This is a genomic window from Nitrincola sp. A-D6 (genome assembly GCF_000764495.1).
Taxonomy (GTDB): domain Bacteria; phylum Pseudomonadota; class Gammaproteobacteria; order Pseudomonadales; family Balneatricaceae; genus Nitrincola.
The window spans coordinates 1-57671 of record NZ_JRLB01000097.1; the positions used below are offsets into that span (position 1 = coordinate 1).

44 protein-coding genes, 1 tRNA gene and 14 pseudogenes (1 of these 59 running past the window's edge) are annotated in these 57671 nt (G+C 50.0%); 39 read left to right on the forward strand and 20 right to left on the reverse strand.

Translation table 11 applies throughout. The annotated features are described in order from the left end of the window. Positions 1 to 23: 23 nt before the first annotated feature. Together LH51_RS24880 and LH51_RS23020 are read right to left on the reverse strand one after the other, a co-directional pair. Positions 24 to 551, reverse strand: a complete 528-nt coding sequence (locus LH51_RS24880; protein WP_442934853.1) for a hypothetical protein — start codon at positions 549 to 551, stop codon at positions 24 to 26. 36 nt (positions 552 to 587) lie between these two features. Further along, positions 588 to 2275, reverse strand: a pseudogene (locus tag LH51_RS23020) (Orn/Lys/Arg decarboxylase N-terminal domain-containing protein); the annotation flags it as partial. Positions 2276 to 2480: 205 nt separating this feature from the next. On the opposite strand from LH51_RS23020, the gene LH51_RS24450 reads away from it, so the two are divergent. Continuing rightward, entirely contained in the window at positions 2481 to 2852 is a 372-nt protein-coding gene (locus tag LH51_RS24450) for a hypothetical protein (RefSeq protein WP_327125308.1), read from the forward strand. Beyond that, the gene (locus tag LH51_RS24455; RefSeq protein ID WP_327125310.1) at positions 2831 to 3304 is read left to right on the forward strand and encodes an ATP-grasp domain-containing protein; all 474 of its coding nucleotides are present in this window, start codon (positions 2831 to 2833) and stop codon (positions 3302 to 3304) included. Before LH51_RS24450 ends, LH51_RS24455 begins: the two co-directional genes overlap by 22 nt. A gap of 8 nt (positions 3305 to 3312) precedes the next feature. Here the strand turns inward: LH51_RS24455 and htpX are convergent. The 5 genes and pseudogenes from htpX to syd all read right to left on the reverse strand — a co-directional run bounded on the left by htpX (position 3313) and on the right by syd (position 7263). Beyond that, positions 3313 to 4190: pseudogene (gene htpX / locus LH51_RS15345) on the reverse strand (protease HtpX). Between the two features lie 144 nt (positions 4191 to 4334). Next, positions 4335 to 4703: a hypothetical protein gene (locus tag LH51_RS15350; protein ID WP_036523787.1), complete on the reverse strand. Its 369-nt coding sequence runs from the start codon at positions 4701 to 4703 to the stop codon at positions 4335 to 4337. 65 nt (positions 4704 to 4768) lie between these two features. Next, positions 4769 to 5979: pseudogene (locus LH51_RS15355) on the reverse strand (pyridoxal phosphate-dependent aminotransferase). 126 nt (positions 5980 to 6105) lie between these two features. Then, on the reverse strand, positions 6106 to 6684 hold the full coding sequence (locus tag LH51_RS15360; RefSeq protein WP_036523789.1) for a YajG family lipoprotein: 579 nt from the start codon (positions 6682 to 6684) through the stop codon (positions 6106 to 6108). Positions 6685 to 6696: 12 nt separating this feature from the next. After that, the gene (syd, locus tag LH51_RS15365; protein WP_052063841.1) at positions 6697 to 7263 is read right to left on the reverse strand and encodes a SecY-interacting protein; all 567 of its coding nucleotides are present in this window, start codon (positions 7261 to 7263) and stop codon (positions 6697 to 6699) included. A gap of 259 nt (positions 7264 to 7522) precedes the next feature. On the opposite strand from syd, the gene LH51_RS15370 reads away from it, so the two are divergent. The 9 genes from LH51_RS15370 to LH51_RS15410 all read left to right on the forward strand — a co-directional run bounded on the left by LH51_RS15370 (position 7523) and on the right by LH51_RS15410 (position 15365). Further along, a tRNA-Asp gene (locus tag LH51_RS15370) sits at positions 7523 to 7598 on the forward strand. Positions 7599 to 7637: 39 nt separating this feature from the next. Continuing rightward, positions 7638 to 8585 carry a 1-aminocyclopropane-1-carboxylate deaminase/D-cysteine desulfhydrase gene (locus LH51_RS15375; RefSeq protein WP_036523791.1) on the forward strand — a complete coding sequence of 316 codons (948 nt, stop codon included), beginning with the start codon at positions 7638 to 7640 and terminating at the stop codon, positions 8583 to 8585. Between the two features lie 32 nt (positions 8586 to 8617). Further along, on the forward strand, positions 8618 to 9490 hold the full coding sequence (locus tag LH51_RS15380; protein WP_036523793.1) for an NAD(+) kinase: 873 nt from the start codon (positions 8618 to 8620) through the stop codon (positions 9488 to 9490). Positions 9491 to 9641: 151 nt separating this feature from the next. Then, on the forward strand, positions 9642 to 10619 hold the full coding sequence (locus LH51_RS15385; RefSeq protein ID WP_036523795.1) for a metallophosphoesterase: 978 nt from the start codon (positions 9642 to 9644) through the stop codon (positions 10617 to 10619). A 12-nt stretch (positions 10620 to 10631) separates the two neighbouring features. Next, positions 10632 to 11249 carry a rhomboid family intramembrane serine protease gene (locus LH51_RS15390; RefSeq protein ID WP_052063843.1) on the forward strand — a complete coding sequence of 206 codons (618 nt, stop codon included), beginning with the start codon at positions 10632 to 10634 and terminating at the stop codon, positions 11247 to 11249. A 44-nt stretch (positions 11250 to 11293) separates the two neighbouring features. Further along, positions 11294 to 11560, forward strand: a complete 267-nt coding sequence (locus tag LH51_RS15395) for a YeaC family protein (RefSeq protein WP_036523798.1) — start codon at positions 11294 to 11296, stop codon at positions 11558 to 11560. Between the two features lie 14 nt (positions 11561 to 11574). Then, positions 11575 to 14199: an aminopeptidase N gene (gene pepN / locus LH51_RS15400; RefSeq protein ID WP_036523800.1), complete on the forward strand. Its 2625-nt coding sequence runs from the start codon at positions 11575 to 11577 to the stop codon at positions 14197 to 14199. A 100-nt stretch (positions 14200 to 14299) separates the two neighbouring features. Further along, positions 14300 to 14686, forward strand: coding sequence for a hypothetical protein (locus LH51_RS15405; RefSeq protein ID WP_036523802.1), 387 nt, complete (start codon positions 14300 to 14302; stop codon positions 14684 to 14686). A gap of 124 nt (positions 14687 to 14810) precedes the next feature. Further along, entirely contained in the window at positions 14811 to 15365 is a 555-nt protein-coding gene (locus LH51_RS15410) for a hemerythrin domain-containing protein (protein ID WP_036523804.1), read from the forward strand. Here LH51_RS15410 and LH51_RS15415 read toward each other — a convergent pair. Then, positions 15349 to 16470 (reverse strand): sensor domain-containing diguanylate cyclase, encoded by a 1122-nt coding sequence (locus LH51_RS15415; protein WP_036523807.1) that lies wholly within the window; start codon positions 16468 to 16470, stop codon positions 15349 to 15351. The two genes, LH51_RS15410 and LH51_RS15415, sit on opposite strands and share 17 nt — an antisense overlap. A 114-nt stretch (positions 16471 to 16584) precedes the next feature. On the opposite strand from LH51_RS15415, the gene LH51_RS15420 reads away from it, so the two are divergent. Beyond that, positions 16585 to 17451 (forward strand): TIGR01777 family oxidoreductase, encoded by an 867-nt coding sequence (locus LH51_RS15420; protein ID WP_036523809.1) that lies wholly within the window; start codon positions 16585 to 16587, stop codon positions 17449 to 17451. A gap of 5 nt (positions 17452 to 17456) precedes the next feature. Here LH51_RS15420 and LH51_RS24885 read toward each other — a convergent pair whose 3' ends face one another. Further along, positions 17457 to 17564, reverse strand: coding sequence for a hypothetical protein (locus tag LH51_RS24885; RefSeq protein ID WP_442934850.1), 108 nt, complete (start codon positions 17562 to 17564; stop codon positions 17457 to 17459). Beyond that, entirely contained in the window at positions 17540 to 19171 is a 1632-nt protein-coding gene (locus tag LH51_RS15425) for a BatD family protein (protein ID WP_036523811.1), read from the reverse strand. Before LH51_RS15425 ends, LH51_RS24885 begins: the two co-directional genes overlap by 25 nt. 245 nt (positions 19172 to 19416) lie before the next feature. Here LH51_RS15425 and LH51_RS24890 point away from each other — a divergent pair. The 4 genes and pseudogenes from LH51_RS24890 to LH51_RS15440 form a co-directional block, all read left to right on the forward strand. Further along, a pseudogene (locus LH51_RS24890) lies at positions 19417 to 19740 on the forward strand (hypothetical protein); the annotation flags it as partial. A 203-nt stretch (positions 19741 to 19943) separates the two neighbouring features. Next, a pseudogene (locus LH51_RS24895) lies at positions 19944 to 24110 on the forward strand (NAD-glutamate dehydrogenase domain-containing protein). Positions 24111 to 24162: 52 nt separating this feature from the next. After that, positions 24163 to 24384 carry a DUF2835 family protein gene (locus tag LH51_RS15435; protein ID WP_036523883.1) on the forward strand — a complete coding sequence of 74 codons (222 nt, stop codon included), beginning with the start codon at positions 24163 to 24165 and terminating at the stop codon, positions 24382 to 24384. A gap of 69 nt (positions 24385 to 24453) precedes the next feature. Then, complete coding sequence (locus LH51_RS15440) at positions 24454 to 25482, forward strand: quinone-dependent dihydroorotate dehydrogenase (RefSeq protein WP_036523814.1); 1029 nt, start codon at positions 24454 to 24456, stop codon at positions 25480 to 25482. 64 nt (positions 25483 to 25546) lie between these two features. Here the strand turns inward: LH51_RS15440 and rmf are convergent, their stop codons facing one another. After that, a complete protein-coding gene (gene rmf / locus LH51_RS15445; RefSeq protein ID WP_036523816.1) occupies positions 25547 to 25753 on the reverse strand; it encodes a ribosome modulation factor in 207 nt (68 codons plus the stop codon). Positions 25754 to 26150: 397 nt separating this feature from the next. On the opposite strand from rmf, the gene rlmKL reads away from it, so the two are divergent. Continuing rightward, positions 26151 to 28205 (forward strand): bifunctional 23S rRNA (guanine(2069)-N(7))-methyltransferase RlmK/23S rRNA (guanine(2445)-N(2))-methyltransferase RlmL, encoded by a 2055-nt coding sequence (rlmKL, locus tag LH51_RS15450; protein WP_327125317.1) that lies wholly within the window; start codon positions 26151 to 26153, stop codon positions 28203 to 28205. Between the two features lie 148 nt (positions 28206 to 28353). Here rlmKL and gltA read toward each other — a convergent pair. Next, a pseudogene (gltA, locus tag LH51_RS15455) lies at positions 28354 to 29626 on the reverse strand (citrate synthase). 449 nt (positions 29627 to 30075) lie between these two features. On the opposite strand from gltA, the pseudogene sdhC reads away from it, so the two are divergent. From sdhC to LH51_RS15505, 10 genes and pseudogenes are all read left to right on the forward strand, one after another. Further along, positions 30076 to 30438: pseudogene (gene sdhC, locus LH51_RS15460) on the forward strand (succinate dehydrogenase, cytochrome b556 subunit); the annotation flags it as partial. Next, positions 30432 to 30778 (forward strand): annotated as a pseudogene (sdhD, locus tag LH51_RS15465) (succinate dehydrogenase, hydrophobic membrane anchor protein). The pseudogenes sdhC and sdhD, both read left to right, overlap by 7 nt. 3 nt (positions 30779 to 30781) lie before the next feature. Beyond that, positions 30782 to 32553: pseudogene (gene sdhA, locus LH51_RS24465) on the forward strand (succinate dehydrogenase flavoprotein subunit). Between the two features lie 12 nt (positions 32554 to 32565). Then, the gene (locus tag LH51_RS15475) at positions 32566 to 33270 is read left to right on the forward strand and encodes a succinate dehydrogenase iron-sulfur subunit (protein WP_036523821.1); all 705 of its coding nucleotides are present in this window, start codon (positions 32566 to 32568) and stop codon (positions 33268 to 33270) included. A 271-nt stretch (positions 33271 to 33541) separates the two neighbouring features. After that, positions 33542 to 36373, forward strand: a complete 2832-nt coding sequence (locus tag LH51_RS15480) for a 2-oxoglutarate dehydrogenase E1 component (protein ID WP_036523823.1) — start codon at positions 33542 to 33544, stop codon at positions 36371 to 36373. 47 nt (positions 36374 to 36420) lie between these two features. Then, positions 36421 to 37627 (forward strand): annotated as a pseudogene (gene odhB / locus LH51_RS15485) (2-oxoglutarate dehydrogenase complex dihydrolipoyllysine-residue succinyltransferase). A 39-nt stretch (positions 37628 to 37666) separates the two neighbouring features. Further along, a pseudogene (gene lpdA / locus LH51_RS15490) lies at positions 37667 to 39101 on the forward strand (dihydrolipoyl dehydrogenase). 129 nt (positions 39102 to 39230) lie between these two features. Then, positions 39231 to 40395 (forward strand): annotated as a pseudogene (sucC, locus tag LH51_RS15495) (ADP-forming succinate--CoA ligase subunit beta). A gap of 2 nt (positions 40396 to 40397) precedes the next feature. Beyond that, complete coding sequence (gene sucD, locus LH51_RS15500; RefSeq protein ID WP_036523826.1) at positions 40398 to 41279, forward strand: succinate--CoA ligase subunit alpha; 882 nt, start codon at positions 40398 to 40400, stop codon at positions 41277 to 41279. Between the two features lie 154 nt (positions 41280 to 41433). Beyond that, positions 41434 to 42654, forward strand: coding sequence for a sensor domain-containing diguanylate cyclase (locus tag LH51_RS15505; RefSeq protein ID WP_036523828.1), 1221 nt, complete (start codon positions 41434 to 41436; stop codon positions 42652 to 42654). A gap of 12 nt (positions 42655 to 42666) precedes the next feature. Here LH51_RS15505 and LH51_RS15510 read toward each other — a convergent pair whose 3' ends face one another. After that, positions 42667 to 42990: a DUF3301 domain-containing protein gene (locus LH51_RS15510; RefSeq protein ID WP_036523830.1), complete on the reverse strand. Its 324-nt coding sequence runs from the start codon at positions 42988 to 42990 to the stop codon at positions 42667 to 42669. Between the two features lie 144 nt (positions 42991 to 43134). Between LH51_RS15510 and LH51_RS23690 the strand changes: the two genes are divergently transcribed. From LH51_RS23690 to LH51_RS15535, 6 genes and pseudogenes are all read left to right on the forward strand, one after another. Beyond that, positions 43135 to 43917, forward strand: a complete 783-nt coding sequence (locus LH51_RS23690; protein WP_268746583.1) for a protein adenylyltransferase SelO family protein — start codon at positions 43135 to 43137, stop codon at positions 43915 to 43917. Then, the gene (locus tag LH51_RS23695) at positions 43844 to 44608 is read left to right on the forward strand and encodes a protein adenylyltransferase SelO family protein (RefSeq protein WP_268746584.1); all 765 of its coding nucleotides are present in this window, start codon (positions 43844 to 43846) and stop codon (positions 44606 to 44608) included. The genes LH51_RS23690 and LH51_RS23695 overlap by 74 nt, the downstream gene beginning before the upstream one ends. 90 nt (positions 44609 to 44698) lie before the next feature. Beyond that, on the forward strand, positions 44699 to 45391 hold the full coding sequence (locus LH51_RS15520) for a DUF599 domain-containing protein (RefSeq protein ID WP_036523886.1): 693 nt from the start codon (positions 44699 to 44701) through the stop codon (positions 45389 to 45391). Positions 45392 to 45540: 149 nt separating this feature from the next. Then, positions 45541 to 47456, forward strand: a pseudogene (gene htpG, locus LH51_RS15525) (molecular chaperone HtpG). Between the two features lie 298 nt (positions 47457 to 47754). Then, positions 47755 to 48060: a c-type cytochrome gene (locus tag LH51_RS15530; RefSeq protein ID WP_036523832.1), complete on the forward strand. Its 306-nt coding sequence runs from the start codon at positions 47755 to 47757 to the stop codon at positions 48058 to 48060. Positions 48061 to 48096: 36 nt separating this feature from the next. Continuing rightward, positions 48097 to 48996, forward strand: a complete 900-nt coding sequence (locus LH51_RS15535; RefSeq protein ID WP_036523834.1) for a GGDEF domain-containing protein — start codon at positions 48097 to 48099, stop codon at positions 48994 to 48996. Positions 48997 to 49137: 141 nt separating this feature from the next. On the opposite strand, the gene LH51_RS15540 is transcribed toward LH51_RS15535, so the two are convergent. From LH51_RS15540 to LH51_RS15545, 3 genes are all read right to left on the reverse strand, one after another. Continuing rightward, the gene (locus tag LH51_RS15540) at positions 49138 to 49899 is read right to left on the reverse strand and encodes a pyridoxal phosphate-dependent aminotransferase (protein ID WP_327125323.1); all 762 of its coding nucleotides are present in this window, start codon (positions 49897 to 49899) and stop codon (positions 49138 to 49140) included. Between the two features lie 5 nt (positions 49900 to 49904). Further along, positions 49905 to 50180 (reverse strand): hypothetical protein, encoded by a 276-nt coding sequence (locus tag LH51_RS24470; RefSeq protein ID WP_327125324.1) that lies wholly within the window; start codon positions 50178 to 50180, stop codon positions 49905 to 49907. 94 nt (positions 50181 to 50274) lie between these two features. Next, the gene (locus tag LH51_RS15545) at positions 50275 to 50745 is read right to left on the reverse strand and encodes a MarR family winged helix-turn-helix transcriptional regulator (RefSeq protein WP_036523889.1); all 471 of its coding nucleotides are present in this window, start codon (positions 50743 to 50745) and stop codon (positions 50275 to 50277) included. Positions 50746 to 51114: 369 nt separating this feature from the next. On the opposite strand from LH51_RS15545, the gene ectA reads away from it, so the two are divergent. Genes ectA through LH51_RS24480 form a run of 5 tightly spaced genes read left to right on the forward strand, consistent with a single transcriptional unit; the run spans position 51115 to position 54694 of the window. Then, positions 51115 to 51513: a diaminobutyrate acetyltransferase gene (gene ectA, locus LH51_RS15550; protein WP_327125326.1), complete on the forward strand. Its 399-nt coding sequence runs from the start codon at positions 51115 to 51117 to the stop codon at positions 51511 to 51513. Positions 51514 to 51558: 45 nt separating this feature from the next. Continuing rightward, on the forward strand, positions 51559 to 52833 hold the full coding sequence (ectB, locus tag LH51_RS15555; RefSeq protein ID WP_036523837.1) for a diaminobutyrate--2-oxoglutarate transaminase: 1275 nt from the start codon (positions 51559 to 51561) through the stop codon (positions 52831 to 52833). A gap of 24 nt (positions 52834 to 52857) precedes the next feature. Further along, entirely contained in the window at positions 52858 to 53244 is a 387-nt protein-coding gene (locus LH51_RS15560) for an ectoine synthase (RefSeq protein ID WP_036523840.1), read from the forward strand. A 23-nt stretch (positions 53245 to 53267) separates the two neighbouring features. After that, on the forward strand, positions 53268 to 53927 hold the full coding sequence (locus LH51_RS24475) for an amino acid kinase family protein (protein WP_327125328.1): 660 nt from the start codon (positions 53268 to 53270) through the stop codon (positions 53925 to 53927). Then, complete coding sequence (locus tag LH51_RS24480; RefSeq protein WP_327125330.1) at positions 53894 to 54694, forward strand: ACT domain-containing protein; 801 nt, start codon at positions 53894 to 53896, stop codon at positions 54692 to 54694. Before LH51_RS24475 ends, LH51_RS24480 begins: the two co-directional genes overlap by 34 nt. 171 nt (positions 54695 to 54865) lie before the next feature. Here the strand turns inward: LH51_RS24480 and LH51_RS15570 are convergent, their stop codons facing one another. The 4 genes and pseudogenes from LH51_RS15570 to LH51_RS23045 form a co-directional block, all read right to left on the reverse strand. Then, positions 54866 to 55081, reverse strand: a complete 216-nt coding sequence (locus LH51_RS15570; protein WP_052063846.1) for a PA3496 family putative envelope integrity protein — start codon at positions 55079 to 55081, stop codon at positions 54866 to 54868. Between the two features lie 178 nt (positions 55082 to 55259). Beyond that, complete coding sequence (locus tag LH51_RS23035) at positions 55260 to 55865, reverse strand: hypothetical protein (protein ID WP_235263777.1); 606 nt, start codon at positions 55863 to 55865, stop codon at positions 55260 to 55262. Next, positions 55793 to 56275, reverse strand: a complete 483-nt coding sequence (locus LH51_RS24900; protein WP_442934854.1) for an alpha/beta fold hydrolase — start codon at positions 56273 to 56275, stop codon at positions 55793 to 55795. Before LH51_RS24900 ends, LH51_RS23035 begins: the two co-directional genes overlap by 73 nt. A 6-nt stretch (positions 56276 to 56281) precedes the next feature. After that, positions 56282 to 56994: pseudogene (locus LH51_RS23045) on the reverse strand (poly-beta-hydroxybutyrate polymerase N-terminal domain-containing protein); the annotation flags it as partial. Between the two features lie 175 nt (positions 56995 to 57169). Here LH51_RS23045 and LH51_RS24905 point away from each other — a divergent pair. Then, positions 57170 to 57671: the 5' portion of a CoA-binding protein gene (locus LH51_RS24905; RefSeq protein ID WP_442934851.1), read on the forward strand. Its footprint extends 104 nt past the window's final position; the window shows 502 of its 606 coding nt (coding positions 1–502); the start codon lies at positions 57170 to 57172; its stop codon lies off the right edge, out of view.

Below are 57671 nucleotides of genomic sequence, written 5' to 3' on the forward strand. Positions count from 1 at the left end.
CTAAAATAAGCCCGTGGTGTCGATCAGTTTTTAACGACATCGATAAAGTAAGCATCTCCGCCTTCGGCCTTCTCACGTACCAGCCCATGTACGTCGGTTTCAAACCCGGGGAACAGGGCGTTGAAATCGCGGGCAAATTTCAGGTAGCGAATAATCGTAGCGTTGAAGCGTTCACCCGGCACCAGCAATGGAATGCCTGGTGGGTAGGGCGTAACCAGCATCGCCGTGACACGGCCTTCGAGATTATCAATTGATACCCGTTCCACGTCGCGGTGGGCCATACGTGCCCAGGCATCCGCTGGGGTCATCGCCGGTTCGATCTCGGATAGATACATCTCCGTAGTCACCTTGGCAACATCATATTCCTTGTAGACGTTGTGTATCTGATTACACAGATCACGCAAGCCTCTGCGCTCATAAGCTGGATACTTTTTGGCAAACTCCGGCATCACTCGCCAGAGTGGGCGGTTACGATCATAGTCATCCTTGAACTGTTGCAGCTCAGTGACCATGGAGTTCCAGCGCCCCTTGGTAATACCAATGGTGAACATAATAAAGAAGGAATACAGGCCAGTTTTCTCAATGATGATGCCATGCTCGGCAAGATAGCGGCTGACAATGGCTGCCGGAATACCCTGTTCATCAAATTCACCGGCCAGATTAAGTCCCGGAGTGATGATGGTAGCCTTGATCGGATCAAGCATGTTAAATCCGGAATCAATTTCGCCAAAGCCATGCCAGGTATCGCCAGCATGGATAACCCAGTCCTCGCGATCACCAATACCTTCTTCAACAAGATAGTCCGGTCCCCAAACCTTGAACCACCAGTCACTACCAAACTCTTCATCGACCTTACGCATGGCGCGACGAAAATCCAGCGCTTCCAGAATGGATTCTTCAACCAGTGCATGACCTCCCGGGGGCTCCATCATCGCGGCTGCCACGTCACAGGAAGCGATAATGGCATACTGCGGCTGGTGGATGAATGCATCAGGTAGGATTCATTAAAGCGGTGGGTGTCCAGCTTGCGGGCACTGGCGTCCTGCACCAGAATCTGCGAAGCCTGCGACAGGCCTGCCAATAACTTGTGGGTCGATTGGGTTGCAAACACCAGTGAGTTTTCCGAACGTGGGCGATCCGGGCCGATCGCATGCATGTTTTTGTAAAACTCGTGGAAAGAGGCGTGCGGCAGCCAGGCTTCATCAAAATGCAGTGTATCGATGGTATCACCGAGCATTGATTTGATGGTTTCGACGTTGTAGAGCACGCCGTCATAGGTGCTCTGAGTGATGGTCAGAATACGCGGGTTTTTGTTCACTGCTTCTCGCGCAAACGGGTTTTGCTCTATCTTGCGCTGAATGGTTTCCAGTTCAAATTCAGATTTTGGAATCGGGCCGATGATGCCGTAATGATTTCGGGTTGGCATCAAAAATACCGGCACGGCACCGGTCATGATGATGGAGTGCAGAATCGATTTGTGACAGTTGCGATCGACAAGCACGATGTCGCCGGGTGCTACTGTTGAGTGCCACACCACCTTGTTAGAGGTAGAGGTGCCGTTGGTGACGAAAAACAGGTGATCGGCATTGAAAATACGCGCCGCATTGGCTTCACTGGCCGATACTGGGCCGGTGTGATCCAGCAGTTGACCCAGTTCTTCGACCGCATTGCAGACATCTGCACGTAACAGATTTTCACCAAAAAACTGATGGAACATCTGCCCAACCGGGCTTTTCAGAAACGCGACGCCACCAGAGTGACCGGGACAGTGCCAGGAGTAGGAGCTGTCACTGGCATACTCCATCAGTGCCTGGAAGAAGGGTGGTGCCAGATTTTCAAGGTACTTGCGCGCTTCGCGAATAATATGGCGTGCAACAAACTCCGGGGTATCTTCAAACATATGAATGAAGCCGTGCAGCTCACGCAGTATATCATTCGGAATATGCCGGGAAGTGCGAGTCTCTCCGTACAGAAACACCGGGATGTCGTCGTTGCGCTTACGCACCTCAATAATAAAGTCGCGGATCGCGTTCAAGGCGCAACCGGATTGATCTTCGCCCGCTTCGGCAAAGTCTTCATCATCAATGGATAAAATAAAACAGGAAGCGCGGCTGGCCTGTTGTGCAAATGAGGTTAAATCACCATAGCTGGTGAATCCCACTACTTCCATTCCCTCAGTACTGATGGCCTGAGCCAGGTCGCGAATACCTGAGCCGGAAATGTTTTCGGAGCGAAAATCTTCATCGATGATAATGACGGGAAAACGGAACTTCATGAGTGGCAGCCTGTGGTTCAGAGTTAGTGAGTAGCGTCGCACGTTAGGGTGACAATTCTGTGTTGCGGGAGGCGCTAGGCTGGCTGATTCCTGCAAGACGTCTATTGTAAGAGATCAGTTGCCTGACAGCTAGTGCAAATAATAGTCGACGCCAAGTTAGTCCAGCAGTAAAATCTGCGGCAATTCAACTACCGACTAACACTGAATGAACCTCGTATCCTTTGATGCGTTTCGCACCCTGCGCCTTCCTGGCGTGACGGTTATTAAACCTGAAAATATGTTTCGCCAGAAAGCTGAAATACTGGCTGCCGACTGGGTATTATTTCCCGAGTACTGGCAAGTCAATGCACTGGTATTCGGGTTAAAGAAAAGAATCTTTCCCAGTTTGTCGTCCTACCTGCTTGGTCATAATAAAATTGAGATGACCCGCGCCTTCCGGCTATTGGTGCCTGCCAATACCCCCGAAACAGAAATACAGGCTAATACCGAGTCACGTGCATCGGAAGTCTGGGACAAAATGGATCTGCCTTTGTTGCCAAAATCCCCAAAAGCAGTATGGGGGAGGGTGTATTTCTGATTGAAAACCGGGCTGACTGGATGGCGTATCTGGCACGCACTGATGTTATTTATGCTCAGGAATACCTGCCCATCGATCGGGATATGCGCATCATCATCGTTGGCGGAAAGCTGGTTGCCGGCTATTGGCGCTTACAGGGTCAGGATGGCTTTCATAATAATGTCTCCCGCGGTGGCCAGGTGGATCTCAGTCCGTTGCATCTTGCGGCGGTCAAGCTGGCGCTGGATTTGGCTGAAGCGCTGAATCTGGATCATGCCGGGTTTGATATTGCCATGGTAGGAGATCACCCCTATGTGCTGGAGTTTAATCGTTTGTTTGGTAATACCGGTTTGCCCGATCTGCATGCCCGCGTGGCGGATGCGATACTGGCCTACATTCTCGAACAATCCGATCGGGACGATGATCCGCAGGGTCCACAAAGACCGCAACCACCGTTGCCGATTGCGGTCTGATTGGCGCTTTAGCGGTACTGCTGCAGAGCGGCAATACGATCATCCAGTGGCGGATGCGTTGACAGTAACTGCATCAACCCTGTTTCAAGTGGCTGTTGATACCAAAGGCCATTAACTGGTCTGGCATCTGGTCAGGAATACCCTGTTCGGCTTTGAGGCGCTGTAATGCACCGATCATCGCCGCCGGGCTGGCCAGAGTTGCGCCCGCTTCATCAGCGCGGAACTCGCGTTTGCGTGAGAACCAGGAGACGATGACCGATGCCAGAATGCCGAAAATAATTTCAAATACGAACACGGTGATAAAGTAGCCAATACCTCGTCCGCCTTCTCCCCGGTTGACGAAACTATTTACGGCATGCGCAGCTATGCGGGCAAAGAACATCACAAAGGTATTTACTACCCCCTGAATCAACGACAGGGTAACCATATCACCATTGGCAACATGGCCTATTTCATGGGCCAGCACCGCGCGGGTTTCTTCAGGCCGAAAACGCTGGAGCAGGCCGGCACTTACGGCAACCAGTGCATCATTTTTGTTCCAGCCGGTAGCAAAAGCATTGGACTGCTGCGCCGGAAAAATGCCCACCTCAGGCATTTTGATGCCCGCTTTTTCAGACAGCTCAGCAACAGTTTCCATCAACCAGCGTTCTTCAGCTGTGCGAGGCTGCTCGATGATTTGCGTGTTGGTCGCCCGTTTTGCCATGAACTTGGATAGAAACAGGGAGATAAATGAGCCAGCAAAACCAAACACGGCACAGAAAATCAGCAGCGAAGTCATATTCAGCCCGGAACCTTCCAGGTAGTGTCCGACGCCCAGCAGGTTAAGGGTAATGCTGGCAACCACCAGCACGGCCAGGTTAGTGGCCAGAAAGAGTAGAATTCTCATTGCAGTCAGTTTCCATCAAGTTAAATAATCTGTCGTTTAGATAGGGGCGGGAGAGGAAAGTTTCAATAGCAGGGCAGTGTCGATACCCAAAACAGGTATCGGGGAATCAAGCCCACATAAGGGGCTTGATAAATGCAGTGACAGTTACAGGTTGATGACCTGCGTTTCTATGGCCTGGCGCAGCTCTTGATAGGCATCCAGATTCTCTGGGCGGAAAAAGAGCTTGTAATACTGACGCTCGGCCATACGCCCTTTGCGCTTGTTGTGGTCTTCTGTGTAGAGCGCATAAAGGTAGCTCATCTGCAAATGTACAACAGCGGTATGCATCGGAAATTCTACCGGATGACCTTCCAGATCATAACTGATCTTGGTTTCTTTCAGCGTGTAAAATGACGCTTCAGCAACCTGATCAAGATTGAGCAGAAAATTCGAGGTTACCGGGACAATATGGCGTTTTTCGACACCGTTGTGCTGCATTGAAATACCAGAGTTCTTTTTGATCTTGATAAACATGTTAGCTGCCATTCCTGATTTGATCTTAGACGTATTTAGTATAGACCGGCTTTGTTGCAAATACTTTATTGTTCATAGGTTTTCAGGAAAATTGCAATGCGTTCTATGGCTTCAGTCAGCAGGTCAACCGAGGGTAAAAACACCAAACGAAAGTGTTGTGTATCCTGCAGGTTGAAGCCGCTACCCTGAACCACCAGAACCTTCTGTTGCTGCAACAGGTCCAGTGCAAATTTCTCATCGTTGTGGATCGGATAAACCCCCGGGTCGAGTTTAGGGAAAAGGTACAAGGCTCCCTTGGGTTTGACGCAGGATACACCCGGTATCGCGTTAAGCAACTGGTGGGCCAGTTCCATCTGCTCATGTAGACGACCGCCGGGAATAATCAATTCATTGATACTTTGATAGCCACCCAGAGCCGTTTGGATTGCATACTGTGCCGGAACATTGGCGCAGAGACGCATGCTGGCGAGCATGTCGAGCCCTTCAATATAATCGCGAGCGCGGTGTTTCGGGCCACTGACAATCATCCAGCCGGAACGGAACCCGGCAGCCCGGTAGGTTTTTGACAGACCATTGAAGGTCAGGCAGAGCACATCATCTGCCAAAGCGGCAATTGACGTATGTTCAGCGCCATTGAACAGAATCTTGTCATAAATTTCATCAGCAAACACGATCAGTGAATGCTCACGTGCCAGCTCCAGAATCTGTAATAACAGGCTTCCGGGTAGAGGCGCCGGTGGGTTATTGGGATTAATTACCACGATGCCACGGGTGTGCTCGGTGATTTTCTCGCGGATATCGTCTATATCCGGAAACCACTCATTGTCTTCATCACAACGGTAGTGAACCGGCGTGCCACCTGACAAGCTGACAGCCGCGGTCCAGAGTGGATAGTCTGGAGCCGGGATCAGCATCTCATCGTTATCATTGAGCAGGCCTTGCATGGCCATAACAATTAGCTCTGATACCCCGTTGCCGATATAAATATCCTCCAGAGTGATATTACGGATCGACTTGCGCTGGCACTCATGCATGACCGCTTTGCGCGCTGAAAACACCCCTTTTGAGTCACAATAGCCCTGGGCTTCGGACAGGTTATGGATCACATCCTGTACGATCTCTTCCGGTGCATTAAAACCCCAGGGGCCGGGTTGCCGATATTCAGCTTGAGGATGCGATGCCCTTCATCTTCCAGGCGTTTGGCTTCCTGCATTACCGGGCCGCGGATGTCGTAGCAGACATTGATCAGTTTGTTGGACTTGCGAATTACTGACATATAGATGATCCTGCGCTCCATCAATGGCGCTATGGCTTATACGCTGTGGCTTAAAGCTTGTCGGCCAGGTTATTCAAAGCCGCCTATAATACGCTCTGGCAATCTAAATTCAATGCTGCGTTTATTTCACCTTGCACCCGCTATCAGGTAGCGGGTGAATTCCGGGTCATTGAAGGCCTGGAACAGGGCTTCACTAGCCAGATCATTGATGAATTCCCGAGTTTTTTGCTCAGTTGGGGTGCGCAGTACCTCTTCGCGGGATTCCGATTCGAACTTGCCCTGGTAGCGACGCTGGCCATCGACCGCTTGCATGCTAATGCGCATAACACCGATCAGCTCGCGTCTGACGCCGTCACTGCGATGATGATAGCTAAGGTGTTCCAATGTCAGGGTTAAGTTGGCATTGGCCTGACTGCTGGTGGCGACACCCATGCGTTCCAGTGTTTTCAAGGCAGCCTGGGTTATTTCAGTTTGGATATTGTCTGTGACGGAAACCGGTACTTCATTACCCAGACGATCAGCAATGCTGCCGATTTGCAGCTGTCTGGATGGATAGACCACATCCACGCGCAAGGGTATGGACTGTGGCAGGCGAGGGACTGAAACCACCTCCGGTTGCAGGTTGACCCGCTGCGGCAAGGGCCCGGAACAGCCAGCAAGCAGGCTCAGTAGTATCAGAGTCAGAATCAGGTAGGTTAGACGCACAGCGGGTACCTCTCAATCGAAGGGTAAGGGTTCTAAGGTGGTTAAAAAATCGGCCAATGAATCGGCCAGGCGCTGGTGAGGCGGCTTTCCCGGTGCTTCGAGCCAGATGCTGCCGTCAGCATTATTCACGCTCAGCATTAGATTAGCATCTGGCAGGGTAACTGCAAAGAACAGTGTCAACGGCAGCTTGCGGCGCTGCTTTTCTAATGCATGTCCAATCAGGTTGGCACGCAGGCGCTCCAGATCGTCGTTATTCCAGACTTGCAGTAACGAAAGCTCTCCTTGTTCAGCTTGGGCTGGCAGTGGATCGGACCAATAGCGACTATAGAAGTCAGCAATATCCGGATGCAGTTCAGTATCGAGTGCTTCACCTAAACGCTGAAACATATCAGTGGTTTGGCGCTGCAGCACCGGCTTCCACAGTGTCAGTACACCTTCCTGGGCTTCATTTTGCCAGCAATCGCTGGGCCATTCGGGGTCATAGGCTTGTTGTGGCCAGCCGTGGATCTGGCAGTTTTGGTGCAATTTTTCGATAAACTGGTCCAGCGCATTCATCACCGGGGTTGAAGCAGATCTCATGGGCTAACTCTGATTGTGATTTAAGTGATTAGAGTTACTCTAGCGGTTGGCGTTTGTTATGATCAAGAAGAAATGTGTAAAATAGCCGTATGCCACGTGTGACAAGGCATAGATCGATTTGTTTGTGGCCTGGATAGAAAAATACTAATTTTTTTTCGCTGAACTGTTTGACAAAGATCAGAATTCCATTAGAATTCGCACCTCGTTACGGGATGCCAACCTGGCAGAGCGTAGCGAATGCAAAAGCAGTGATGTAATTGGAGTGGTAGTTCAGTTGGTTAGAATACCTGCCTGTCACGCAGGGGTCGCGGGTTCGAGTCCCGTCCGTTCCGCCATTATGTGGTCTGTTCTTCAGTAGAAGAATGTAACGTTTCATGTCTATAGTCATTCCGCAAGTTCCATTGCAAACACTAGACTTGCCTTTGTGCAATACTTTTGGTGTTCAGTTTTCTATTCTTCATCTGGATCATACTCATCCGCAGATCAGTGGCAATAAATGGTTCAAGTTACAGCCAGCTCTGGCTGAGGCTCGCTGCCATCCCGGACGTCCGATACTGAGTTTTGGTGGTGCATTCTCCAATCATATCCACGCACTTGCCTATGCCGGGCAGCAGTTTGGCATTGCAACTATTGGTGTAATTCGTGGCGAAGCGACTTCAGCGTCTAATCCTACCTTGCAAGATGCACAGCGCTGGGGAATGCGCTTGGTGTTTGTCTCGCGTCAGGAGTACGCGCGGCGCTATGATCCGGCGTATATCAGTCAGTTGCAGCAGAGGTTGGGTGACTTTCAATGGGTCCCTGAAGGCGGGAGTTCAGCCGCCGCTGTCAGCGCTTGTGGCGATATATGGGCTGCACTGCCTGTGCGCACTCAGCCATTTGACTATCTGGCTTGTGCGGCTGGCACAGGCGCCACAGCCGCAGGCTTGATTGCGGCACGACCTGCATCGGTGAAGGTGCTCGTTATGCCGGCTTTAAAAATCAGTGCCGTTGAAGCTGAGGCGATGTTGCAGGCTCACTGGGCTGCGGCGGGTTTAGCAAAACCAGAAGGTTATCAGGTGTTACCTGGTGATCTGCCCTATGCCAGACTTTCACCCCAGCTTGCTGCGCTTTGGTGGCAGCTTTCAGCATGTTATGGTGTTGATCTGGATCCGGTTTATACCCTGCGTGTTTTCCATCAGTTAATGCGTATGATCCTGCAGCGCCAATTCGCGCCTGGTTCTCATGTGGCGCTGTTGCACACCGGTGGTATGCAGGGGCTCAGGGGGTGTGACACCAGGTTACGACGTTTGGCACCTGCTTTTTATGGACCACTACCTCTATAATAATGAACAGCATACAACTGAGAGAGAGATCTATGGATAACTTTCGCAACATCGGCTTGATCGGGCGCCTGGGTAGTAAGGCGGTTATCGATACCTTGAAACAGCTCATGCGGTTTCTGGAAGAGCGCGGCCTGAATGTAATACTGGATGAAAAAATTGCTGAAGTGATGCCAGGCCATGGTCGCCAGACCTGTAAACGCAAGATGATGGGTGAAATCTGTGATCTGGCCATCGTTGTGGGTGGTGATGGCAGTTTACTGGGAGCTGCGCGTTCACTGGCACGCAGTGATATTCCTGTGCTGGGAGTTAACCGTGGTAACCTGGGGTTTCTGACAGATATTTCACCCCAGGATCTTGAAGAACGAGTAGCTGAAGTACTTGAGGGGGGCTACAGTGTTGACAGCCGCTTTTTGCTGGATGTATCCGTACGCCGAAAGGGCGAGTCGGTTGGGGAGTTGGTGGCCTTGAATGATTGTGTGCTCCATCCCGGTAAAGCAACCCGTATGATTCAGTTTGAGCTCTATATTGAAGGGCAGTTTGTGTATACCCAGCGCTCCGATGGTCTGATTGTATCGACTCCAACCGGATCGACAGCCTATGCGCTATCAGCAGGTGGGCCGATTATGCACCCTAAGCTGGATGCGCTGGTATTGGTGCCGATGTTTCCGCATACCCTGTCCAGCCGTCCGATCGTGGTCAGTGGGAACAGCGAATTGAAGCTGGTGATCAGTGAAGAAAACTCAACTTATCCGACTATTTCCTGTGATGGGCAGGCAGACTTCAGTCTGGTACCGGGTGACGTGATTTCGATCCGGAAGAAATCGCACAAGCTTCGGCTTCTGCACCCCAGAGATTACAATTTTTATCAAACCTGCCGGGAAAAACTGGGCTGGAGCTCATTGTAGGAGCTCATTGTAGGAGCTCGCTCCGCGAGCGAAGCATCGTCCGGAGACCGGGCTCCTACAATGGATAGAGACGGCACCTTGTGTAGGAGCTCGCTTCGCGAGCGAAGCATCGCCCGGAGACCGGGCTCCTACAATGATAAAGGAGACACCTTTGAACGACAGAACATTTTCTGGATACGATATTATTGGTGATGTGCATGGATGTGCCCTGAGCCTGCGTATCCTGCTCAGTCGGATGGGGTATACCCAGCAACAAGGGGTGTATCAGCATCCTAGCCGTCAGGCCATTTTTGTGGGTGATATTATTGACCGTGGGCCGCATATTCGTGAAGCCTTGCACCTGGTGCACGATATGGTTTCTGCAGGCCATGCCCAAATCGTTATGGGTAATCACGAATACAACTATCTTTGTTATGCAACACCGGCTCCCAGCGGTTTTGCGCAGCCTTACCTGCGTAAACATACGCCGCGCAATAAACGTATCCTGCAGGAAACCCTGGAGCAGCTTGCCAACCACCCGGATGATCAGCGAGATTTCTTGAGCTGGTTTGAGCAGATGCCGGTGTTTCTGGATTGTGAGCATTTCCGCGTGGTGCATGCCTGTTGGCATCAGACCCTGGTTGATCGTTTTATCGCCATGAATGGCAGTAATCGTATGCGCCGTGGCTTTTTGTTTCGCTCGGCCGTCGATGGTTCGCAAGAGCATGAGATTATGGATATTCTGCTCAGAGGCACGCACCTGGAATTGCCCAATAACGAAGTGATGGTGAGTCGGGATGGTTTTGAACGCAGTTTTTTTCGAACTAAATTCTGGGTTCGTGATCCCTATTATTTGAATGATGTAGTATTTCAGCCGGACCCTTTACCGGTACATCTTGCCAGGTTGCCGCTGACCCGTGAGCAACGCAGCGAGTTAACCTGTTATCGTGAGGATAATAAGCCGTTGTTTATTGGTCATTATTGGTGCCAGGGCGAGCCCGAGGCACTTTCTCCCAGTGTGGCGTGTCTGGATTATAGTGCCGTGAAGTATGGCAAGTTAGTTGCCTACCGCCTGGATGATGAAGCCCGTATTCAGAATAGTAAGTTTGTCTGGGTGGATGTCGCCAGGGAAGTGGCCTTTATCGATTAGGGAAAACTGTTTATGGCATGGCAAAAAAGCTGGCTGTCACTGAGTCTGATTGTCATCAGTGTCGTGGTTTCGCTGGCAATTGGTTTTGGTGAAAACCGTGACATGATGCGTCTGCTGACCTTTGCTGATTTCACTGTGCAAGGTGGGCAGCTGTTGCATCATACGCTGGGTGGTATGCTATCAACCGGTCAATGGTGGCGCTTGATAACACCTGCATTTATGCACTTCAGTGAACTGCATCTGATTTTTAACCTGATGTGGGTTTGGGTTGTAGGGCAGCGTATTGAGCTGCTGCAGGGGCGTTGGGTGCTGTTAGCCCTGGTGCTGGTTTCTGCTCTGGTATCCAACCTGGCCCAGTTTTTGATCAGTGGACCGATGTTCGGTGGCATGTCAGGGGTTGTTTATGCCGTCTTAGGCTACACCTGGTTGTGGGATAAACGTGGTTTGCGGCCTGTTTTCGGATTGCCCCCTGCGCTGATGGGATTTATGTTGTTCTGGTTGGTGTTAGGCTACACCGGTATGTTGCAGATGTTTGGTATGGCGGCCGTGGCCAATACAGCACACCTGGTTGGCTTGTTGATCGGACTTATGTTTGTATTACCAGTCAGTTTATTGCAGCGCCGCTCCTGAAGCCTGGGTCCGGATAGAATACATCACTTTACAGGAGAGCTTTGATGACGTTTGATGAAATGATAGAGGCCATGACAGTCGACATCTATGAGTCGATGAAGCGCTCTGTCGAATTAGGTAAATGGCCGAATGGAGAAAAGCTCACACAAGCACAGCGTGAGCAAAGTTTGCGTGCGGTCATTGCCTATGAGCATAAGCGTAACCTGCCAGAATCAGAACGTGTTGGTTTTATCGACCGTACGCGCACTGATGGCAAGCAGCATGGATCCGACCCACTTGAGCCGGATGTGCTGAAAATACTTAATTCGTAAGGAAAGCAGATTTCATGTCAGTTAAACCGGTTATCTACCTGAAAGACTACACCGCGCCCAGTTTTCAGATTGACAGCATCGCATTGCGTTTTGATCTTGAAACTGATTCCACCCGCGTTACCAGCCTGCTGAAAGTCAGGCGCCATCCAGACTTTCCCAGCGCTACGCAGCTGCACCTGGATGGGCATGAGTCGCTGGAGTTGATCACTCTGCGTCTGAATGGTAAGGAGCCTGATGCCAGTCTGATTAGCCGGGATGGCGAGCAACTGATTCTGGATCAGGTTCCAGATATATTTGAGCTGGAAATCGAGACGCGACTCTATCCGGCTGAAAATACGGCCTTAGAGGGGCTGTATCTATCTGATGGCATGTATTGTACTCAGTGTGAAGCGGAAGGCTTTCGGCGTATCACCTTTTACCCGGATCGTCCGGATGTTATGTCTGTATTCAGTACCACGCTGGTGGCTGACAAAGCCCAATTTCCGATATTGCTGAGCAATGGTAATCCCGTTGAGCAGGGTGAGTTGGATGATGGACGCCACTGGGTAACCTGGCAGGATCCTTTTCCGAAACCTGCCTACCTGTTTGCTTTGGTGGCCGGTGATCTGAGTTGTCTGGAAGATCATTTTATCACCTCGTCAGGGCGCCGGGTGACCTTGCAGATCTATGCTGAGCGTAAGGATTTGGAAAAGCTCGAACATGCCATGACTGCCCTGAAAAATGCGATGCGTTGGGATGAACAGGTTTATGGCCGCGAATATGATCTGGATATTTACATGATCGTCGCTGTCGATTTTTTCAATATGGGCGCGATGGAGAACAAGGGGCTGAATATATTCAACACCGCTTGTGTGCTGGCGCACCCCAGAACCACGACCGATGCCGGTTTTCAGCGAGTTGAGTCGGTGGTTGCACATGAATATTTTCACAACTGGTCGGGCAACCGGGTTACCTGCCGCGACTGGTTTCAGTTAAGTCTGAAAGAGGGCTTTACCGTATTTCGTGATCAGTGTTTTTCCGCCGATATGCACTCAGAAACTGTACAGCGCGTTGATGAAGTGGCCATTCTGCGCACAGCACAGTTCGCAGAAGATGCCGGCCCAATGGCCCACCCGGTCCGGCCTGCATCGTTTATAGAAATCTCTAACTTTTATACCCTGACTGTATACGAAAAGGGTGCTGCTGTGGTGCGTATGCTATATACGCTGCTGGGAGCAGAGGCCTTCAGACAGGGAACCGATCTCTATTTCGAACGCCATGATGGTCAAGCGGTTACCACGGACGACTTTGTCAAAGCGATGGAGGATGTATCCGGTCGTGATCTGACCCAGTTTAAACGTTGGTACAGTCAGGCAGGCACACCAAGACTGGACGTAACGGATCAGTATGATGCCACCCGGCAGCGCTATTTGCTGAGTGTACGCCAGTCCTGCCCGGCAACACCCGAACAGTCGGAGAAGGCGCCTTTTCACCTGCCTCTGAGTATCGGTTTGCTGCGTGCCAATGGGCAGCCCTTTAGGCTGGCCGATGGCAAGACAACGCAATTGCTGGAAGTCACGCAAGCTGAACAAACCTTTTGCTTCGAAGGGATAGACGAGCCGCCATTACCGTCACTGTTACGCGGATTTTCTGCACCGGTTAAACTCAGCTATGCCTATACAGAAGAGCAGTTGCGTTTTCTTTTACAGCATGATGAAGATGGCTTTAACCGTTGGGATGCGGGCCAGCAGTTGTCGATGAGGCTGGTTAATCAGTTAATTCAATCCTTCCAGCGTGGTGATGCACTGGCTTTGCCCGAAGACTTTGTAGAGACCTGGGAGTCGCTGCTAAATAGTGCCAGTGAAGATCCGGCTATGTCGGCCCTGTTACTGTCTCTGCCTACCGAGGCCTATATCAGTGAAAATGCCACCGTTATTGATCCGGTAGCTATTCACCATGTACGCCAGTTTATGCGTAAAACCCTTGCTCAGGCGCTGGAATCCTTGTGGTTGCGAGTGTATCAGCAGCATGATGGTGAGCAGGCCTATTCGCCAGAAGCGGCTGAGATTGCGCGCCGTAGTTTACGCAACACCTGTCTTGGGTATCTGATGGCACTGGATAGTCCGGCGCATTTAGCGCTGGCACAGCAGCAGTTTGAAACCTCAGATAATATGACCGATCAGTTTTCTGCACTGGTCAGTGTGGCTCATTCCGGATTCAGAGAGTCAGCGGATGAGATGCTCACAGAATTTCTGAACCAGTGGCAACATGAATCTCTGGTAATGAATCAATGGCTTATGGTGCAGTCAACAGATCCGCGCTCAGGCGCATTGGAGAGAATCGTACAATTGCTGGATCACCCGGTTTATGATTCGCGCAATCCCAACAAAATCCGGGCAGTCATCGGTGCTTTCTGCCAGCAAAATGCGGTTAATTTTCATGCGGAAGATGGCAGTGGATACCGTTTCCTCACTGATCATATTCTGCTACTGGATAAGCAAAACCCACAAATCGCCGCCAGACTGCTGACGCCGCTGACGCGTTGGCGGCGCTATGCTCCTGCACGTCAGGCACAAATGCAGGCACAACTTCAGCGTATTATTGATACTGGCAACCTGTCCGGTGATGTTTATGAGGTGGTCAGTAAAAGCCTTAAATAATCTTTTGTTATCCCAAGGTTGTAGCCTATAGGCTCGCTCCTTGCGGGTGGCTTAGATATACTCTGGTAAAGCTTAAAAATAAAACTGTCAGGAAAGAAGAATGGATAAATATCTTGTTGCAGAGCAAAAGTTCGACCTACAGCAAAATTTTCGCCGTGCACTTAAGTGCCAGGAACAGCTGAATGTAGCTAAAGAAGCCGTTAAGGAAGCGCGCGGCAGCCGCGTGTGGATCGTGGCTCTGATCGTGATCCTTTTCGCTATGGGGTCAGATTTTTTCCTGGGGGCTTCCGCTGCGCTTTTTGCGCATTATTTTTACCGTATTATCCGTGCCTGGTATTCTGTTAGCCGTGCTGAAGAGTCACTTGAAGAGAACGAGCGCTGGTTCAGCTCCAAAGGCTTGAAGCTGGAAGGCCGGGTGCTGTATTTCCGTGAGGACAGCCTGCTGGAACGGCCCCTGGATCCATTTGATGATGAGCTGTATCGCTGATTTACTGCCAGGTGTCAACACTACCAATGGCTGTTTATGAGTGTGCTTTTATTGATACTGATCAACAGTCATTTGTGCAGCTGCGGTATATAGTGGAAACAACCTACTTTCAGGAGACAGTGAGATGACATTAATAGCGCAGTTGCATCAAGATCACATTAACCTGAGCCGGTTGCTGGAGGTAATGGAACTCAAGGTTCAAAAGCTCAAAGCGGGTGACTCTCCCAATTTTTTACTCCTATCTGAATTGGTGGACTATATTGGTAATTATGCCGATCAGTATCACCATCCTCGTGAAGATCATATGTATCACTATTTTTGTGGACGCGACGCCACGCTAGATGCACATCTGCAAAAGTGTGAAGCTGAACATACGGATCTGAAACAGGCATCCAAAGTCGTCAATGAAACAGTGGATGCAGTCATGCACGATGCCGTTATTCCTATGTCTGATTTTATCGGGCAACTGGAGGCGTTTGTATTACGTGAGCGTGAGCATCTGGATTATGAAGAGACGGTGATATTTCCAGGTATTGAGCAGGTTGCAAATGACGCTGACTGGGCCGCTCTGGAGCAGAAGCTACCTGAACCTGAAGATCCCTTGTTTGGCGAAAAGCAGGGCGAGAATTACCGCGAACTTTACAAGGCATTACTACAGGACGTTATTGCTGCACCCTGATTTCCAGCAGGCAAGGTTTAAAGCTCACACGATTTCGACCATTATGTTTGCTGAAATACAGAGCCTGATCGGCTGTTTGGATCAGGCTTTCGGTCAAATTTGATACATCAGTGGCCAGCGTGTGTTGCTGCTCACAAATCGTCAGACCCAGCGATGCCGTGATTTGCAAAGCCTGGTTTTGATGCCCTGAAAAAGTTGTCTGGCTAATGGCTTCGCGTAAATTTTCAGCAACCTGGGTTGCTTCTGACTCAGAACAGCCGGGAAGTAATATCGCAAATTCTTCGCCGCCATAACGGGCAATACTGTCAGTTTCACGTAGTTTCTCTTTGAGTAACTGAGACATATCCCGCAGTACCTTATCGCCACTTAAATGTCCGTGAGTGTCATTGACGGGCTTAAAGTGGTCAATATCAAGCAGTATGCAGCCTAAAGGCTCACCGGTGCGGTTGCTACGTTTTATTTCACGTAGCAGTTGCTGACTGAAAGCGCGCCGATTGAGTGCCCGTGTCAAGGGATCAATGCTACTAAGGCGCTGAAGCGTTTCATGGCTGATCGCATTTTCCATGCAGACGGCCACTACCGAGGCCAGATGGGAAACATAATCATAACGTAACAGGTGGTTATAGCGCCCAGGATCCGAACTGCCGAGACACAGGCTGCCAATCAGGCAATCCTCTCGGATTAGGGGGAGGAGCGCACAGGACTGCACATCATCAGCACCCCGGAAGCAGGTTGCGAGTATATGTGCCGTCGCTTCACCGCAAAACAGGGTTTTATCGGGATAAAGGTCACGCAAGGGTTGCTGTTGCCGAATCAGTTGTAAACCTGGGAAGTGATTGAAGCGTGCTGAACCGTCCAACAGTTCTTGAACCATATCTTCCGGATCAAGTAGCATCAGGGTAACGGCAGACAGACCGAAGCTCTGGCGAAAGTGATTAAGCAGATAATCAAGCAGCTCGGCCAGCGTGACGCAGGATAAAAGGTCCAGTTCGGCAGCAAAAAAAGCTCTCAATAACTGCTCATTGCGCTCTGCTTTGTGGTGCAGAATACTCACACGTTGCCTGAGCTCCTTGTTTTCTTCAGCAATGGTTAACTCTGATTGCATTGACTGAAATCCCTGATAGGTTCAGAAAAGTCGTAGTTTATTAGATCAAAATAAAAACTGCTAAACACCTGAATCCGTACTAGTGTATATAAAAAATGCTCAGGAGAGAATGCAATGCGTGTATTGATCACAGGCGGCACAGGTTTTATTGGTCAGGCGCTGGCGAAGGCCTTAAAAGAGCGTGGTGACGAAGTACTGATTTTATCCAGACGTGCTGCCGATAATCCGCAAATAGTGACGACATTGGCGCAGATCCAGCAGCCGGTAGATGCTGTAGTGAATCTGGCTGGCGCGGGTATTGTTGACAAGCGCTGGACCCCGGAGCGTAAGCAGTTGTTGCGTGACAGCCGAATAAAAACCACAGCAGAGCTGCTGCAGTGGATTGAACAGCAACCACAGCGTCCTTCCGTACTGGTCAGTGGCTCGGCAATTGGTTACTACGGTAGTCAGTCGTCACAGGCACTGGACGAACAGGCGAAGCCAGTTAATGGGTTTACGCATCAGCTTTGCGCTGACTGGGAGGCTGAAGCGCTTAAAGCCACTGATTTGGGTTTGCGGGTGTGTTTGATCCGAACCGGTGTAGTGCTGGGTTCAGGTGGCGCGTTAAACAAAATGCTGCCACCGTTTCGTTTGGGTTTGGGTGGTCCTGTTGCATCCGGCCAACAGTGGATGTCCTGGATACACCTGGATGATGAAGTACGAGCTATTATCTGGTTGCTGGATAATCCGGCGCTGCAGGGGGCGTTTAACTTGACCGCACCCGAGCCTGTAACCAATGCTGAGTTTTCTGCGACTCTGGGCAAAGAGCTGCATCGCCCGGCATTTTTTACCCTGCCGGGATTTGTGTTGAAGTTACTGCTGGGTGAAGCCAGTGAGTTGTTAGTACAAGGGCAGCGCGTTGTACCGGCGCAGTTACAGGCATCCGGTTTTGAGTTTCGCTATCCAGTGCTGCAACAGGCGTTGAAGCAGATATTGACGTGACACAGTTACATCAGCTTACGTCGTCGTCTGAGTGTGCTGACAGCTTGCAATAGCAGATCACCCTGCCACATGCCGTCCTGTGGGCGTTTCAGGTGATGCTCCAGATCCAGCAACAGATAGTTGAGTGTCTGACTGACATTGGCCTGGTAGATGGATTCGGTATTAATAATTTGTTTGTCAGCCAAAAACAGGCGGCCCAGAGAATCAGAGCTGAGCACGCAGGTTTTCCGGCATTATGCTGACAAGCCTCACTAAGTTGCATAAAAGCCTGATGCTCGCTGCGTACCGCCGCTCGGTGAAACTCGGAAACCTGTGGGATGGCAGGTGTTTGCTCAGCCTGTTGAACAGCTGGTGTAGTTTGACGGGGCTTGGGTTGATTCGTTGTGTGACGAAGTACCGGTACCTCTGTTGTTGCTTTTTTACGCTGACGATAGAAGGCGTAGACAGCCGTCAGTGTTACAAGCAATACAGTCAATCCTGCCAGAGTTGGCGTGGCATAAGCGCGTATATTGCGTGTGCTTGTCTCCGGTGAGTTGAGGGCTGGCTGATTCGTCGCAAGAGACGAGGGCTGCACGGCAGGTTGTGTTTCAGATATGAGCTGTTCTATCCCTGGTTGTTGCGGTTGTGTATAGCGGTTTTGCTCAGACAGAGTGTCCCACCAGCCTATTCCGGATGCAGGATGCATCAACTCACCTGGCTCAGTGGGTCTGATGATCCAGGTTTCATGAATCTGGCTGGTAATTCCCTGGCTTGAATGATGCTCCTCGCTTTCACGGCTGAGTAACTGATAAAAAGCAGGGGGAGGGGTGTTGATAAGAGAAGCGGGCAATTTGTCCAGTGTAGTACCAACAGCGACGAGTGACAGTTGGCGGATCAACTGATTAGCCAGGCCGTCTTCAAGTGCGTAGGTCGTATCGGTCATAAACAGGTTATTAGAGGGCAGCCAGTTCTGCTGTGGGTTTATTTCTGTCGGAGCCAAAACTTCGACGTCCGGCATGTCGGCATAGAGTTCAGTGATAGAAAAACTGTTCTCTTCTGGTAAGCGTAATCCCGGGCCACTGATCTCAAGTAAGCCAACCTCATCGGGAAAAACAGCAAAGCGTAATCGCGTATGAAAATAGGCCTCACCACTGACTTCATCAACACGTGTCTGGGGTAGGTCTAGTGTGCGCACCCGTCCTGCCGCCAACTGTGGAGGAATAAAATCCACTGTCTCCGGCAGAGGCTGATTGTGATATATATCCAGCGTAACCAGCAATTGAGCGTTGCGGTAGACTTGTTCACGATCCGTGATCAGGTTAATGCTCAGGTCGGTTCCGAAATGTGGCTGGATGGGGGTGGCTGGCTGACTAGGTGTTTCGCTGACCGCTATATATAAGGGCTCTGATGTGTGTTCCTGAAACGACAAAGCGGAAATTTCCAGGCGGCCTGAGTGTTTGGGTCGAAGTGCTATCAACCAGCGGGTTCTGACCTCTCGTAACCCGGTTTTATGTGTTGTCAGAACGGAGCGCTGTGCCGGGTTGAGGTGAAACTCTGCACCCAGGTTGCTCAGATCGGGTGGATTGCTGTGCTCGCCTTGTATTTCCAGTGTCAGGTAGAAGCGTTCCCCTATGTTGACCTGTTCGCGATCAATTTCCGCGTAAAGGGCTGCCTGCAGGTAGGAACTGCAAAAAAAAACGAGAATTATTGTAAAGAGCCCTTGCTTAACAACGTTGTTCATATAGTCTTAAGTAGTATTCGGTATTTACCCATATTATCCGGAAAGGTTGTTGTATGCGCAATTATCCATGCGAGACTGCTGCCATATAATCAAAAAAAAGAGAGAGAGATATGCCCTTGCACGTTGCGGAATTAAAGGAAACGCTACTGGAACGTCTGAAAACTGAAATACGTAAACGTCTACCCGATAAGAAATCAGCTCTGCTGTGTGAGTTTGTCGATAGTTATTATAAAAATACCCCTGAAATGGATCTGCAAAAATGGCGCCCGGATGATCTACTCGGTGCCACACTGGATATGTGGGAATTTATCCAGGATATCCCCGGCGAGTCTCCCCGGGTTAAGATTTTCAATCCCGATTTTGAGCGGCACGGCTGGCAATCAACGCATACAGTCATTGCCGTGGTATCGGAAGACCGTCCGTTTATCATTGACTCGCTGCGGATGGAGCTGAATCGTCAGAATGTTGTCATACATGCCATTAATAATGTGGTATTGCATACCTCTCGTAATCAGAAAGGCGTACTGACCGGACTCCATGACCCTAAAGGCTTGCCTGAATCTGTGGTCGCGATCGAGATAGACCGCCATACTGATTTACAACGGTTGCAACTGATGCAAGCCGAGCTGCTTAGCGTTCTGGAAGAAGTACGTGCAGCCGTTGATGATTTTGAGCCTATGCTGGCCGCCGTTAAAGAGCAGGCCGGGCATCTGAAAAAACTTGGCTCCGTACTGGATAAGCAAGGCTTGAAAGAAGCCAGTGAATTTTTGGAGTGGATGCATACCAATTTTACCTTTCTCGGCTATGAAGTATTTGAACTGAGAACAACAGATGGCAATGAGTCACTTGAGCCGATTAAAAGCTCTGGCTTAGGGTTACTGCGTGACTGCAATCAAGCCTGCCGGGAAAAGCTGTTGGATGAAGACAACCTCAATGCCGATCAACACACCCTGCTACCAGACCTGATCAGCTTTTCCAAAGCAGCCGCTAAATCGCGTATCCATCGTCCAGCCTATCCGGATTATATCGGCTTTAAACGCTTTGATAACAAAGGTAACCTGGTAGGTGAGGTGCGTTTTTTAGGCCTCTATACCTCTGCCGTATACATGCATTCGCCGCGTAGTATCCCGGTTATTCGTAACAAAATATCCACCGTATTAGAACAGTCAGGTCTGCATGAGCATGGCCATGACTGGAAAGAGTTGAATCAGATCCTGGAAAGCTTTCCGCGTGATGAGCTGTTCCAGATGCAGGTAGATGAATTATCCAGCATGACGTTGGGTATTCTGGAGATCCGTGAACGGCGTCAGATTCGGGTATTTCTACGCCGTGATCAGCAGGGGCATTATTTCTCAGCACTGGTGTATGTGCCGCGTGAAATATATAGCACCGAGTTTCGTGTGCGCTCAGAAAAAATTCTTAAACAGGCATTGGGTTGTGAACTGGCTGAGTTTACCACCTATTTTTCTGAGTCTATTCTGGCACGTACGCAATTTAATTTGCGCCGTGCCGACGGCGAAAGCGTTACTGATCAGTTTGATGTCAACGATATTGAACATAAAGTCCGTGTGGCTGCGCGCAGTTGGGATGAGGATCTTTATGATGCCTTGACCGAAGCGTCAGGCGAAGAGCAGGGGATACACTGCTATAACCATTTTGGTGGCGGTTTCCCCGCCAGTTACCGGGCGCACTTCTCAGCCCGCACGGCTGTTATTGATATTCAGCATATGCGTGAGATGTCAGATAGCAACCCGATTGCATTGAGCTTTTATCGGGCGTTGAACCGTGAAGAAGATGAAATCAACTTCAAACTCTTCCATTATGGAAATTCTCTACCCCTGTCAGATGTTCTGCCTATTCTGGAAAATCTCGGTCTGCGTGTGATTGATGAGCATCCCTATGAGATTCAAACCGCAGGGAAGTGTATTTGGATACATGACTTCAACCTCCGCTATGGTGGCAAGCAACACGCCTCCATGGAGATGTTGCAGACTACCTTTGAAGATGCGTTTTTGAATATCTGGCAAAAAGCCTGTAGTAGCGATGACTTTAACAAGTTGGTGTTGGGTGCCGGGCTAGGCTGGAGGCAAGTCAAGGTATTGCGGGCTTATGCCGCGTACATGAAACAGATCCGTTTCCCTCTCAGCAATGAAGCGATTATCGCGGCGCTAAACAATCATGTTGCTATTGCGCGGGAACTGATTGAACTGTTCTATGCTCGACTGGAGCCAGGTAAGGCCAATGCAAAAGTTGCTGAGGCCGCTGAGTTGCGCATACAGGAAGCCCTGGAATCCGTTTCCAGCTTGAATGAAGATCAGGTGATACGTCAGTATTTGATACTGATCAAGGCTACGCTGCGTACTAACTTCTTCCAACAGAAGGGCGGTGTGCACAAACCTTATATATCCTTTAAATTGTCACCCGCTGGTATCCCGGAAATACCGCAACCACGGCCCATGTTTGAGATTTTTGTGTTCTCGCCCCGCGTTGAAGGTGTGCATCTGCGTGGTGGTAAAGTGGCGCGTGGCGGCTTGCGCTGGTCAGATCGAAGTGAAGATTACCGTACCGAAGTGCTTGGATTGGTAAAAGCGCAGCAGGTAAAAAATGCGGTGATTGTTCCCGTGGGTGCCAAGGGCGGCTTTGTGGCTAAATACCTCCACCCAGGTATGAGTCGTGATGAATGGCTGGAAGAGGGCATCACCTGCTATCGTATGTTTATCAGTGCACTGCTGGACATCACCGATAACCTGATTGAGGGTGAAGTGGTGCCACCGAAGCAGGTGGTACGACACGATGAGGATGATACCTATCTGGTTGTTGCTGCTGATAAGGGCACAGCAACCTTCTCTGATATTGCCAATGGCATTGCGGCAGACTATAGCTTCTGGCTGGGCGATGCGTTTGCCTCGGGTGGTAGCCAAGGCTATGACCACAAGAAAATGGGCATTACTGCGAAGGGCGCCTGGGTCTCTGTTGAGCGTCATTTCAGAGAAATGGGGCATAACACCCGTACCGAGCCGTTTACCGTAGTCGGTATAGGGGATATGTCAGGTGACGTGTTTGGTAATGGCATGTTGCTGTCTGAGCAGATTAAACTGGTGGCGGCATTCAACCATCTGCATATATTTATCGACCCGGATCCAGATCCGGCGAGCAGTTTTGTTGAGCGCCAACGCCTCTTCGATCTGCCTCGTTCTGGCTGGAATGATTATGATAAGTCACTGATATCCAAAGGTGGTGGTATCTTTGACCGCTCAGCGAAGTCGATTCGACTGACAGCGGAAATGAAAAAACTAACCGGTCTGACTCAGGCGCAGATAACGCCGAATGATCTGATTTCAGCGTTGCTGAAGTCTCGCTTTGATCTGCTGTGGAACGGTGGTATCGGCACCTACGTTAAAGCCAGCCATGAAAGCCAGGCGGATGTAGCGACAAAGCCAACGATGGGTTGCGTGTTGATGCCTGTGAGTTGCGCTGCCGGGTCATAGGTGAAGGCGGTAACCTGGGGATGACCCAGCTGAGTCGTGTCGAGTTTTCCCGCTTGGGTGGTCGCATGAACACTGACTTTATTGACAATGCGGGTGGGGTGGATTGCTCCGACCATGAGGTCAATATCAAAATTCTGATGAATGGCATGGTCGCAGCAGGTGATCTGACCCTGAAGCAGCGTAACAAGCTGCTGGTGGAAATGACCGATGAAGTCTCCTCGTTGGTGCTGAAGAACAACTATCGTCAGGTGCAGGCGATTACGTTGGCTGAACGGCGCTCGCTGGTATCCATGTCTGAGTATCAGCGCTTTATCAACAAGCTGGAAGGACAAGGTAAACTCAATCGTAAGCTGGAATACCTGCCGGCTGATGACGTGCTGGATGAGCAGCGCCTGGCTGGAAAAGGGTTAAGTCGGCCTGAATTGTCGGTGCTGGTGTCTTATAGTAAGGCTGACCTGAAAGAGCGTCTGCTGGAAACTGATCTGCCCGATGACAGTTACGTAGCTAGAGAGCTGGTAACAGCTTTCCCGCGCCAGATGCTGGAAAAATTTGCTCCTGAGTTGAAAGAGCATAGACTCTGCCGTGAAATCGTAGCGACCCAGGTTGCCAATGAAATTGTCAACTTCATGGGAATCAATTTTGCCGACCGTCTGGGAGTATCTACAGGGGCGGATATTCAGCGTATTACCCGTGCTTATGTGTTGGTGCGTGATATCTTCATGCTCAAAGACTTGTGGAAGCAAATTGAGCTATTGGACTATCAGGTCGACTCAGATATTCAGCTGGAGATGATGGAGCGTTTGCAGTATCTGGTCAGACATGCCACACGCTGGATTCTGCGTAACCGTCGTGGTGATCTGGATTGTCAGCAGGAGATAGGTATTTTTGCTGAGCCGTTGAAACAATTGGCCGATCATTTAGGCGAGCTGTTATGTGGTGAGCCCAGATCACAGTGGGAAAGCGCGTATCAGCGTTACACGGATGCGGGTGTACCGGATGAGTTGGCTAAAATTGTGGCTGGCTCAGGCGTGCTCTTCTCTGCCATGAGTGTTATTGAAGTGGCTCGGGAGCAGAAAGTGAATATGCAAACAGCAGCACAGGCCTTCTTTGGTCTGGGTGAACGTTTGCAGCTGCATTGGTTTGCTAACCAGTTAAATGATCTCAGTGTTGAAAATTACTGGCAAGCCTTGGCAAGGGATGCATTCAGGGATGATCTGGATTGGCAGCAGCGGGCATTAATGGCTTCTCTGTTGAAGTTGGATATGTCCGACAAAGCCAGCACGGCAGCAAAACTGCAGCAGTGGGTTGAACTCAATCAGCCTTTGCTGGATCGCTGGGATAAAGTTCTGACTGATCTTAAAGCAGCAAAAACACAGGACTATGCAATGTATACAGTGGCCGTGCGAGAGTTGTATGATCTCGCACGAACTTGTAACTTTACTGCTGACTGATCAGTAGCCCTACATCACGGTGCTGTCAGTCATTGAGCTGGCAGCACCGCTGATGCATTATGTAATAATTGACCTGGCAATCAGCCGGGATGAGTATATGAAGTACTACCGTGGCCAGGCTGTGCAGATTTCTTCACGTGCACGCGATGGTCGTATTGTACGTTTGCCCGCCTCCGTGATGCGCCAGTTCATCACACTTTCCGGATTACGCGGTAGTTTTGCTGTTTACTATGATGAGCATGGACGGCTGCAGCAAATAGACCGGTTAAGTTGAAAGCTGTCTTTTATCCATCTGCCAAGGGTATAATAACTCCCGTTTTTTTAAACACTGTCCGAGATTGCTATGCTATACACACTTGCCCGATCATTGATGTTTAGACTGGATGCTGAAACAGCGCATAATCTGTCGTTGACCAGTATGAATCTATTATCAGAAACCGGCTTGCAGCACTTGGTTGGAGCAAGAATGCGTCAGGCACCTGTCGAAGTCATGGGGTTGCGTTTTCCCAATCCAGTAGGACTGGCTGCAGGTCTGGATAAAAATGGCACAGCCGTAGACGGGCTGGCAGCGATGGGCTTTGGCTTCATTGAAGTGGGTACGGTGACACCGCGCCCGCAGGATGGCAATCCAAGACCGAGGATATTTCGCCTGCCTGAACATAACGCCATTATTAATCGTATGGGGTTTAATAACGCGGGTGTGGATCAGCTGCTGAAAAATCTTGAAAAATCACGCTATAGCGGCATTCTGGGTATCAATATCGGCAAGAATAAAGACACCCCGAATAAGCAGGCACATGATGATTATCTCTACTGCCTGCGTCGTGTTTACGACCGTGCCAGTTATGTGACTGTGAATATTTCCTCGCCTAATACACCCGGGCTGAGATCGCTGCAGTTTGGTGACTCACTCAATAGCTTGCTTGATGCGCTGAAAAATGAACAGGCTCGCCTGGCACGTTTGCATAGCAAATACGTACCTATCGCTCTGAAGATTGCGCCGGATATGCAAGATGAAGAGTTTGAGTTGGTGGCTGGTTCGTTAAAAAGTTATGAAATAGATGCTGTTATTGCTACTAACACCACTCTGAGCCGGGAAGGTGTGGAAGACTCAGCACTTGCGGCTGAATCCGGAGGCTTGAGTGGTGCACCGGTCAGAAACTGTTCAACGGCTGCGATAGCGGCATTGTCACGTCATTTGAATGGGGCGTTACCCATCATTGGTGTGGGCGGTATTACTGAACCATTTGATGCAGCCGAAAAAATTGAAGCGGGAGCCAGTCTGGTGCAAATCTATACTGGATTGATTTATCGTGGTCCAAGATTGATACACGAATCGGTTAAAGCGGTGGAATCTCTGGTTCGTCGTTAAGGATTGCGACAGTGCAGAGCTCTGTCGCAATCCCGCTCCGTAATCAGAATTGATGAATCAAGACTTATGCCAAGGTGGGATTTGCCTGAATTGCAGAAACGCCGGACATACCATTCCAGTGTGCTTCGCGTCCTTCACGCCAACCGTTCATCCAGTGTGATCGCAAATCTGCAATTTGCACTGGGCACTCTTCACGTGATCGACCGGTCAGTCCGGCAACAAAACCACGGTTGTGTAGGGTAGAGCTACGGTCTCGTTTCTGTGTTCTCATAAAATACGCCTCTCAATTTCTATTTTTCATCGCGGGGCCGGTGTCGAAAATGACAACCGGTCCCTTTCGCGTGTAGGCTATAAGGCAATCAACCTACACCTCTATTCATATCTGAAATGAGCGGATTTGGCTATTAATATTAACTATAATGTAACAGAACCTTCATAGTGTTATGGATAGCGCAGTTGCAAAATATCTAGGCAAATCAGTTTATTACACCTCTAAATTTTAACCGGCTTTTGTCGTGAAATATTTTCATCCCAGTAAGACACCCCGAGGACAACATGGCAACAGAAATTCAGGAAAGTTCCCCGCATACGTATTTTGTTACTTGCCCCAAAGGGATGGAGCAGTTGCTTGCTGATGAAGTTGCGAGTCTGGGGGAGAGCAGGTCAAAATGACCGTGGCAGGTATCAGTTGTCAGGGTGATAAAGCGCTGGGCTATCGCCTGTGTCTTTGGTCCAGGTTGGGCAGCCGTGTGTTGTTGCGTCTTGTGGATACGCCGATAACTACGGCTGACTCCATGTATGATGCCGTGCAGTCCATCGACTGGCTGGTACACCTGCGCCCATCTGGCACGCTCAGTGTTGATTTTAACGGTCGCAGTGAAGAGATACGTAATACGCACTTTGGTGCTTTAAAAGTCAAAGACGCCATCGTAGATCAGATCCGCGCCGCCACGGGTCAGCGCCCTGAAATTGATAAACAACAGCCGGAGTTGCGCGTCAATGTGCACCTGTCTCGTGGCAGTGTTTCTGTGTCACTGGATCTGTCCGGAGAGAGCCTGCATCGCCGTGGTTATAGGTCTAAAACCGGTGAAGCGCCGATGAAGGAAAATCTTGCTGCAGCCGTACTGGTGCGTGCAGGCTGGCCGGATAGCAGTATGCCAGCCTTGTATGATCCGATGTGTGGCTCAGCTACCTTGTTGACAGAAGCAGCCCTGATGAGCATGGATATTGCGCCGGGGCTATATCGTCAGCGCTTTGGCTTTATGCGCTGGCCGGACTTTGACCGTCAATTGTGGCAAACACTGCAAGATGAAGCACAGCAGCGAGCCGTGCAGGGGCGTGCTGCATGTCAGGTCAGGTTGCATGGCTCGGATCAGGATGCGCAGGTGATAGCAGCTGCCAGAGAAAATGTCAGACGGGCCAAACTGGATGATGTCATTGAGTTGCAGGTGTGTGAGCTCAGTCAGGTTCAGCGTCCGCAGGGTGTGGAAAAGGGCTTGCTGGTGAGCAATCCACCTTATGGTGAGCGCCTGGGTGAAACGGATCAGTTGATGTTTTTGTATCAGCAGTTGGGGAAGTTGCTTCGCACGCAGTTTGCCGGTTGGCGTGCCGCTGTGCTGACGGCAGATTCCATGCTCTGTAAGGTGATGGGGCTGAAGGCACACAAAGACTATCAGTTATTTAATGGCGCGCTGGAAAGTCGTTTATTCCTGTTTGAGGTTTACGCTGCACGGCCGGAAACGCAAGTTACCGGTCTGGATCCGGCTGAAAAACCAGCCTTGTCCGAAACGGCGCAGATGCTGGCAAACCGCTTACAGAAAAATCTGAAAAATATGCGTCGCTGGCTGAAGCAGGAGAGTATCGAATGCTATCGCCTTTATGATGCTGATATTCCCGAGTATGCCGTTGCCGTGGATCTCTACGCTGATCAGGTGCTTATTCAGGAGTATCAGGCGCCCGCCAGTATTGACCAGGTAAAGGCGTTTAATCGACTGTCTGAAGCCATAGCGGTGGTGGCAGTGGTGCTGGAGAAAAAACCGGAGCAGATTATTCTTAAGCAGCGCAAGCGTCAGCAGGGAACCGAGCAGTATCAGCGCCATAATGAAACCGGCCACTTTTTTGAGGTGATGGAGCACGGCTGTCGCCTGCGGGTTAACCTGCATGACTATCTGGATACGGGATTATTTCTGGATCATCGTCCGGTACGCCGACGTATTCAGTCTCTGGCAGCCGGTAAAGATTTTCTTAACCTGTTTTGTTATACCGCGACCGCGACTGTGCATGCCGCTGTGGGTGGCGCTACAACAACGACCAGCGTGGATATGTCGGCAACCTATCTGGAGTGGGCGCAAGTAAACCTTGATCTGAATGCGCAGGCAAGGTCACAGCATCAGTTAGTGCGTGAAGACTGTATAAAATGGCTGAAACGCCAACCTGGCCCCGCTTTTGACCTGATCTTCATGGATCCACCAACCTTTTCCAACTCTAAACGCATGGATGGCGTGCTGGATGTTCAGCGTGATCATGTGGAGTTGATTGAGGGCGCGATGCGCTTGTTGCGACCAGAGGGGTTGTTGATTTTCTCCAACAACTACCGCCGCTTCAAGATGGACTATGATGCCTTAAGTGAGTATCAGATACAGGATATTACTTCATTGACGCTAGACCCGGATTTCAAGCGCAGCCCGCGCATACATAGCTGCTTCGAAATCCGCAAAGCCTAAAAATGAAATCGCCCGGGGACCGGGCTCCTACAAAAAAACCGAACCCTGTAGGAGCTCGCTCTGCGAGCGATTCAAATCGCCTGGAGACCAGGCTCCAACAAGGTTGGGCGATTCGCCCACAGAGTGGGCTCCTACACAAGGCTGGGTTTTAACCCGGATAATCGCGTCTTTTGGCGCCAGTATAGAGCTGGCGTGGACGGCCAATCCGGTTCGGGCTGGAATGGAATTCGTTCCAGTGAGAGATCCAGCCAATCGTGCGTGACATGGCGAAAATCACCGTAAACATGCTGGTTGGAATTCCCATGGCCTTCAGAATAATACCTGAATAGAAGTCCACGTTGGGGTACAGCTTGCGCTCTACAAAGTAGGGGTCTTCCAGGGCAATTTCTTCCAGACGGCTGGCAATTTTCAGCAGCGGATCATTGATGCCGAGTTCGTTAAGCACTTCATCACAGGTTTTTTTCATTACCCGTGAGCGTGGATCGAAGTTACGATAAACACGGTGACCAAAGCCCATCAGTCGGAACGGATCATCAGGATCTTTGGCCCGCTGGATGAACTCAGGGATATTGGCTTCATCACCTATCTCTTCGAGCATGGTCAGAACGGCTTCGTTTGCACCGCCATGAGCGGGGCCCATAGTGCGGCAATGCCAGCAGCGATACAAGCGAAGGGGTTGGCACCTGATGAGCCTGCCAGACGTACAGTTGACGTAGACGCATTCTGCTCATGATCGGCATGCAGGGTAAAAATGCGATCCATGGCGCGAACCAGAATGGGATTGGCTTCATAATCTGAGCAAGGTGTAGCGAACATCATGCGCAGAAAGTTTTCAGCATATCCTTTGTCATTTCTTGGGAAAATGAATGGCTGGCCGATAGAGTACTTGTGACACATGGCCGCCAGCGTAGGCATTTTGGCTATCAAACGGTAGGCACATACTTCACGGTGATGCGCGTTGTTGATATCCAAAGAGTCATGGTAAAACGCTGAAAGCGCACCCACAACACCACACATAATCGCCATAGGGTGTGCATCACGACGGAAGCCCTTAAAGAAGGAGATCAGTTGTTCATGCACCATCGTATGATTACTGATGGTGGTAACAAAAGTTTTCTTCTGCTCGGCATCCGGCAGTTCGCCGTTAAGTAGCAGATAGCACACTTCCAGATAGTCTGATTTTTCAGCCAACTGGTCAATCGGGTAGCCGCGATGCAGCAGGATTCCCTGGTCGCCGTCTATATAGGTTATCTGTGATTCACAGGCCGCCGTAGACACGAAGCCGGGTCATAGGTAAAAAGCCCTTTGCCAGTCAGCGGACGAACATCAATGACATCCGGGCCTTCAGTTCCGGAATATACAGGGAGTTCAATCGTTCCGTCCAGGCCATCGACCGTCAAACGAGCTATCTTGTCAGCCATAGTTGGCTCCTATCATTCGGTTATAATTACAATGACTTAGTTGTTTAGTCACTTGATTACACTGTCAGGTACTACCTGAATGAGAACCCGACAACTATAGAGCTTGGGAAGGGTTTGTCAATTCAACCTAAAGGCGAATACCGCATTGCAGCATAGCATAATATAGCAATGTGAGTGATCTGAATCCGCCGCTTGTGCATATCTAGTATGGACCAATCAGAAAGTAGTGCGGTGAGTGTTAGACCATTGTTGTACAGGCGTCAAGTCGCGTTGTATTCAAACCGGTAAATGTCTATACTCCGGGCCTGAGTTGCCATTGTACACTTGTGCAATGACACAAATGTGCAATGCCAGTTCGTCGAGCGAACTACTGCTTCTGAGCACTTCCCAGCAACCCGTCCTGCAAAGGGACTCAAAAGTGTGAACTAGAGCCGTGAACAAAAAAACGACCTGTAAATTTAGATCTACAAACTATTAAACTGCCACTTCCGGCGGTCACCTCAATACTGCATCGCGCAACCGGTGTTGCACTGTTTTTTGGTGCCATCTTTGCTATGTATCTATTGGGACTGTCGCTGGATTCTCAGTCAGGCTTTGATGCTGCGGCTGAACTTCTCCGGGATAGTTTCCTGGCAAAACTCATTGCTTGGGGATTTGTCTCCGCACTGCTTTACCATCTCGTCGCAGGTATCAAGCATCTGATTATGGATCTTGGTTATTGTGAAGAGCTGGAATCAGGAACCCTGGCTGCTAAAGTCACTCTGATCGCTGGCGGTGTATTAGTCCTTTTGGCTGGAGTATGGATATGGTAACAAGTATTACGAATTTTGGCCGCAGTGTCTTTACGACTGGATGATGCAGCGCGTCACAGCTGTCGTGCTGATGGCCTATACAATTTTTATGTTGGGTTATCTGCTGTTTAGTTCAGATTTGAGCTACGCGCAGTGGTCTGCATTGTTTGAAAATACAGCTATGCGCATCTTCACTTTGTTGGCAATTCTATCCATGGTGGCGCACGCATGGATCGGTCTTTGGTCAGTTACAACTGACTATATTAAGCAGACTGGTATTCGTTTTGTCGTTCAAGCCGTTTGTGGCCTGCTGGCGTTTATATACGTTGTGTGGGGCATTCAGATTCTGTGGAGTGTCTAAGAGATGACTAAGCTGCGTACTTTAACCTTTGATGCCATCGTTGTCGGTGGTGGTGGTGCTGGCATGCGTGCTGCGCTGCAGTTGGCTCAGTCAGGCCTGAAAACCGCTTGTGTCACTAAAGTTTTCCCGACACGGTCGCACACCGTATCGGCTCAGGGTGGTATTACCTGTGCGATTGCCAGTGCGGATCCCAACGATGATTGGCGCTGGCACATGTACGACACCGTTAAAGGGTCGGACTATATAGGCGATCAGGACGCAATTGAGTACATGTGCTCTGTGGGTCCACAGGCTGTTTTTGAGCTGGATCACATGGGTTTGCCTTTCTCACGTACTGAAATTGGCCGTATTTATCAGCGTCCATTTGGTGGTCAGTCAAAAGGCCCGGATAATCCTACTCAGGCCGCACGTACCTGCGCCGCGGCTGACCGTACGGGTCATGCATTGCTGCACACTCTGTACCAGGCCAATATGAAAGCAGGTACCACCTTTCTGAACGAATGGTATGCTGTTGATCTGGTGAAAAATGCTGACGGTGCTGTTGTTGGTAGTATTGCAATCTGCATAGAAACCGGCGAAACCGTTTATATCAAAGCCAAGGCCACTGTGCTTGCTACGGGTGGTGCCGGGCGTATCTACTCGTCTACAACCAATGCACTTATCAATACCGGTGATGGTATGGGTATGGCGTTGCGTGCAGGCTTTGCAGCGCAGGATATGGAAATGTGGCAGTTCCATCCGACCGGCATTGCCGGTGCGGGTACGCTGGTAACAGAGGCTGTCGCGGTGAAGGTGGTTATCTGATCAACAAAGACGGCGAGCGTTTCATGGAGCGCTATGCGCCCAACGCCAAAGACCTTGCGGGTCGTGATGTGGTCGCACGCTCAATGATCCTGGAAATCCTGGAAGGCCGCGGTTGTGGTCCTGATGGGGATCACGTACTGCTGAAACTGGATCACCTGGGTGAAGAAGTGCTGCATTCGCGCTTGCCTGGTATTTGCGAACTGTCAAAAACCTTTGCGGCTGTAGATCCGGTTAAAGAGCCGATTCCAGTGGTGCCAACCTGTCATTACATGATGGGTGGCTTGCCGACTAACATTGGCGGTCAGGTTATTTCCCCGGATGCAGACGGTAACGATCAGATTATTGATGGTTTGTTTGCTTGTGGTGAAGTGGCGTGTGTATCTGTCCACGGTGCCAACCGTCTGGGGGGGAACTCACTCCTGGATCTGGTGGTATTTGGTCGTGCAGCGGGTATTCAGATCGAGCAGCAGATGCGCGAAGGCTATGAAGCTAAAGATGCAACTGAAGCAGATATTGAAGCCGCTATGGTGCGTCTGAATCGTCTGAATAACTCTGCCGGTGGCGAGAAAATCGCTGATGTACGCAAAGAATTGCAGAGCACGATGCAGCTTTACTTCGGCGTGTTCCGTGACGGTACAAGCATGGATAAGGGCTTGCAGTTGCTGGGTGAGATCCGTAAAAAGGTCGAAAACCTGCACCTGGAAGACAAGAGTCAGGCTTTCAATACCTCGCGTATCGAAGCGCTGGAGCTTGAAAACCTGTTGGAAGTTGCTGAAGCCACGGCTGTTGCCGCCGTTGAGCGCAAAGAGTCTCGTGGTGCGCATGCCCGTAATGACTTCACCGAGCGTGATGATGAAAACTGGCTGTGTCATTCGGTCTATTACCCGGCAGATAAGCGTATAGGTAAGCGTGCAGTTAACTTTGCACCTAAAACCATGGACGCCTTCCCGCCCAAGATCAGAACTTACTAAGAGGCTGATGATATGCTGGTAAGTGTATACAGATACAATCCTGAAACAGACGATGCCCCCTACATGCAGGATATTCATATCGATATTCCTGGCGGTAAGGACATCATGGTGCTGGACCTGCTCCAGTTGCTGAAAGAGAAAGACCCAACCATGGCGTTCAGACGCTCATGCCGTGAAGGTGTGTGTGGTTCTGACGGCATGAACATGAACGGTAAAAACGGTTTGGCGTGTATTACAGCCTTGTCTCAGGTTGTCGTGAAAGACAAGCTGGTACTGCGTCCGTTGCCTGGTCTGCCAGTCATTCGTGACCTGGTCGTGGATATGAGCCAGTTCTACAGGCAGTATGAAAAGGTCAAGCCGTTCCTGATCAACGATACCCCGGCACCGGCGATTGAGCGTCTGCAATCACCGGAAGACCGTGAGGAGCTGGATGGACTCTATGAGTGTATCCTGTGTGCCTGTTGCTCTACAGCTTGCCCGTCTTTCTGGTGGAACCCGGATAAGTTCATTGGTCCTTCGGGTTTGCTTCAGGCGTATCGCTTCCTTGCGGATACCCGTGATACCGCACGTGAAGAGCGTCTGGCTGAGTTGGATGACCCGTTCAGTGTATTCCGTTGCCACGGCATCATGAACTGCGTTAATGTCTGTCCTAAGGGACTGAACCCAACCAAAGCCATTGGTAAAATCCGTAACATGTTGCTGCAAAGAGCAACCTGATCAGGATAGATAACAAAACGGCGCCAAAAGGCGCCGTTTTTGCATCTACCCAAAAGGTCTATGTTACGTCAGTGATTATTTTCTGTAGAATTTCCGGTGGATGAACTGTGTTAAGCGCAGCAGAAAAGTCGTAAAATAACGAGTATGCGTCTGTGGAATGAATCAGACAGCATCAAAAACGCTAAATTAGCAAAGAGGAAGCCAGCCAAGTGTGGTGAGGAGTGGTGCAGCCTTGCCGGACAGCTTACCTCAGACTCAGGGTGATATAATAATGCAAGACAGCATGATGGAGCTGATGTGGAAGAATGCTCACCTATACGGTGGCAACCTTTCATATGTTGAACAACTCTACGAAACCTACCTGCTAGATCCCAATGCCGTTCCACAAGAGTGGCGTGAAGAATTCGACAGACTCCCGGGAACAGGTAGTAACCTCACTCAGGATATCCCACACTCTCCCGTTCGTGACCACTTCCAGTTGCTGGCTAAAACACAGCGCAGAGCCGGACCGGCCGCCACAGGTGGTGTCAGTTCCGAGCACGAAAAGAAACAGGTTCGTGTGTTGCGCATGATCAATGCTTACCGAGTGCGTGGGCATCAGATCGCCCGGATAGACCCTTTGAATCTGTTGGATCGTCCAGCTGTTCCCGATCTGGATTTACGCTTTCACGAATTATCTGAAGCTGATTACGATACTACTTTTCAGATGGGTTCATTGTTTTTCGGCCAGGAAGAAGCACCGTTAAAAGATATCGTTGCTGATCTGAAGAAAACCTACTGTTCATCCGTAGGTGCTGAGTACATGCACATTGTCGATACTCAGGAAAAGCGCTGGATTCAGTCACGTATGGAACCGGTTCGCTGTGATCCTGTACTGGAACCAGCGACGCGCAAACATATTCTGGAGCGTTTGATCGCGGCAGAAGGCCTGGAAAAATACCTGGGTTCACGTTATGCCGGTGCCAAGCGCTTCGGTGTAGAAGGTGGTGAATCACTGATTCCCTGTCTGGATGAACTGGTTCAGCGTGCAGGTAAAGATGGCGCCAAAGAGATCGTCATTGGCATGGCGCACCGTGGCCGCCTGAATGTACTGGTCAATCTGTTTGGTAAAAACCCGTCAGATCTGTTTGGTGAATTTGAAGGTAAGAAAACCCTCGAAACCTCTGGCGATGTTAAGTACCACCAGGGTTTCTCATCCAACGTGATGACGCCCGGTGGTGAAGTGCATCTGGCGATGGCATTTAACCCATCACATCTGGAGATAGTCTCTCCTGTGGTTGAAGGTTCTGTGCGCGCGCGCCAGGATCGCCGTAAAGACAGCGTTGGCAACACCGTTATTCCGGTTTCGATCCATGGCGATGCGGCCTTTGCAGGTCAGGGCGTGGTCATGGAAACCTTCCAGATGTCACAGACCCGTGCCTACAAAACCGGTGGTACCATCCATCTGGTGATCAACAACCAGGTGGGCTTTACTACCTCGAAAAAAGAAGATGCGCGTTCAACCGAATACTGTACCGATGTGGCTAAAATGGTGCAGGCGCCTATCTTCCATGTGAATGGTGATGATCCCGAAGCCGTGCGTTTTGTAACGCAGCTGGCGCTGGATTACCGCAATGAGTTTAATAAAGACGTTGTCATCGATCTGGTATGTTATCGCCGTCGTGGTCACAACGAAGCGGATGAACCTTCCGGTACTCAGCCGCTGATGTACAAACAGATCAAAGTGCAGAAAACCACGCGTGAACTCTATGCACTTCGTCTTGAGCAGGAAGGCGTAATCTCGGCTGATGAAGCCAAAGAGATGGAGCAGTCCTATCGTAAAGCACTCGAAAATGGTGAGCATGTTGCCAAATCACTGGTGCTTGAACCCAACAGTGAACTCTTCGTTGACTGGAAACCTTACCTGGGACATCAATGGAGTTTTGATGCCGACACCCGTGTCGACATAAAGCTACTGCAAGAGCTGGGACATAAAATGTGCCGCTTCCCGGAAGGCTTTTCAATTCAGCGACAGGTGCAGAAAATCTATGATGACCGCGTGCGTATGGCAGCGGGAGCAATGGAAATTAACTGGGGTTTCGCCGAAACACTGGCTTACGCCACCTTGCTGGCTGAAGGCAACCCGGTGCGTCTTACCGGGCAGGATGTGGGTCGAGGTACTTTCTCGCACCGCCATGCGGTTGTACATAGTCAGAAAGATGCTACGGCTTATACACCCTTGAGGCATCTGGCAGAAGATCAGCCAAAATTTGATATTTACGACTCCTACCTGTCGGAAGAAGCTGTACTGGCTTTTGAGTATGGTTACTCCACCACCATGCCAAATACCATGGTGATCTGGGAGGCACAGTTTGGTGACTTTGCTAACGGTGCTCAGGTAGTAATCGACCAGTTCATCACTAGTGGTGAGCATAAGTGGGGACGCCTCTGCGGCCTGACTATGCTGTTGCCGCATGGCTTTGAAGGACAAGGGCCGGAGCACTCATCGGCCAGATTGGAGCGTTTCCTGCAGATGTGTGCTGAGCACAATATCCAGGTTGCCGTACCGACAACGCCAGCACAGATATTCCATCTGCTACGGCGTCAGATGACACGTCCGCTGCGTAAGCCGTTGGTGATTATGTCACCTAAATCTCTGTTGCGTCACAAGCAGGCGACTTGTTCACTGGAAGATCTGGCAGAAGGGTCCTTCCAGCCGGTTATTCCTGAAGTGAACAAACTGGATGCCAAGAAAGTCAAGCGTCTGGTCATGTGTAGTGGTAAGGTTTATTACGATCTGTACAACCGTCGTGCCGAGCTGGAAAAACAAGACGTTGCCATCGTGCGTATCGAGCAGCTCTATCCTTTCCCGGAAATGCCTCTCGCCAACGCTATTGCTGACTATACTAATCTAGAGTCAGTGGTGTGGTGTCAGGAAGAGCCGATGAACCAGGGTGCCTGGTATTGTAGTCAGCACCATATGCGTCATGTGTTACAGCAGCATAATCCGAAACTCTTCCTGGAAGGTGTCGGTCGACCACACGCCGCTGCTCCGGCAGTAGGCTATATTTCTGTACACGTTGAGCAGCAAGAAAAACTGGTTAATGAAGCGATTAATGGTTAATAACACGTTCGAATGAACCACTGAGCAGCATACAAAAAGGAAAGAACATGAGTATCGAAATTAAAGCACCTACATTTCCTGAATCGGTCGCCGACGGTACAGTGGCTACCTGGCATAAACAGCCAGGCGAAGCTGTGTAACTGATGAGCTGATTGTAGATATTGAAACCGACAAGGTTGTACTGGAAGTTGTTGCACCTGCAGACGGCGTGATCAAAGAGATCGTCAAGGGTGAAGGCGACACAGTATTAAGCGAAGAAGTACTGGCGATTTTTGAAGCGGGTGCTGTAGCATCAGAAGCCCCTGCAGCAAGTGCAGATTCTCAGGCAAGTGCCGATACATCAACTACTGATGCAGAAAAAGTCGGCCCGGCGGCACGCAAACTGATTGATGAAAATAATCTGGATGCCACACAAATCAAGGTACAGGTAAAAACGGTGGCATCACCAAAGAAGATGTCCAGTCTTATCTGAGCAATCGCACTGCTGCACCAGCTGCCGCACCTAAAGCCGCTGCTGCACCAGCTCCTGCTTTAAATATTCCAGCGGGTGAGCGTGTTGAAAAACGTGTTCCCATGACACGTCTGCGTGCCACCATTGCCAAGCGCCTGGTTGAAGCACAGCAAAATGCAGCCATGTTGACTACCTACAATGAAGTCAACATGAAGCCGGTCATGGAATTGCGTAAACAGTACAAAGACCTGTTTGAAAAAACCCATAATGGCACGCGTCTGGGCTTCATGTCCTTCTTTGTCAAGGCCACTACCGAAGCCTTGAAACGCTTCCCGGGTGTCAATGCGTCACTCGATGGCAGTGATATGGTTTATCATGGTTACCAGGATATCGGTGTGGCCGTGTCTACTGAACGTGGCTTGATGGTACCGGTACTGCGTGATACTGACAGCATGAGCCTGGCTGATGTGGAAGCTACCATTGCTGATTTTGGCCGGCGTGGACGTGATGGCAAGCTGGGTATGGATGACATGCAGGGCGGAACCTTCACTATCACCAACGGTGGTGTGTTCGGTTCACTCATGTCTACCCCGATTCTGAACCCACCGCAGACTGCAATTTTGGGTATGCACAAAATTCAGGAACGCCCTATGGCTGTCAATGGTCAGGTGGTTATCCTGCCCATGATGTACCTGGCCCTGTCCTACGACCACCGTATGATTGATGGTAAGGAAGCGGTACAATTCCTGGTTACGATAAAAGATTTACTGGAAGATCCTGCGCGTTTGCTGCTTGAAGTCTAAGTACGCGGATAGTCACTCAACTGAAAACAGGATAGATTAATGTCTGATAAGTTTGATGTAATTATAATTGGTTCCGGTCCTGGCGGTTATGTCGCCGCTATCCGTGCCGCTCAACTGGGCCTGAAAACGGCTTGTGTGGAAAAATGGGTTGATGGCAAGGGCGCACCGGTTTTAGGCGGTACCTGTCTAAACGTAGGTTGTATTCCTTCCAAAGCTCTGCTGGAAACAACGCACAAGATGCATGAAGCACAGCATGGCTTTGCTGCACAGGGCATCATGGTTGATAACGTGCATATGGACACCAAGCAGATGGTGGCGCGTAAAAACCAGATCGTAAAAAACCTGACCGGTGGTATCGCCGGCTTGTTCAAAGCCAATGGTGTTACCTTACTACAGGGTAAAGGCAAGTTGCTGGCCAATAAACAGGTTGAAGTGACTGCCAATGATGGTTCTGTCAGCCTGCACGAAGCCGAGAATGTCATCCTGCTTCCGGTTCTGTACCGGTCGAAATTCCACCTGCACCGCTTACAGAAGGTTTGATTCTGGATAATGCCGGTGCGCTGGATATCGATGAAGTGCTAAACGTTTGGGTATTATCGGTGCCGGTGTTATCGGTCTGGAAATGGGCTCCATCTGGGCACGTTGTGGCTCCGAAGTCACCGTACTGGAAGCGATGGATTCTTTCCTGGCCCTGGCTGATCAGGACGTTGGCAAAGAAGCCCACAAGCAGATGACCAAACAGGGTCTGGATATCAAGCTGGGCGCGCGCTGTACCGGAACTGAAGTCAAAGGCAAAGAAGTGACTGTTAAGTACACGGATGCTAATGGCGAGCAGGAACTGGTGGTTGACAAGCTGATTGTTGCTGTGGGTCGTCGTCCACTGACTCAGGGCCTGGTCTCTGATGATACTGGCGTCAAACTGGACGAGCGTGGCTTCATCTTCGTTGATGAGCAGTGCCGTACCAATGCACCAGGCGTCTATGCGATTGGTGATATTGTCCGTGGTCCGATGCTGGCGCACAAAGCGTCTGAAGAAGGCATCATGGTTGTGGATATCATCGCTGGCCATAAAGCACAGCTGAACTACGACTGTGTACCGAACATCATCTACACTTTCCCTGAACTGGCCTGGGTCGGTAAAACCGAGCAAGAGCTGAAGAACGAAGGTGTAGCGATCAAAGTTGGCAAGTTCCCGTTTGCGGCGTCAGGCCGTGCAATGGCTGCCAATGCCACTGAAGGTTTCGTCAAAATGATTGCTGACGAAAAAACCGATCGCATTCTGGGTGTACATATCGTTGGTGGTATTGCCTCAGAACTTATCGCGCAAGCGGTGATTGCGATGGAATTCTGTTCAACTGCAGAAGATCTGCAGATGACAGTATTCGCTCACCCAACAGTGAGTGAAGCGGTTCATGAAGCCGCACTGGCTGTGGATAACCATGCTATCCATGTAGCCAACCGTAAAAAGCGCTAACCTGAAGGATTGCTGTGCAGTGACAGGCCACAAGCCTGCTTCACTGCGCGTGTAGTTCACACAAGGTGCAGTCAGCGGTTAACAGCCCTGTGCTGTACATGTTTAATCGATAATTCAACGGATCAGAACATGAACCTTCATGAATACCAAGGCAAACAACTGTTTGCTCAATATGGTCTGCCGGTTTCCCAAGCTTCGCGGTAGATACGCCGGAAGACGCAGCCGCAGCAGCAGAAAAAATCGGTGGTGACAAATGGGTTGTAAAAGCCCAGGTTCACGCAGGCGGACGTGGTAAAGCTGGCGGTGTTAAGCTGGTAGAGTCTCCTGCGGATGCCGCAGCTTTCGCTGAAAAATGGCTGGGCCAGCGTCTGGTAACTTACCAGACAGATGCCAGTGGTCAGCCTGTTACTAAAATTTTGGTAGAAACTTGCACCGATATCGCCAACGAACTCTATCTGGGTGCAGTTGTTGACCGTTCTACCCGTCGCATCGTTTTCATGGCCTCTACCGAAGGTGGTGTTGAGATCGAAAAAGTTGCGCACGAAACACCTGAAAAAATCCTCAAAGCGACTATCGATCCTATGACTGGTGCACAGCCATACCAGGGCCGTGAACTGGCATTCAAACTGGGTTTGCAGGGCGATCAGATCAAACAGTTTGTACAGATCTTTATGGGTCTGGCGAAAATGTTTGAAGAAAAAGATCTGGCATTGCTGGAAATCAACCCGCTGGTTATTACTGATGCCGGTAATCTGCACTGTCTGGACGCCAAAATCGTTATCGACAGCAATGCGATTTATCGTCATAAAGATATTCAGGCGATGCATGATCCGTCACAGGATGATGAGCGCGAAGCGCATGCAGCTCAGTGGGAACTGAACTACGTTGCCTGGAAGGGAATATCGGTTGCATGGTCAATGGTGCTGGTCTGGCTATGGGTACCATGGATATCGTTAAACTGCACGGTGGTCAACCTGCAAACTTCCTCGACGTTGGCGGTGGTGCAACTAAAGAGCGTGTGACCGAAGCCTTCAAAATTATCCTGTCTGATAGCAGTGTAAAAGCGGTTCTGGTTAACATCTTCGGCGGTATTGTACGTTGTGACCTGATTGCTGACGGTATCATCGGTGCTGTGAAAGAAGTTGGTGTTGAAGTTCCAGTCGTTGTACGTCTGGAAGGTAACAATGCCGAGCTGGGTGCCCAGCGTTTGGCTGAATCCGGTCTGGATATCATTGCAGCCACCAGTTTGACTGATGCAGCAGTGCAGGTCGTTAAAGCAGCGGAGGGTAAATAATCATGGCAATTCTTATCAATAAAGACACCAAAGTAATCTGTCAGGGATTCACTGGTGGCCAGGGTACCTTCCATTCTGAGCAAGCGATTGCTTACGGTACTAATATGGTCGGTGGTGTTACGCCGGGCAAAGGCGGTACTGAACATCTGGGTCTGCCAGTATTCAATACGGTTGCTGAAGCTGTAGAAGCTACCGGTGCTGAAGCCTCTGTAATCTACGTACCTGCGGCTTTCTGTAAGGATTCTATCCTTGAAGCGGCTAACAGCGGCATCAAGCTGATCATTTGTATCACTGAAGGCATTCCGACACTGGATATGCTGCAGTGTAAAGTCAAATGTGATGAACTGGGTGTGCGTCTGATCGGTCCTAACTGTCCAGGTGTTATCACCCCGGGCGAGTGCAAGATCGGTATTATGCCAGGTCACATTCACCTGCCAGGTAAAGTCGGTATCGTATCACGTTCCGGTACACTGACTTATGAAGCGGTTAAGCAGACTACAGATGCTGGTTTTGGCCAGTCTACTTGTGTCGGTATCGGTGGTGACCCAATTCCGGGTTCTAACTTCATCGATATTCTGGAACTCTTCCAGAATGATCCACAGACTGAGGCGATCGTTATGATCGGTGAAATCGGTGGTTCAGCTGAAGAAGAAGCCGCGGCTTACATCAAAGCCAATGTGACCAAACCAGTGGTATCTTACATTGCCGGTGTAACTGCACCTGCAGGTAAGCGTATGGGCCATGCCGGTGCGATCATCTCTGGTGGTAAAGGTACAGCAGCCGAGAAGTTTGCCGCATTGGAAGATGCCGGTGTTAAAACGGTTCGCTCGCTGGCTGAGATAGGCAAAGCACTGTCTGAACTGACAGGCTGGCCAACCAAGTAACCCTTACTCTGGGGTTTTAAAAAAGGTAGCCAATTGGCTACCTTTTTTTTGTCTTGGTTGAGCGTTTTTTTGTACAGATATTGATTTATATCATTTATAGTCTTCACAGTAGCTTTATAATCACCCGTTTTTCGCATTTTGGGATTAAATAGCAGTGGATGTACCCTACCGTAAAAGCCTTATCGTAGCAGTCGAGTATTCGCAGTATAAATCTATTCGGGCGTTGTCACGCCAAATAGAAGAACTGCTAGGCCAGGATTTTCAAAGTCCGGATATTGAACAGCTGGCGTTCGCTATATCGGAGCAGAAGATTCCGTTTACGCTGGTGACTCATGAACTTGCAACGCTTAGATCCAAGGCGATCAATGAGGCCGTAGCCAAGGGAGACATGGCTGCAGTGGAGTATACACAGGATGGATTTAATCAGCTCGAAGATACCCTTGCCAATCTGCATATACAGCACTACCTTAAAGATCTTGAAAGGCGCAATCACCTGCGTATTCAGCATATTAATGCTTTGAGTGAGAAAAACCTGCTGGTGCATTTCGAGGCCCACTTACTCTGGATGCAAGACGTGGTCAAAGCCGTGTTGAGCAATAATCCCGAGTTGTTGCCTGAAGGAAATCCGCTAATTTGCGCATTCGGTCAATGGTTGTATGGGGATGCCCAGGAGATCATTCGAGATACTAGTCATCGTAAACATATCGAACAGCTGCATTGTAAACTACATAACACGACGGCAGCTATAGCCAGAGAATTCAAGCCAGTGCGCAATAATCTGCGCATGCATGGATTGATCAAACGTACTGAATTTTTGTCCCTGGATCTGGGGAGTGAAATATCACTGATCAACAATATGATACTGGTCAGTACCTTTAATAAAGATCCCCTGACAGGTCTGTTATCACGCCGCTCAATGGATAAGGTATTGATCAATCAGATGGAAATATCTAAAGCCACTGAAACACCTTTCTGCGTAATAATGTGTGATCTGGATCACTTTAAATTACTCAATGACGATAATGGACATCTTGCCGGAGATGCGGCACTGAAGTTCTTTGCACAGCGTATGGTCGAACAGTTCAGACGCTCGGATCTGATCTTTCGCTTTGGGGGAGAAGAGTTTCTGATTGTATTGCCATCAACCAGTTATCAGCAAGCTTATAACCGGGCTGAAAGTCTTCGGGCATCCTTGCAGCAGGTGCCATTTAGTTTTGAAGACGAGGAACTGGCATTAGCAGCCAGTTTTGGCGTAGTGGAAATAACACCTGATCAGTATCGCTATATTGATAAGCACGCCATACAGGATGTGATTCAGGAAGCGGATTGTCGTTTGTATCAGGCGAAAGCCACCGGGCGAAACTGCGTCATGTAGACTGTTGCCGGTTTAGGGTATCCTGTGGGCATCAACTTCAATACGCAACAACCTTGCACCAAGCAGCTCTATATAACCCTGATAGCGTTCATCTCCGGTACTGGTGAACTCGAAGGCATAGCGTCGTTTCAGGCTTAACTGGCCACTCTGGGGGCTACGGGTTATTGATAATCCGCGTAGAGCGACACTCTGATCCAGCAACTGCAAAGCCTCTCGGTTGCAATAGTGTTTAACCTGCTTCAGTGCCAACTCACGCACTTTGAGATTCTGCCACCACAACAGTGCAACTACGGCCAGTAGGGTCATCCATATTAATGCTGTTAAATCAAACCACATAAACCTGTCCTAAAAAAGTATGCAGGAAATATACACCCTGGTCAGGCTGAATTGTAGCTATACCTTAATTTAATCAAACGGATGAAAAAAGTTGACTAAAATGGTATGGTATAGCCAAAGCGACAGGTAAAAAGGGAGATCGACATGGTTGGAATGCGCACACTTCTCACACTTAATTTTGATAACACTTATGCGGGTCTTCCCTCGCACTGGTTTCAGCGCACAGAGCCCAAGGCATTAAAAAACGCTCACTTAATCAGCTTTAATCCACGTGTAGCGGCCTACCTCGATCTGGACCCTTGTCAGACGCATCCGCAAGACCTGGCCAGTTTCTTTGGCGGAGAAAAAGTCCTGCCTGGCGCCGAACCCCTGGCGATGAAATACACCGGGCATCAGTTTGGTCATTACAATCCGGATCTGGGTGATGGTCGCGGGTTGCTACTGGGTGAAGTGGTAAACAATAAGGGCCAGCGTTGGGACTTGCATCTGAAAGGCTCAGGACAAACGGCCTACTCACGTTTTGGTGATGGTCGTGCGGTGTTACGCTCCAGTATTCGTGAATACCTGGTCAGTGAAGCCATGTATGGACTGGGTATTCCCTCAACCGAAGCACTGTGTCTGGTCGGTAGCGAAGAGTATACCCCCCGGCTGGGTATGGAGCCTTGTGCCACACTGTTACGTGTGACCCCCTGTCATATTCGTTTTGGGCATTTTGAATGGCTGTATTACAGCCGTCGTCACGATGAGCTCAAACAGCTTGCCGACTACTGTCTGAGACGTTTTTACCCCGAGTGCGTGGAAGCCGATCAACCTATCTGGCCATGTTTGCAGAAATCATGGAGCGTACAGCCGGATGGTGGCACTCTGGCAAGCCTACGGTTTTGTACATGGTGTGTTGAATACCGACAATATGTCGATTCTCGGTGAAACCTTTGATTATGGACCTTATACTTTCCTGGATAGCTACGATCCGGATCATGTGGCCAACAATAATGATGATGGCGGACGTTATGCCTTCTTTCGGCAGCCAGCGATTGTGCATTGGAATCTGGCCTGCCTGGCTCAGGCCCTTCTGCCACTGATCCCCAGAGAGGCTCTGGAAGCAGCCCTGGAAGGCTTTATGGAACGGGTGACCTTTCACCAGATGCGTCGTCAAAAAGCCCGCCTTGGCCTGCAAACCGAGCAGGCTGGTGATTCAGAGCTGGTTAGCCAACTCTGGCAGTTGTTTGAGCAGCAGAAGATCGACATTACGCGTTTTTTGAGCGCCCTGACAGAGTTATCAGTAGATCAACTTAATGCCGAAAAGTTACAGGCGTTTACCCATACGGATACGCCGGCCTGGTCTCAGTGGTTTCAGGCCTATCAGCAACGCGTACAGCTGGAACCTGCCAGTGGGCCCATCCGACACCAGCAGATGCGATCGGTTAATCCCTATTATCTGCTGCGTAACTACATGGCGGAGGAGGCTATACGTGAAGCTACCCAGGGTGATTACCGGCTGGTGAATCAGTTGCTGCCAATCTTGCGTCATCCTTGCGAGTTACATACTCAAGCCGAGCGTTTTCTGGATTCACCACCGGATTGGGCAGGGTCTATCTGCCTGAGCTGCTCTTCCTGATTAAGAAAGTCGATAAATACAGCCACTTGCGCTAGAGTTGCCCTGAACGATCCATTAGACTTAAGGTTAACCACGGCGCGGGACATGGGCATGTACTATCAGCAGACTTTTTTTCTGGAAAACTGGCTTAACATTTTGGCGCTGGTCTGGTTTTTGGTCTGTTTTAATGGCTATATGGCCTATGCCCGAGTGAAAAGCTACTCTACACCCTGTCTGGCGAGTGTCATGCATATCTACCGTACCGAGTGGATGCGGCGCATGCTGACACGCGACAATCGCATCGCCGATACCACCGCCATCTCCAACCTTGAACGCAGTGTTTCATTTTTTGCCAGCACCACCATTCTGGTGATGGCCGGTATTCTGACGGTTATGAGTTCGACAGAGCAGGTGATCAACCTTATTGAAGATCTCCCTTTTGCCATGGCTGCGACCCGCAAGGAGTGGGAGTTGAAACTGTTGGTGATGTTGCTGTTGTTTGTCTATGCCTTCTTCAAGTTTACCTGGAGTTTACGTCAGTATGGCTTTGCCTCGGTCATGGTCGGCGGGGCACCTGCACCCGAAGAAGGGTTGGGTGAGCTTGAGATGGAGGCACACGCCGCACGTGTAGCCAAAATGACATCCATGGCCGCAAATAGTTTTAACCTGGGTTTACGTTCCTACTATTTCAGCATTGCCATACTCAGTTGGATTATTAATCCCTGGTTATTCATGGTGTTGAGTGCCGTGATTGTGTTTGTGCTTTACCGTCGCGAATTCCGTTCTTCCACCCTGACAACCTGATGATGAGCTCTGAGTTGAACCGTCCGGTGATCTCTAACATCGATAATGGCACAAAATAACTTGAAACTCTGAAAATTGCCCCTATATCTCAGCCAGTGTGAAGGCATTCAGCTTGATGATTTTTCGTCAAACGTGAGTCTGAGGTACAAATGAGTACAGAAACCCAGAAAGAAACACTTGGTTTTCAGACCGAGGTTAAGCAACTCCTGCACTTGATGGTGCATTCGCTTTACTCCAATAAAGAAATTTTCTTGCGTGAGTTGATCTCCAACGCCTCTGATGCAGCCGAAAAACTGCGTTTTGAAGCCCTGGAGAATGCTGATCTTTACGAAGGCGACTCCGACTTGAAAGTTCGGGTCAGCTTCGACAAAGATGCAAAAACCGTTACCATTGAAGACAATGGTATTGGTATGAACCGCGAAGAAGTGATTGAGCATCTGGCACAATTGCTAAATCCGGTACCGCCAGTTTCCTCTCACACCTGACCGGTGATCAATCCAAAGACAGTCAGCTGATTGGCCAGTTTGGTGTCGGTTTTTATTCCTCGTTTATCGTTGCGGATCAGGTGGATGTGTTTTCCCGTCGTGCGGGCGCCGCTGTGACTGACGCTGTGCATTGGTCATCACGAGGTGAGGGTGATTTTACTATTGAGCCGACTGAAAAAGCCGGACGTGGTACACGCATTGTGTTGCACCTGAAAGACGCTGAATCTGAATTCGCGGATGGCTATCGCTTGCGTAGCCTGGTGCGCAAGTATTCTGACCATATCGCTTTCCCGGTGTTGATGGAAAAAGAAGCGGTGGAGCCTGAAGAAGGCGAAGAATCTGCTGAGGTTAAAGCACCTGAGTTTGAGTCTGTGAACAGTGCAACCGCCCTCTGGACACGCAGTAAAAGTGATCTGAACGACGCAGAGTATCAAGAGTTCTACAAGCATATTTCCCATGACTTTGCTGAGCCCTTGACCTGGTCACACAATAAGGTCGAAGGTAACCTGGAATACACCAGCTTGTTGTATCTGCCTGGCCATGCACCATTTGACCTGTGGAACCGTGAAGCGCCGCGTGGCCTGAAGTTATACGTGCAGCGTGTGTTCATTATGGATCAGGCTGACCAGTTCCTGCCACTCTACTTGCGTTTCATCAAGGGTGTAGTTGACAGCAATAATCTGTCGCTGAACGTATCCCGCGAAATACTGCAGAAAGATCCGAATGTCGACAAACTGCGCAGTGCATTGACCAAACGTGTGCTGGATATGCTCAGCAAACTGGCCAAAAATGATGCTGAAAAGTATGCCAGCTTCTGGAAAGAGTTCGGTCAGGTGATCAAAGAGGGGCCTGCAGAAGATTACGCCAACCGTGACAAAATTCTTAAGCTGTTGCGTTTTGCGTCTACCCATACCGGTAATGCCGAGCAAAGCGTAGGGTTTGAAGATTACGTGTCGCGCATGAAAGAAGGTCAGGAGAAGATTTTCTACGTGGTGGCCGACAACTACAACACCGCCAAAAACAGCCCGCACCTGGAAATCTTCCGCAAGAAAGGGATCGAAGTGCTGTTGCTGACAGACCGTATAGATGAATGGATGATGAGCCAGTTGTTCGACTTTGATGGTAAATCCTTCCAGGATGTCACCAAGGGCGAGTTGAATCTGGGCGAAGTGGAAACCGAAGAAGAGAAGCAGCAGCAGGAAGAAAGCGCTAAAGTATTGGAAGGGCTGTTGGAACGGCTCAAACCGGTACTGGACGCCAGAGTATCCGATATCCGTGTTACCCACCGTCTGACAGACTCACCGGCCTGTCTGGTACTGGGTGACTACGATATGGGTGCACAGATGCGCCGCATCATGGAAGCTGCCGGTCAACCCGTACCGGAAAACAAGCCGATCTTCGAGCTCAATCCAGAGCATCCGCTCATCACCAAGCTGGATCAGGAACCCGACGAAGCACGTTTTGCTGACCTGGCACTGGTGTTGTTTGATCAGGCCGACCTGGCAGCCGGTGGACAGCTGGATGATCCAACCGCTTACATTGCACGCTTAAACAAGCTCCTGCTTGAACTAAGCGCCTAATAATGTAGGAGCCCGCTCTGTGGGAGCCCGGTCCCCGGGCGAAAAAAACCTTCGCTCGCAGAGCGAGCTCCTACAGGGGAGGTATTCTCTTGTAGGAGCCCGGTCTCCGGGCGAACAACCTCTTCGCTCGCAGAGCGAGCTCCTACAGGGCGAAGACCTCTGCTTCAGCTTTTGTTCATTTCTATCTGCTATTCTGACCCAAGTGAAATATTCCGACTGAGTGGCCCGTCGCTATCGATTTGTTGCCCTGTCTGGTTTATCCTTTTGCTAAAACATTTCAACCTGTCAGGATATTCCTATGAAAACAATAATTGCCCCCCTTTCTCTTGCTTTGCTTCTCGGCAGCAGCGCTGTAATGGCTGACGCTGAAATTGAAGGTATTGTTGACCGTCACTGTCAAGCTTGCCATGATGCAGGCTTAGCGGGGGCTCCAAAACTTGGAGATGCCGCAAATTGGGCGCCACGAATTGCCACTGGTATTGAAGCCATGACCCAGACGGTTATATCCGGTAAAGGCGCTATGCCGCCAAAAGGGACTTGCTTTAACTGCACAGACGAGCAGCTACGAAGTGCTGTAGAAGTGTTGGTGGGTCGGGTGCAGTAATTTTCTGTCGAATATCACTACCTGAGAGAGTGTGTTATGTCTGAGGAACAGAAACAAGTGACAGACTCATTTAATGCCTTATTGGCACTGACGTCTGATCTGGTATTTGTAATTGAAGATGAAACAGTCACTGTTGTGAGTCCAGGCGATGAAGACTGGTTGTTAGTCAGTGAATTGCCTGGAGAAACACTGGAAGATCTTTTCCCACAAGACTTTCTGACGCTGTTGCGTGGTTACATCAGAACAGCTCACGAGCAGAATCAGGTAGTGAAAACTGAGCTGGTTTTCCGTCCGGATCATCAGCATGCCTTTAAGGCACTGGGGCTAAAAGAGGTGATCTGGTTTCATAGCCGGATGATTGTTACAGACGATGATAGACTCATCTGGTCCTTGCGTAATATTAATGATCGTAAAAAACTTGAACGTCGTATCACCAGTCAAGCTCAGCGTGATCCACTGACTGGCGCCTACAACCGTCGCGCATTGATGCCGGTGCTGGAGCAGAACATAGCTCAGGCACAGCGATATGACGGTATTTGCAGTATGTTACTGATTGATATAGATGACTTCAGTGGTATTAACGATGAGCATAGTTGGGATGGCGGCGATCAACTGCTTCGGCATATAGTTACTGAGTTGCACAGAATGAAGCGTACGGCCGATTTTCTGGCCCGTTTCAGTGATGACCAACTGGTGCTTTTTCTACCTGAAACCAATCATGATCAGGCTGTGCTGGCAGGAGAGCGTGTGCGCAGGCTGGCACATGACCTGGAGCTTCCCTTCGCATCTGGCAATATCAGTTGTACAGTGAGTGTGGGTGTTGCAACACTGGCAGGTATCGAAGACTCGTCTGAAGATATGCTTCGCCGGGTGATGGAAAACCTCGCCGTAGCGCGCCAGAGCGGCGGTAACCGCGTAGAAGGCGAATCCTTCTAATATTCCCTGTGGGAGCCCGCTCAGCGGGCGAAAGGTTTATCGCTCACAGAGTGAGCTCCCACAGGGTAGATCCTGTAGGAGCCCGGTCCCCGGGCGAATAAAGCAATCGCTCACAGAGTGAGCTCCTACAGAATAGAGCTCCTACAGCTTATCGATAAGCTGCGCCATCTCTGCATCAGTACCTATACTGATACGTAAAAACTGATTAATCCCTGGCCGGGTGAAGTGCCGCACCAGGATTTTCTCAGCTCTCAAGGCTTGCATCATCTCCAAAGCATCCCGTTCCGGATGGGTGACAAAAATAAAGTTGGTTGCTGATGGTAGCACTTTGAATCCTTTGCCAGTCAATGCCGCCGTGGTGTGTTCACGGGTGTGCATGATGCGTTTGCAAACTTTTTTGAAATAGACATCATCGGCAATAGATGCCGTGGCTGTTTCAATGGCGAGCATATCCAGTGGGTAAGAATTAAAGCTGTTTTTAACCCGCTCCAGTCCGGCGATCAGGTCGGGATGTCCAAATGCAGCGCCGACACGCATGCCAGCCAGTGAACGTGCCTTGGAAAAAGTATGTGTTACCAACAGGTTAGGGTAGCGTGCAATCAGGCCGATAGCAGTTTCTGCGCCAAAATCCACATAGGCCTCATCAACCAGTACCAGGCTATCCGGATGACGTTGTAATAACTGCTCAATGCGGTTGAGTGGCAGGGCGATACCTGTAGGTGCATTGGGATTGGCAAAAATGATCCCGCCATTTTCACGATCATAATCTTCGAGATTGATGCGGAACTCGCTATCCAGCGGAATTTTTTCCGGCTCAATCTGTAATAGATCGCAATAGACTTCATAAAAACTGTAGGTGGTTTCTGGCATCAGCAGGGGTTTGTTGTGACGAAAAAACGCCATAAAGGCTAAGGCAGAACTTCATCGGAGCCATTGCCCAGAAAAATCTGCTCACTTTCCAGGCCGTGGTACTCAGCCAGTGCTGTTTTCAGCTTGCTGGCATCGGGATCGGGGTACAGGCGCAGCCTGTCGGTTGGAAAATCGTGCAGCACTTGCGTCACGCCAGGTGCTGGAGGGTAGGGGTTTTCATTGGTATTGAGCTTGATCAGATCAAGCACTTTAGGCTGCTCACCCGGCGTATAAGGTACCAGGGAGCGGATGGCCGGGCTCCAGAATTTACTCATGACAAATATTGCCCCAGATAAACTAAGCTTGGAAGGTGATTAATCGCTCAGTTTAACAGATCAAATATGTTCAGGGTAATAGCTAAGCCGTCGACTACCGATCCAACGCACCCACATCCAGCATAGGTGCCGCATCAATGGTGTGCGCGCCGAGCATGGTGGCAATGCGCTCTAATGACGAGATCACCATCGATTGTTCCCACTCCCGCATCAGCTCAAACTCCTGCACCAGTCTGTCCTGCAGTGTCGCGGGTGCTGATTCCAGTAGTACTAGTGCTTCGTCGGTCGGGTAGACCAGTACTTTGCGTTTGTCTTCCTGGCTGCGAACCCGGGTGACCTGGTGCTTCTTTTCCAGTCGGTCAAGAATGCTGGTAACCGTTGCCTGGGTCAGGTTCATCTCTTTTGCCAGAGCGCCCACTGTCATTGGACCCTGCATGCGCAGTGTCTGCATAGACATAAGTTGCGGCATGGTCAGGCCTGTGTCGCGGCTTAATTGCTTATCGTGAAGCTCAGCAGCACGGATAATCTGGCGCAGCAGCACCAATACATCCTGACTTTTCTGCATAAGTGTTTCCAGCTCTTTAGGGTTGCTGTCATAAAAGCCGCTCTTTGTATCGCTTTCATAAAGGTAATGCAAGTTGATAGTAATCACCCTCATTAATTATATTGTAATGCAATACGATATATTATTTAGGGTTTAGATGCAAAAATGCGCTCATTTCGCCAGATATTAGCTTAGATAGGCTGTTTTTATGCTGGGGTTGAAACAATCTGTCGATGTGTTTTATAATAGATCCATAGTAAAGCTAAATATAAAGGACACTATGGAAAGCGACACGAAACACTTTAGAAAACCCGTAGCAACAGATGGTCAGCCGCTCAATGCCTGATTAGTCGTTGCCCACCTTTGGACACTAACTCCACTTACTGCAACTTGCTGCAATGTACACATTTTGCAGATACCTCTATTGCCGTTGAGGATGCAGATGGCGCATTGGTTGGATTTATTTCCGGCTATATTCCGCCTTCACGGCCAGATGCACTGTTTGTCTGGCAAGTGGCTGTCGACCCGACCTGTCGTGGCCAGAAACTGGCACAGCGGATGTTAACGGCGTTGATTGAGCGCTGCAGGGCAGAGCAGTCTATTGCTTACATTGAAACCACAATTACACCGGGTAATGCGGCATCTGAAGCCTTATTCAGCCGGGTGTACAGCGACCTGAAAGCACCACTGCAGAAGACAGTGCTGTTCAGTCGTAAAGAACATTTTGCCGGCCAACACGATGATGAAGTGTTGTGGCGTGGCGGTCCGATAGGTCAACCACAGGCTTAAGCCTGGTTGCCAAACGAAGAAACTAATTAATAGCAAGGAGACATCATGAAGATTTTTGAACAGGTTGAATCAGATGTACGTACCTATTCACGTTCATTCCCAGTCGTATTTAACAAAGCCAAAGGTGCGTCACTGTTCACCGAAGACGGTAAGGAATATATCGACTTTCTGGCAGGTGCCGGCACACTGAACTACGGGCACAACCATCCAGCGCTGCAAAAAGCACTGGTGGATTATGTGTTGGCAGATGGTATTACCCATGGTCTGGATATGTACACAGCTGCCAAGCGGGAATTTCTGGAAACTTTTCATGAGCTTATCCTCAAGCCGCGAGGCATGGATAAATTCCGCGTGCAGTTTACCGGCCCGACGGGTACGAACGCCGTCGAAGCAGCACTAAAGCTGGCACGTAAAGTGACCGGACGTAGTGAAATCGTATCTTTTACCAATGGTTTTCATGGGGTAACTGGCGGTGCACTAGCTTGCACAGGTAACGAACACCACCGTGGTGGTATGGGATCAAGCCTCTCTGATGTAACCCGCATGCCATTCGATGGCTACCTGGGTGAGGGTGTTGATACCACTGAGTACCTGGATAAAGTTCTGTCTGATCCCAGCAGTGGTGTTGATCATCCAGCCGCTGTTGTTGTTGAAACCATACAGGGGGAGGGCGGATTGAATGCGGCTTCCTTCGAGTGGTTGCGTAATCTGGAAAAAGTCTGCCGTAAGCATGACATGCTGTTGATTGTCGACGATATCCAGTCTGGTTGTGGTCGTTCAGGCTACTTCTTCAGTTTTGAAAAAGTCGGTATCAAGCCGGATATTATTACCCTGTCCAAATCGCTTAGTGGTTACGGTCTGCCTTTCGCCCTGACGATCTTCCGTGAAGAGCTGGACCAGTGGTCACCTGGCGAGCATAACGGTACCTTCCGTGGTAATAACCATGCTTTTGTTACAGCCGCTACAGCTTTTAAAACCTTCTGGAAAGATGACACTTTCGCTGCCGAAGTGCGTCGCAAGGCTGAAAAACTGCGTGCAGGCCTGGGATCTCTGATTAACAAACATGGCAAAGGTAGTATGATTCTGAAAGGCCGTGGCCTGATGAGTGGTATTGAGTGCCCGAATGGTGAGTTAGCTGATCGAGTGACCAGTATTGCTTTTGAAAAGGGTCTGATCATTGAAACCAGTGGTGCCCACTCACAGGTGGTAAAATGCCTGGTACCCCTGGTCATTACGGATAAACAGATTGAGTTTGGTCTGCGCGTATTGGATGAATCATTTGCTCAGGCACTGGCTGAAAAAAACAGCAAAGCCTCTTAATCATCAGAAAGTAAGGAATACATCGTGATAGTACGTACATTAAAAGAGTGTGAAGCATCAGAACGTTGCGTGAAAGCAGAAACCTGGAAAAGCGTCAGAATGCTGCTTAAAGATGACAAGATGGGATTCTCCTTCCATATCACCACCATCTTTAAAGGCACAGAAACGCATATCTGGTATCAGAACCACCTGGAATCCGTGTACTGCATGAGTGGTTACGGTGAAGTGGAAACCCTGGCCGATGGCAAGGTGTATCCGATTGAGCCAGGTACGCTCTACATCCTGGATAAGCACGATGAACACCTGTTGCGTGCAACATCAGAAGACATGGTCATGGCCTGCGTGTTTAACCCGCCCCTCAGCGGTAAAGAGGTTCATGACGAAAACGGCGTTTACCCGCTGAGCGAGTAAAAACGATCCGGACAGGAGTCACAATGCACACAGTTGAAAAAATCGGCGGCACGTCAATGAGCCGCTTCAACGAACTGATGGATACCATTTTAATTGGTAAGCGTCAGGGCGCTGCACTTTATAATAGAATCTTCGTGGTTTCAGCCTACGGTGGTATTACCAACCTGTTGCTGGAACACAAGAAGACAGGCGAGCCGGGCGTGTATGCGCGGTTTGCCGAGGCTGAAAACGAAACCGCCTGGCAGGCCACACTGGATCAGGTTCGCACGGCCATGCTGAGCAAAAATGCCGAGCTGTTTTCAGGAGATGACCTGATCAAGGCTGACAGTTTTATTCTTGAGCGCATTGAGGATGCCGCCAGCTGCATGGAAAATCTGCAGCAGCTTTGTACTCTGGGCCACTTTCAGTTAGAGGATCATCTGTTAAGGGTTCGCGAGATGCTGGCATCACTGGGCGAAACTCACAGTGCATTTAACTCGGTACTGGCACTGAACAATGCCGGTGTCAATGCATGTTTTATCGACTTGTCTGGCTGGCACCAGGATCATCCGCTGAGCTTTGATGAGATGATACTGCATCATTTCAAAGACATAGATCTAAGCTCGCAGCTGCCGATTGCCACAGGTTATGCCCATTGCAGTGAAGGGTTATGCGTACCTTTGATCGCGGTTACAGTGAAATGACCTTCAGCAAGATTGCCACCCTGACCGGAGCGCATGAAGCCGTTATCCATAAGGAATATCACCTGAGCAGTGCCGATCCGGCCGTGGTCGGGTTGGATAAAATCGTCACCATAGGGCGTACCAACTATGATGTGGCCGACCAGCTTTCCAATCTGGGGATGGAAGCGATTCATCCGAAAGCGGCTAAAGGGTTGCGTCAGAAAGGTATTCAATTGCGTATTAAAAATGCCTTTGAACCTGACCATTCCGGTACGGTTATCAGTAATGACTACTGTAGTGCCAAGCCCTGCGTCGAGATCATCGCCGGACGTCGCAATGTTTTTGCGATAGAAATTTTCGATCAGGATATGTTGGGTGACAGTAACTACGATATCGAGCTGGCCAGATTGCTGCACCAGTTGAAGCTGTACATTGTCAATCGCGACTCTGATGCCAACAGTATCACCTATTATGTTTCAGGCACACGCAAGATGGTCAATCGTGCCGTGCGTCTGATCGGTGAAGCCTACAAGGGCGCTGAAGTTGATTTGACCAAAGTGGCGATTGTTTCAGCTATCGGCACAGATCTGAAAGTATCCGGCATACTCGCGAGAACAGTATCGGCCCTGGCAACTGCCAAAATCAGCATTCAGGCGTTGCATCAGTCGATGCGTCAGGTAGAAATGCAGTGCGTAGTGAATGAAAGCGACTACGAGAATGCCGTGAAAGCCCTTCACCATGCGCTTATAGAACAGGAAGACCACGGCGACGTGATTTGCGCCGCGTAGCCTGTAGGAGCTCGCCTGTAGGAGCTCGCTCCGCGAGCGATTCGCCCGGAGACCGGGCTCCCACAAAAAAGCAGATCGCCCGGAGACCGGGCTCCCACAGACCGGGCTCCCACAGACCAGGCTCCCACAACATGGTGGGCACCACCTGTGGGAGCTCGCTCTGCGAGCGATTTAAACGTGTTCGTCAAACACGTCGCTGATTTGCTTCATTAAACGGCGTTCTTCCATCAGATCTTCGATCTGACGGCGCCGTTTACCATTGTATTTGAGGCGGCTGCTGCGGCCGATCTCCTCATCTTCAGAAAACTGTTCGCTCCAGTCATCTATCTCATCGATAGAGACTGATCGACACGTACTTTTGTGCCCATCTGTTCTGCTCTCACGCAAAGGTTAATACATTGGCCCAAGGGCCCATCTATGCTGTAGCAGCGCCAGTTTGTGAGGACTAGATGCATCCACAGCGACTTGTCTACATTAACGCGAATATAGTGCCGAACCTCCACGGCTCAAAATTAAAAAAATCTATAGCAAATCAAAAAAATGCCTATGCTTAGCTATTTCTCCATCACATAGTTACCGGGTGCATCACATAAAGGGTAAATCCCCGTGTCGGGATTGCCGATAGTGGGTGGCAGGACATGTCCGGGAGATGACTTGGATTCAAGCCAGCCCACCCAGGGTTCCCACCAGGAGCCTGGTGTTTTTCATGCTGTTGCAGCCATTGGTCGGGTGAAATGTGTTTGTCTTCGGCCTGCTGCAAACCAATCTGGAAGCTACGGCGTGGGTGGCCAGGTTCACTGACAATGCCGGCATTGTGACCGCCACTGGTCAATACGAAGGTGATTTCGGTATTGAACAGGTCATTGATCTTATAAACTGAGCGCCAGGGGGCAACGTGGTCTGTTACGGTAGCAACGGCAAAAACCGGTGCGCGTATGTCGCGTAAAGAGATCGGACGGTCATTGACTATGTAGCGGCCACTGGCCAGATCATTATTGAGGAACAGCAGGCGCAAGTATTGTGAATGCATCTTGTAAGGCATACGCGTAGCATCGCTGTTCCAGGCCATGAGTTCATTGGTGCTGGGTTGTTTATCACCTAACAGGTATTCATTGACCATTTTTGACCAGAGCAAGTCATAGGAGCGCAGTAGCATAAAGGCCCCAGCCATCTGTTTGGTATCCAGGTAGCCTTATCCCACATCATGTCTTCCATGTAGCTCAACTGACTCTCATCAATAAACAGCATCAACTCGCCGGCTTCAGTAAAGTCGGTCTGGGCCGTGAACAGGGAGATCGATTTCAGTCGGTTATCCTCATCGCGGGCCATGGCCGCCGCGACTATCGACAGCAAGGTCCCCCCGAGGCAGTAGCCTGCAGCATGAACTTGCTGATCAGGAACAATTTTGTTGATCACATCCAGCGCAGCCATGATGCCTTTTTGGGTATAGTCCTTCATCGACAGATCGCGATCTTCGACTGTGGGGTTGTGCCAGGAGATCATGAATACGGTATGGCCTTGATCTACCAGGTATTTAACCATGGATTTGCTCGGAGAAAGATCGAGTATGTAATACTTCATGATCCAGGCGGGCACGATCAGTACCGGCTCAGCTTTCACTTTATCGGTGCTGGGCGTGTACTGGATCAGTTCGATCAGGCGATTACGGTATACCACCTTACCCGGTGTGACTGCCAGATCCCGGCCTACTTTCAGATCGGATTCAGCGGGTTGCTCTTCCAGCAGGGTGTGCTGCATATCCTCAATGAGTTTCTGCATCCCCTGCATCAGGTTCATGCCACCTGTAGCCAGGGTTTTGTTGCCAACAACCGGGTTGGTCGCTGCAAAGTTGGTGGGCGAGAGCATATCCAGCACTGGCGTGCCGAAAAGGTCACCATATTTTCATGATGTTTGGCAACGCCGGGAATATTCGTAGTGGCATAATGCCACCACTGCTCGTGCAGCATGAAATTCTGGGAAATGACGTTGTAAGGAAACTTGCTCCAGGCTGGATCATTAAAGCGTCGATCATCCGGCAGGGGCTTGATAAACGGCTTGATCTCCGGATCAAAGGCCGCCCGCGATGCCCAGAGCATAAAGGCTGACTTTTTACGCAGCATGTTTTCAGTCATTTCAGCCATTTTGCCTGGTGAATGACCCATATGAATTAACCAATCCATATACGCAAGCAGCAGTGATGCTGGCGACATGCCTTTGGTGTAGCGCCCTTCCATCGCATGAATCAGACGGTCCAGGGTGGTTTTGATCTCGGGCGTATTCGCCCCTTGAATACCTGTCATAAACACGATCCTTTTAGTTGGCTAACCTTGTATAAAGTTTAGTTGATAATAATCAAACTTCATCCAATCGTATCAGTAAATATACTTATTAAACCTTTTGCTGCATGTGCGAAATAGATAGAATGGTTTACACTAAAGTTGAAATCGCTCTATCTCAAGGCGAAGGAAGCAAGCTATGTCTACAAAATACCTCAAGCGTTTTTTCAAGCCACGTTCCATTGCTGTGTTTGGTGCATCCGAACGGCATGACAGTCTTGGGGGAATTGTACTGCGTAACCTGCTGGACAGCGGCTTCAAAGGGCCAATCATGGCGGTTAACAAGGAAGGCTATGCGCAAGTAAATGGCGTAACCTGTTATGAAGGCGTGAGCAGTTTGCCGGAAATGCCCGACCTTGCCATTATCTGCACGCCACCTGACAGTGTGGCCGATCTGGTACGTAAACTGGGCGCCAATATGGTGCGTGCTGCGTTGATTCTGACCGGTGGTCTGACGCTTGAAAGCGTGACAGGGCAGGGCAGCATCAAAGATGAGATACGTGAAGCCGCCCGCTCCTATGGAATACGTATCCTTGGGCCAGACTGCATGGGCATGTTGATTCCCGGCTCGGCAATGAATGCCAGCTTTTCCCACGTTAATATCCGCAAGGGGCGGGTGGCATATGTGGGCCAGTCAGGGT

What these genes read in the sequence shown, in the direction of transcription:
- LH51_RS15420 (WP_036523809.1), top strand. Translation starts at nt 16,585, where the DNA reads ATGCGTGTATTGATCACAGGCGGCACAGGTTTTATTGGTCAGGCGCTG.
- LH51_RS23695 (WP_268746584.1), top strand. Translation starts at nt 43,844, where the DNA reads ATGGTGGCACTCTGGCAAGCCTACGGTTTTGTACATGGTGTGTTGAAT.
- LH51_RS23035 (WP_235263777.1), bottom strand. Translation starts at nt 55,865, where the DNA reads ATGGCTGGGGCCTTTATGCTACTGCGCTCCTATGACTTGCTCTGGTCA.
- LH51_RS15540 (WP_327125323.1), bottom strand. Translation starts at nt 49,899, where the DNA reads ATGGCGTTTTTTCGTCACAACAAACCCCTGCTGATGCCAGAAACCACC.
- LH51_RS24475 (WP_327125328.1), top strand. Translation starts at nt 53,268, where the DNA reads ATGCACACAGTTGAAAAAATCGGCGGCACGTCAATGAGCCGCTTCAAC.
- LH51_RS15535 (WP_036523834.1), top strand. Translation starts at nt 48,097, where the DNA reads ATGTCTGAGGAACAGAAACAAGTGACAGACTCATTTAATGCCTTATTG.
- LH51_RS15545 (WP_036523889.1), bottom strand. Translation starts at nt 50,745, where the DNA reads ATGCAGAAAAGTCAGGATGTATTGGTGCTGCTGCGCCAGATTATCCGT.
- LH51_RS15375 (WP_036523791.1), top strand. Translation starts at nt 7,638, where the DNA reads ATGTCTATAGTCATTCCGCAAGTTCCATTGCAAACACTAGACTTGCCT.
- LH51_RS15440 (WP_036523814.1), top strand. Translation starts at nt 24,454, where the DNA reads ATGCTATACACACTTGCCCGATCATTGATGTTTAGACTGGATGCTGAA.
- LH51_RS24480 (WP_327125330.1), top strand. Translation starts at nt 53,894, where the DNA reads ATGCGTACCTTTGATCGCGGTTACAGTGAAATGACCTTCAGCAAGATT.
- LH51_RS15475 (WP_036523821.1), top strand. Translation starts at nt 32,566, where the DNA reads ATGCTGGTAAGTGTATACAGATACAATCCTGAAACAGACGATGCCCCC.
- LH51_RS15510 (WP_036523830.1), bottom strand. Translation starts at nt 42,990, where the DNA reads ATGTGGTTTGATTTAACAGCATTAATATGGATGACCCTACTGGCCGTA.
- LH51_RS15410 (WP_036523804.1), top strand. Translation starts at nt 14,811, where the DNA reads ATGACATTAATAGCGCAGTTGCATCAAGATCACATTAACCTGAGCCGG.
- LH51_RS23690 (WP_268746583.1), top strand. Translation starts at nt 43,135, where the DNA reads ATGGTTGGAATGCGCACACTTCTCACACTTAATTTTGATAACACTTAT.
- LH51_RS15520 (WP_036523886.1), top strand. Translation starts at nt 44,699, where the DNA reads ATGTACTATCAGCAGACTTTTTTTCTGGAAAACTGGCTTAACATTTTG.
- LH51_RS15405 (WP_036523802.1), top strand. Translation starts at nt 14,300, where the DNA reads ATGGATAAATATCTTGTTGCAGAGCAAAAGTTCGACCTACAGCAAAAT.
- LH51_RS15435 (WP_036523883.1), top strand. Translation starts at nt 24,163, where the DNA reads ATGCATTATGTAATAATTGACCTGGCAATCAGCCGGGATGAGTATATG.
- LH51_RS15530 (WP_036523832.1), top strand. Translation starts at nt 47,755, where the DNA reads ATGAAAACAATAATTGCCCCCCTTTCTCTTGCTTTGCTTCTCGGCAGC.
- LH51_RS24455 (WP_327125310.1), top strand. Translation starts at nt 2,831, where the DNA reads ATGGGGGAGGGTGTATTTCTGATTGAAAACCGGGCTGACTGGATGGCG.
- rmf (WP_036523816.1), bottom strand. Translation starts at nt 25,753, where the DNA reads ATGAGAACACAGAAACGAGACCGTAGCTCTACCCTACACAACCGTGGT.
- LH51_RS15425 (WP_036523811.1), bottom strand. Translation starts at nt 19,171, where the DNA reads ATGAACAACGTTGTTAAGCAAGGGCTCTTTACAATAATTCTCGTTTTT.
- sucD (WP_036523826.1), top strand. Translation starts at nt 40,398, where the DNA reads ATGGCAATTCTTATCAATAAAGACACCAAAGTAATCTGTCAGGGATTC.
- LH51_RS24900 (WP_442934854.1), bottom strand. Translation starts at nt 56,275, where the DNA reads ATGAAGTATTACATACTCGATCTTTCTCCGAGCAAATCCATGGTTAAA.
- LH51_RS24880 (WP_442934853.1), bottom strand. Translation starts at nt 551, where the DNA reads ATGTTCACCATTGGTATTACCAAGGGGCGCTGGAACTCCATGGTCACT.
- LH51_RS15350 (WP_036523787.1), bottom strand. Translation starts at nt 4,703, where the DNA reads ATGTTTATCAAGATCAAAAAGAACTCTGGTATTTCAATGCAGCACAAC.
- syd (WP_052063841.1), bottom strand. Translation starts at nt 7,263, where the DNA reads ATGAGATCTGCTTCAACCCCGGTGATGAATGCGCTGGACCAGTTTATC.
- pepN (WP_036523800.1), top strand. Translation starts at nt 11,575, where the DNA reads ATGTCAGTTAAACCGGTTATCTACCTGAAAGACTACACCGCGCCCAGT.
- ectB (WP_036523837.1), top strand. Translation starts at nt 51,559, where the DNA reads ATGAAGATTTTTGAACAGGTTGAATCAGATGTACGTACCTATTCACGT.
- LH51_RS15415 (WP_036523807.1), bottom strand. Translation starts at nt 16,470, where the DNA reads ATGCAATCAGAGTTAACCATTGCTGAAGAAAACAAGGAGCTCAGGCAA.
- LH51_RS15380 (WP_036523793.1), top strand. Translation starts at nt 8,618, where the DNA reads ATGGATAACTTTCGCAACATCGGCTTGATCGGGCGCCTGGGTAGTAAG.
- LH51_RS24450 (WP_327125308.1), top strand. Translation starts at nt 2,481, where the DNA reads ATGAACCTCGTATCCTTTGATGCGTTTCGCACCCTGCGCCTTCCTGGC.
- LH51_RS15395 (WP_036523798.1), top strand. Translation starts at nt 11,294, where the DNA reads ATGACGTTTGATGAAATGATAGAGGCCATGACAGTCGACATCTATGAG.
- rlmKL (WP_327125317.1), top strand. Translation starts at nt 26,151, where the DNA reads ATGACCGTGGCAGGTATCAGTTGTCAGGGTGATAAAGCGCTGGGCTAT.
- LH51_RS15390 (WP_052063843.1), top strand. Translation starts at nt 10,632, where the DNA reads ATGGCATGGCAAAAAAGCTGGCTGTCACTGAGTCTGATTGTCATCAGT.
- LH51_RS15480 (WP_036523823.1), top strand. Translation starts at nt 33,542, where the DNA reads ATGCAAGACAGCATGATGGAGCTGATGTGGAAGAATGCTCACCTATAC.
- LH51_RS24470 (WP_327125324.1), bottom strand. Translation starts at nt 50,180, where the DNA reads ATGAGTAAATTCTGGAGCCCGGCCATCCGCTCCCTGGTACCTTATACG.